Annotated in this window: 53 protein-coding genes (2 of these 53 cut by a window edge); 28 read left to right on the top strand and 25 right to left on the bottom strand. The window is 37.5% G+C overall.

From position 1 onward, the window contains the following. On the bottom strand, positions 1-4,631 hold the 5' portion of the coding sequence (locus VB691_RS14450; protein WP_323292196.1) for a clostripain-related cysteine peptidase. The gene continues 1,903 nt to the left of window position 1, outside the view; 4,631 of the gene's 6,534 nt are visible here — the first part of the coding sequence; it begins with the start codon at positions 4,629-4,631; the stop codon falls past the left edge of the window. A gap of 513 nt (positions 4,632-5,144) precedes the next feature. Here VB691_RS14450 and VB691_RS14445 point away from each other — a divergent pair. Further along, positions 5,145-8,231 (top strand): alpha-mannosidase, encoded by a 3,087-nt coding sequence (locus VB691_RS14445; protein ID WP_323292195.1) that lies wholly within the window; start codon positions 5,145-5,147, stop codon positions 8,229-8,231. A 21-nt stretch (positions 8,232-8,252) separates the two neighbouring features. Here the strand turns inward: VB691_RS14445 and VB691_RS14440 are convergent, their stop codons facing one another. The 4 genes from VB691_RS14440 to purL form a co-directional block, all read right to left on the bottom strand. Then, the gene (locus tag VB691_RS14440; RefSeq protein ID WP_323292194.1) at positions 8,253-8,885 is read right to left on the bottom strand and encodes a Uma2 family endonuclease; all 633 of its coding nucleotides are present in this window, start codon (positions 8,883-8,885) and stop codon (positions 8,253-8,255) included. 65 nt (positions 8,886-8,950) lie between these two features. Continuing rightward, positions 8,951-10,444, bottom strand: coding sequence for an amidophosphoribosyltransferase (gene purF, locus VB691_RS14435; RefSeq protein WP_323292193.1), 1,494 nt, complete (start codon positions 10,442-10,444; stop codon positions 8,951-8,953). Positions 10,445-11,013: 569 nt separating this feature from the next. Beyond that, positions 11,014-11,331 (bottom strand): hypothetical protein, encoded by a 318-nt coding sequence (locus tag VB691_RS14430; RefSeq protein ID WP_323292192.1) that lies wholly within the window; start codon positions 11,329-11,331, stop codon positions 11,014-11,016. A 120-nt stretch (positions 11,332-11,451) separates the two neighbouring features. Next, a complete protein-coding gene (gene purL / locus VB691_RS14425) occupies positions 11,452-13,758 on the bottom strand; it encodes a phosphoribosylformylglycinamidine synthase subunit PurL (RefSeq protein ID WP_323292191.1) in 2,307 nt (768 codons plus the stop codon). A 141-nt stretch (positions 13,759-13,899) separates the two neighbouring features. Between purL and VB691_RS14420 the strand changes: the two genes are divergently transcribed. From VB691_RS14420 to VB691_RS14410, 3 genes are read left to right on the top strand one after another with little or no spacing between them, the layout of a single operon-like run. Further along, positions 13,900-14,856, top strand: coding sequence for a site-specific DNA-methyltransferase (locus VB691_RS14420; protein WP_323292190.1), 957 nt, complete (start codon positions 13,900-13,902; stop codon positions 14,854-14,856). Next, complete coding sequence (locus tag VB691_RS14415) at positions 14,853-15,746, top strand: hypothetical protein (protein ID WP_323292189.1); 894 nt, start codon at positions 14,853-14,855, stop codon at positions 15,744-15,746. Before VB691_RS14420 ends, VB691_RS14415 begins: the two co-directional genes overlap by 4 nt. A gap of 42 nt (positions 15,747-15,788) precedes the next feature. Further along, positions 15,789-16,019: a type II toxin-antitoxin system HicB family antitoxin gene (locus VB691_RS14410; protein WP_323292188.1), complete on the top strand. Its 231-nt coding sequence runs from the start codon at positions 15,789-15,791 to the stop codon at positions 16,017-16,019. A 50-nt stretch (positions 16,020-16,069) separates the two neighbouring features. On the opposite strand, the gene VB691_RS14405 is transcribed toward VB691_RS14410, so the two are convergent. Continuing rightward, positions 16,070-16,300: a hypothetical protein gene (locus VB691_RS14405; protein WP_323292187.1), complete on the bottom strand. Its 231-nt coding sequence runs from the start codon at positions 16,298-16,300 to the stop codon at positions 16,070-16,072. Between the two features lie 519 nt (positions 16,301-16,819). Then, a complete protein-coding gene (locus tag VB691_RS14400) occupies positions 16,820-17,314 on the bottom strand; it encodes a hypothetical protein (RefSeq protein WP_323292186.1) in 495 nt (164 codons plus the stop codon). Between the two features lie 240 nt (positions 17,315-17,554). Between VB691_RS14400 and VB691_RS14395 the strand changes: the two genes are divergently transcribed. The 3 genes from VB691_RS14395 to VB691_RS14385 all read left to right on the top strand — a co-directional run bounded on the left by VB691_RS14395 (position 17,555) and on the right by VB691_RS14385 (position 19,156). Beyond that, positions 17,555-17,773 (top strand): DUF2949 domain-containing protein, encoded by a 219-nt coding sequence (locus VB691_RS14395; RefSeq protein ID WP_323292185.1) that lies wholly within the window; start codon positions 17,555-17,557, stop codon positions 17,771-17,773. Positions 17,774-17,837: 64 nt separating this feature from the next. After that, positions 17,838-18,746, top strand: a complete 909-nt coding sequence (locus tag VB691_RS14390; protein ID WP_323292213.1) for an LD-carboxypeptidase — start codon at positions 17,838-17,840, stop codon at positions 18,744-18,746. A gap of 56 nt (positions 18,747-18,802) precedes the next feature. Beyond that, positions 18,803-19,156: a Rieske (2Fe-2S) protein gene (locus tag VB691_RS14385; RefSeq protein WP_323292184.1), complete on the top strand. Its 354-nt coding sequence runs from the start codon at positions 18,803-18,805 to the stop codon at positions 19,154-19,156. Between the two features lie 219 nt (positions 19,157-19,375). Here the strand turns inward: VB691_RS14385 and psb30 are convergent, their stop codons facing one another. Continuing rightward, entirely contained in the window at positions 19,376-19,495 is a 120-nt protein-coding gene (gene psb30 / locus VB691_RS14380; protein ID WP_323292183.1) for a photosystem II reaction center protein Ycf12/Psb30, read from the bottom strand. A gap of 147 nt (positions 19,496-19,642) precedes the next feature. Here psb30 and VB691_RS14375 point away from each other — a divergent pair, with 147 nt between their 5' ends. The 3 genes from VB691_RS14375 to VB691_RS14365 are packed head-to-tail and all read left to right on the top strand — an operon-like array spanning position 19,643 to position 20,716. Beyond that, positions 19,643-20,002: a YkgJ family cysteine cluster protein gene (locus tag VB691_RS14375; RefSeq protein ID WP_323292182.1), complete on the top strand. Its 360-nt coding sequence runs from the start codon at positions 19,643-19,645 to the stop codon at positions 20,000-20,002. A gap of 36 nt (positions 20,003-20,038) precedes the next feature. Next, positions 20,039-20,401, top strand: coding sequence for a TMEM165/GDT1 family protein (locus VB691_RS14370; protein ID WP_323292181.1), 363 nt, complete (start codon positions 20,039-20,041; stop codon positions 20,399-20,401). A gap of 33 nt (positions 20,402-20,434) precedes the next feature. Then, entirely contained in the window at positions 20,435-20,716 is a 282-nt protein-coding gene (locus VB691_RS14365) for a TMEM165/GDT1 family protein (RefSeq protein ID WP_323292180.1), read from the top strand. On the opposite strand, the gene VB691_RS14360 is transcribed toward VB691_RS14365, so the two are convergent. From VB691_RS14360 to VB691_RS14350, 3 genes are all read right to left on the bottom strand, one after another. Next, complete coding sequence (locus VB691_RS14360; protein ID WP_323292179.1) at positions 20,713-20,946, bottom strand: hypothetical protein; 234 nt, start codon at positions 20,944-20,946, stop codon at positions 20,713-20,715. The two genes, VB691_RS14365 and VB691_RS14360, sit on opposite strands and share 4 nt — an antisense overlap. A gap of 98 nt (positions 20,947-21,044) precedes the next feature. Further along, positions 21,045-21,290: a hypothetical protein gene (locus VB691_RS14355; RefSeq protein WP_323292178.1), complete on the bottom strand. Its 246-nt coding sequence runs from the start codon at positions 21,288-21,290 to the stop codon at positions 21,045-21,047. Positions 21,291-21,318: 28 nt separating this feature from the next. Next, complete coding sequence (locus VB691_RS14350; protein WP_323292177.1) at positions 21,319-21,582, bottom strand: DUF3146 family protein; 264 nt, start codon at positions 21,580-21,582, stop codon at positions 21,319-21,321. Between the two features lie 106 nt (positions 21,583-21,688). On the opposite strand from VB691_RS14350, the gene VB691_RS14345 reads away from it, so the two are divergent. After that, the gene (locus VB691_RS14345) at positions 21,689-23,131 is read left to right on the top strand and encodes a GTP-binding protein (RefSeq protein ID WP_323292176.1); all 1,443 of its coding nucleotides are present in this window, start codon (positions 21,689-21,691) and stop codon (positions 23,129-23,131) included. A gap of 19 nt (positions 23,132-23,150) precedes the next feature. Here VB691_RS14345 and VB691_RS14340 read toward each other — a convergent pair whose 3' ends face one another. Beyond that, positions 23,151-23,942 carry a Crp/Fnr family transcriptional regulator gene (locus VB691_RS14340; protein WP_323292175.1) on the bottom strand — a complete coding sequence of 264 codons (792 nt, stop codon included), beginning with the start codon at positions 23,940-23,942 and terminating at the stop codon, positions 23,151-23,153. A 200-nt stretch (positions 23,943-24,142) separates the two neighbouring features. On the opposite strand from VB691_RS14340, the gene VB691_RS14335 reads away from it, so the two are divergent. The 5 genes from VB691_RS14335 (at position 24,143) to VB691_RS14315 (ending at position 28,291) form a co-directional block, all read left to right on the top strand. Then, positions 24,143-25,150, top strand: a complete 1,008-nt coding sequence (locus tag VB691_RS14335) for a sulfate ABC transporter substrate-binding protein (RefSeq protein ID WP_416245131.1) — start codon at positions 24,143-24,145, stop codon at positions 25,148-25,150. A 58-nt stretch (positions 25,151-25,208) separates the two neighbouring features. Further along, positions 25,209-25,493: an NIL domain-containing protein gene (locus VB691_RS14330; RefSeq protein WP_323292174.1), complete on the top strand. Its 285-nt coding sequence runs from the start codon at positions 25,209-25,211 to the stop codon at positions 25,491-25,493. 30 nt (positions 25,494-25,523) lie between these two features. Then, on the top strand, positions 25,524-26,375 hold the full coding sequence (gene cysT / locus VB691_RS14325) for a sulfate ABC transporter permease subunit CysT (protein WP_323292173.1): 852 nt from the start codon (positions 25,524-25,526) through the stop codon (positions 26,373-26,375). A gap of 12 nt (positions 26,376-26,387) precedes the next feature. Beyond that, positions 26,388-27,212: a sulfate ABC transporter permease subunit CysW gene (gene cysW / locus VB691_RS14320; RefSeq protein WP_323292172.1), complete on the top strand. Its 825-nt coding sequence runs from the start codon at positions 26,388-26,390 to the stop codon at positions 27,210-27,212. Positions 27,213-27,283: 71 nt separating this feature from the next. Next, positions 27,284-28,291 carry a sulfate/molybdate ABC transporter ATP-binding protein gene (locus VB691_RS14315; RefSeq protein WP_323292171.1) on the top strand — a complete coding sequence of 336 codons (1,008 nt, stop codon included), beginning with the start codon at positions 27,284-27,286 and terminating at the stop codon, positions 28,289-28,291. Between the two features lie 186 nt (positions 28,292-28,477). On the opposite strand, the gene pyk is transcribed toward VB691_RS14315, so the two are convergent. After that, a complete protein-coding gene (pyk, locus tag VB691_RS14310; RefSeq protein ID WP_323292170.1) occupies positions 28,478-29,902 on the bottom strand; it encodes a pyruvate kinase in 1,425 nt (474 codons plus the stop codon). A 159-nt stretch (positions 29,903-30,061) separates the two neighbouring features. On the opposite strand from pyk, the gene VB691_RS14305 reads away from it, so the two are divergent. Both VB691_RS14305 and VB691_RS14300 read left to right on the top strand, forming a co-directional pair. Next, entirely contained in the window at positions 30,062-30,715 is a 654-nt protein-coding gene (locus VB691_RS14305; RefSeq protein WP_323292169.1) for a phosphatase PAP2 family protein, read from the top strand. A 14-nt stretch (positions 30,716-30,729) separates the two neighbouring features. Next, complete coding sequence (locus VB691_RS14300; protein WP_323292211.1) at positions 30,730-32,556, top strand: glycosyltransferase family 39 protein; 1,827 nt, start codon at positions 30,730-30,732, stop codon at positions 32,554-32,556. Between the two features lie 66 nt (positions 32,557-32,622). Here VB691_RS14300 and VB691_RS14295 read toward each other — a convergent pair whose 3' ends face one another. Then, entirely contained in the window at positions 32,623-33,825 is a 1,203-nt protein-coding gene (locus tag VB691_RS14295; RefSeq protein WP_323292168.1) for a chromate transporter, read from the bottom strand. Between the two features lie 18 nt (positions 33,826-33,843). Next, on the bottom strand, positions 33,844-34,671 hold the full coding sequence (locus tag VB691_RS14290; protein WP_323292167.1) for a class I SAM-dependent methyltransferase: 828 nt from the start codon (positions 34,669-34,671) through the stop codon (positions 33,844-33,846). A gap of 126 nt (positions 34,672-34,797) precedes the next feature. Here VB691_RS14290 and VB691_RS14285 point away from each other — a divergent pair, with 126 nt between their 5' ends. Continuing rightward, a complete protein-coding gene (locus VB691_RS14285) occupies positions 34,798-37,869 on the top strand; it encodes an SUMF1/EgtB/PvdO family nonheme iron enzyme (RefSeq protein WP_323292166.1) in 3,072 nt (1,023 codons plus the stop codon). 293 nt (positions 37,870-38,162) lie between these two features. Continuing rightward, positions 38,163-38,510, top strand: coding sequence for a hypothetical protein (locus tag VB691_RS14280; protein ID WP_323292165.1), 348 nt, complete (start codon positions 38,163-38,165; stop codon positions 38,508-38,510). A gap of 79 nt (positions 38,511-38,589) precedes the next feature. Here VB691_RS14280 and VB691_RS14275 read toward each other — a convergent pair whose 3' ends face one another. Continuing rightward, the gene (locus VB691_RS14275; RefSeq protein ID WP_416245115.1) at positions 38,590-38,805 is read right to left on the bottom strand and encodes a DUF6887 family protein; all 216 of its coding nucleotides are present in this window, start codon (positions 38,803-38,805) and stop codon (positions 38,590-38,592) included. 129 nt (positions 38,806-38,934) lie between these two features. On the opposite strand from VB691_RS14275, the gene VB691_RS14270 reads away from it, so the two are divergent. Next, positions 38,935-39,165: an addiction module protein gene (locus VB691_RS14270; protein ID WP_323292163.1), complete on the top strand. Its 231-nt coding sequence runs from the start codon at positions 38,935-38,937 to the stop codon at positions 39,163-39,165. Between the two features lie 522 nt (positions 39,166-39,687). Here VB691_RS14270 and VB691_RS14265 read toward each other — a convergent pair. The 6 genes from VB691_RS14265 to VB691_RS14240 are packed head-to-tail and all read right to left on the bottom strand — an operon-like array spanning position 39,688 to position 45,822. Further along, positions 39,688-40,995: a DUF58 domain-containing protein gene (locus VB691_RS14265; protein ID WP_323292162.1), complete on the bottom strand. Its 1,308-nt coding sequence runs from the start codon at positions 40,993-40,995 to the stop codon at positions 39,688-39,690. Between the two features lie 14 nt (positions 40,996-41,009). After that, a complete protein-coding gene (locus tag VB691_RS14260) occupies positions 41,010-41,960 on the bottom strand; it encodes a MoxR family ATPase (RefSeq protein WP_323292161.1) in 951 nt (316 codons plus the stop codon). A gap of 47 nt (positions 41,961-42,007) precedes the next feature. Further along, positions 42,008-42,703, bottom strand: a complete 696-nt coding sequence (locus tag VB691_RS14255; RefSeq protein WP_323292160.1) for a phosphatase PAP2 family protein — start codon at positions 42,701-42,703, stop codon at positions 42,008-42,010. A 56-nt stretch (positions 42,704-42,759) separates the two neighbouring features. After that, on the bottom strand, positions 42,760-43,851 hold the full coding sequence (locus VB691_RS14250) for a DUF4350 domain-containing protein (RefSeq protein WP_323292159.1): 1,092 nt from the start codon (positions 43,849-43,851) through the stop codon (positions 42,760-42,762). Then, positions 43,848-44,498: a DUF4129 domain-containing protein gene (locus VB691_RS14245; protein WP_323292158.1), complete on the bottom strand. Its 651-nt coding sequence runs from the start codon at positions 44,496-44,498 to the stop codon at positions 43,848-43,850. Before VB691_RS14245 ends, VB691_RS14250 begins: the two co-directional genes overlap by 4 nt. Beyond that, a complete protein-coding gene (locus tag VB691_RS14240) occupies positions 44,485-45,822 on the bottom strand; it encodes a hemolysin family protein (RefSeq protein ID WP_323292157.1) in 1,338 nt (445 codons plus the stop codon). Before VB691_RS14240 ends, VB691_RS14245 begins: the two co-directional genes overlap by 14 nt. 86 nt (positions 45,823-45,908) lie before the next feature. Between VB691_RS14240 and rbsK the strand changes: the two genes are divergently transcribed. Together rbsK and VB691_RS14230 are read left to right on the top strand one after the other, a co-directional pair. Then, the gene (rbsK, locus tag VB691_RS14235) at positions 45,909-46,832 is read left to right on the top strand and encodes a ribokinase (RefSeq protein WP_323292156.1); all 924 of its coding nucleotides are present in this window, start codon (positions 45,909-45,911) and stop codon (positions 46,830-46,832) included. Between the two features lie 66 nt (positions 46,833-46,898). Next, positions 46,899-47,621, top strand: a complete 723-nt coding sequence (locus VB691_RS14230) for a Uma2 family endonuclease (RefSeq protein ID WP_323292155.1) — start codon at positions 46,899-46,901, stop codon at positions 47,619-47,621. A gap of 41 nt (positions 47,622-47,662) precedes the next feature. On the opposite strand, the gene VB691_RS14225 is transcribed toward VB691_RS14230, so the two are convergent. Then, complete coding sequence (locus tag VB691_RS14225) at positions 47,663-48,976, bottom strand: dihydroorotase (RefSeq protein WP_323292154.1); 1,314 nt, start codon at positions 48,974-48,976, stop codon at positions 47,663-47,665. A gap of 142 nt (positions 48,977-49,118) precedes the next feature. Here VB691_RS14225 and lepB point away from each other — a divergent pair, with 142 nt between their 5' ends. Next, complete coding sequence (gene lepB, locus VB691_RS14220) at positions 49,119-49,718, top strand: signal peptidase I (RefSeq protein ID WP_323292153.1); 600 nt, start codon at positions 49,119-49,121, stop codon at positions 49,716-49,718. A gap of 130 nt (positions 49,719-49,848) precedes the next feature. Here lepB and VB691_RS14215 read toward each other — a convergent pair whose 3' ends face one another. Continuing rightward, a complete protein-coding gene (locus tag VB691_RS14215; protein ID WP_323292152.1) occupies positions 49,849-50,733 on the bottom strand; it encodes an alpha/beta hydrolase in 885 nt (294 codons plus the stop codon). A 118-nt stretch (positions 50,734-50,851) separates the two neighbouring features. Then, positions 50,852-51,745 carry a sigma-70 family RNA polymerase sigma factor gene (locus VB691_RS14210; protein ID WP_323292151.1) on the bottom strand — a complete coding sequence of 298 codons (894 nt, stop codon included), beginning with the start codon at positions 51,743-51,745 and terminating at the stop codon, positions 50,852-50,854. A gap of 436 nt (positions 51,746-52,181) precedes the next feature. On the opposite strand from VB691_RS14210, the gene VB691_RS14205 reads away from it, so the two are divergent. From VB691_RS14205 to fabZ, 4 genes are all read left to right on the top strand, one after another. Beyond that, complete coding sequence (locus tag VB691_RS14205; protein WP_323292150.1) at positions 52,182-55,094, top strand: DEAD/DEAH box helicase; 2,913 nt, start codon at positions 52,182-52,184, stop codon at positions 55,092-55,094. 447 nt (positions 55,095-55,541) lie between these two features. Continuing rightward, the gene (locus VB691_RS14200) at positions 55,542-55,856 is read left to right on the top strand and encodes a hypothetical protein (RefSeq protein ID WP_323292149.1); all 315 of its coding nucleotides are present in this window, start codon (positions 55,542-55,544) and stop codon (positions 55,854-55,856) included. Positions 55,857-55,923: 67 nt separating this feature from the next. Continuing rightward, on the top strand, positions 55,924-57,453 hold the full coding sequence (locus VB691_RS14195; RefSeq protein ID WP_323292148.1) for an NAD(P)/FAD-dependent oxidoreductase: 1,530 nt from the start codon (positions 55,924-55,926) through the stop codon (positions 57,451-57,453). 44 nt (positions 57,454-57,497) lie between these two features. Then, a protein-coding gene (fabZ, locus tag VB691_RS14190; RefSeq protein WP_323292147.1) for a 3-hydroxyacyl-ACP dehydratase FabZ crosses the window boundary here: on the top strand, positions 57,498-57,671 show its 5' portion. The gene runs 327 nt beyond the window's last position; only the first 174 of its 501 coding nucleotides appear in the window; its start codon is at positions 57,498-57,500; the stop codon falls past the right edge of the window.

The raw sequence follows: 57,671 nt of genomic DNA, 5'->3' as shown, positions 1-57,671 counted from the left end.
TCATATCCATGCTCAATCAAACCTTGGGAGGAAGCATCGAAACCAATCAAACCAAATTTGTCCACCTGGCTACTGTCAACGGCTTGGGTAATTTCTGCAATGCCTAAATTGTCAACCACACCATCAATGACGGATTGCTCATCCCAGGCTACACCGTCCAAACCACCACCATTATCCCACACCACTAAGGCGTAGTTCTGGGCGGTGTAGTTTTCTTTACTCCAATCGATAAACTCCGTTAGGGTGGCACCATCACCCATATTGAGTTCCCCAAGGGATGTTCCTTCCCCTAAGCTGACAATTTGTCCATTATTGGTAAGGCTGTTGGGGTCATATTGGACTAAACCACGACGAGTATCTGTCCAATCTCCATTACTGCTGTCATAACCTTCACTACGATCTAACTGAACAACAATGTTCACATTGTCTGGGAGATTAATGGACTCCAATTCATTGAGGTCTCGGAGCGCATTCATCTCTAGCTCATTGTCAGCCGCCATATAGATCATAATGGTCAAGCTGTCTTCTGGTTCAGCAACGGGGGCTGGCTGAGAAGAATTAAGGCTGATGGAGTAGTTGGCATTGGTTGCTCCATTCACTCCGGTGACTTGCGCAAAATAAGTCCCCGCCGCGATATCTTTCAGGCTGATGGTTTGATAACCGCCCTCTCCTGTGGCTGAGCGATCTGCAACTAAATTACCTTCCTCGTCAAACAAGACCAAGTTCAAATCGCCAACATCAGATAGGACACTAACTTGACTATCTAATTTCCCTAGGGATCTGGTTCGGAATTCAAACCAGTCTTCATCGTTACCATTGTGAATGGTCAAATCCTCGATAACGACTGATTTTCCAGTCTCATCTTCTGTTACTACTCCAGTTCCTCGGGTTCTGAAGTCTCCGATTAACGTAGCGTTTTCCTGAGTATTATTGTTCCCATTTAAGTCATACTTATCAGGGGAAACCAGGGAGCCAACAGGTGCGGTGATTGACAGGGTATAGTTTGGGTTAATTGCTCCTTGATAACCGGAAACCTTAACCAAAAACTCACCTGCCTCAGCATTGGTGACTCTGACAAATTCATCGTCAGTAACGGTTGTTGAGCGAGCTAAAGACTGACCTAAACCTCCGTCCTCACTCACTTGGAAGATTTCTAGATCAATATCTCCAGCACTATGGAAAAAGTCGAGCGCAACGTCAACATCACCAGCACCAACCGTTGTAAACTTGAACCAATCTACATCTGAAGGTTCGTGAATGCTCAAATCTGCATACTCTTTAAAACCAGAGAGTTGACCGAAATCTTTGGGGGTGTCAAAGGTGTTATTGACCTCAAATCGATCAGCTTGACTAGGACTTGTCGCTTGACTTGCTGCCAAGGGAGCCTGAACCTCCAAGGTGTACTCTGGGTTAGTGGCCCCATTAAATCCGAACACCTCTAAGAAGTATGTTCCTGCCGCTAAACCAGCTAAGCTGATACTCTCGGCATTAGAGACTCCTTGAGACAATCGGATCGAGAAGTCCTCATTGTTCTGATCCCACAAGGCAATGTCTACATCTCCAAGAGCATTGTCAAAGGTAACTAAGATGCCATCACCAAAGCCGCCATCTTCGGCCAACACTAATTGATACCAGTCTTCATCCACCGGTTGGCCAGCAGGACGATCTTCAATACTTAGGACTGGAATACCTTTTGATACATCGTCTAGAGTAAGGTTATAAGCAGTCTCACGAGTGTCGTTATCTGCAGTCTGTATGTTTTCTAATGGCTGTTGTCCACCAACACCGCCACCAGGCAAGTTGAAGGTCAATGTATAGTCGTCATTCGTAGCATCACCATAACCATAAACCAGGGCAACATAATCCCCTGCGGCTTGGCCTGAGAGGCTTAGTGTCTCGTTATCTGTAATGCTGTCAGCTATCGCAACAAATTGAAAATCTTCACCATTAACACGGTATAGCTCTAAGTCGAGATCGCCCTTGTAGTGAGAAAATAGAATGCTGACTTCGTTACCCTTTTGACCTGTTTCAGACAAGGTGAAACGGTAATAGTCATCGTCAAAAGCCTTAAGCCCCCCAAATGTATCTGTATCTGCTTTGTTGAAAACAGTAGCCGTCTCAAAGCTATCATTCTCCTCATATTGATCATCGAGAGCATCTTCTCCTTCTCGTTTGCTCCCTGGCACAGATATCTCTAACTGATAATCTGGGTTAGTATCTCCGGCATAACCGAAGACACGGGCATAGTATGTGCCGGCCTCGACATCGAGAGAAATAATCTCAGTATCTTCCGTGGAATCGGAAAAATCTATTAGCTGTCCCTGCTCATTGAACAACTCTAGATCTAAATCCCCTTCATTGTGGGCAAAGGAGAGAACGATGTCCAATTGTCCTTGCTCTATTTGCAACTGGAAATAATCATCATCTTCGGAGCTATCGATAGATAACCCATTGTAGTTCTTTGTTCCTCCTGGGGCTAGGGATAACTCTGTGGCATTGTCAAAGTCATTATTACTTTCAAACTCATCCCCTCCTATGGTGTTGTCTTCTCCGAAATAGGTTATGGCTAGGTCGTAATTGTTGTTATTATTTTGCCCAAAGTCATAGCCATAAACTTCGACGAAGTACTCCCCTGCACCTAAACCTAAGCTCCATAAATCAATTTCTTCATTATCGGAGGCACTATCAGACAGATAAATTAAGTCTTCATTCCCATCGTAGAGTGCTACATCAAGATCCCCCTTATCGTCTTGGAAAAGAACATCAATGACACTACCAAACAGGGCATCACCGGCCAATTCAAACTTATAGAAGTCTACGTCTGTACCATTAATGCTCAGTCCTCCGATAGAAGTTGTGCCATTGGCTAATGGTTCCCCTTCCCGTGGACCGACAAAAGTAGCGTTGTCAAAGTCATCGTTATTATCACCAACACCTCCTTCTGGTAGTGTTAAAGACAGGCTGTATTGATCGTTGGTGGCACCATCAAAACCATAAACTTTAATTAAATAGTTTCCAACATCGAAGCCATCTAAACTGATTGTTTCAATATTACCCACACCGGCAGAAAAACCAACATCTTGGAGGCTGCCATCATCGAATAACTGATACAGTTCTAGATCCAAATCCCCTTTAGAATGGGAAAATTCTATCTTGACTTCACTATCGAATTCACCAATATTGGGTAAAGAGAATTGATACCAATCTTCATCTAAAAGCACTAAGTCAAGATTAGAGAGTCGATCTAAATCTGATCCTGTTAAGATGTGAGCCGTGTCAGCAGTATCATTTTCTTCAAACTCGTCGTCTCCGCCCTCTTGACCTTGTGCACTGATCGGGCCGGAGAGACTAAAATCATACAATTCAATGGTGGAGCCATCGAAGTTGAATATACCGTATGGAACCACTTTGGCGTAGTAGGTACCAACATCCACCCCTTCTAGAGAAATATATTCATAGCCATCACCAAACCAGGAATAATTAACTAATTCTCCCTCGCTATCATAGAGTTCGAGATCGAGATCGTTACCTAGATTTTGCCAAGAAATTTGTATGTATGAATTGAAATCACCCTCTTCAGACAATTGAAATTCAAACCAGTCATCATCCCCGATGAAAGTTTGAGAATCGACGGCACTCACCAGATTGGAGAGATATACAAAGTCTTGACCTTCACCTAAGACTACATCTGCACCTGCATCTGTTGAAATGATAGTCGCTTCGTCTATTGAATCATTGTCTTCATAGATATCGTCGAAGCCTAACATCGGTTCGTTCCCAGATCCTGGTGCATAGATGGATAGATCATAATAGGGAGTGGTGTCTCCCAAGAAGCCAAAAACTTCGATCAGATAATCTGTTTCTGCTCCTGGCTCTGCCTGGAAGTACACTGATTCTAGACTGTTACCTGTTTCACCTTGACCAAAACTAACATCCTCAAGTATGCCGTTATTGTCTTTATAAACTCTGAAATCAATGTCCCCGTCAAAAATATCGCTGTACATATCAATGGACACATCAGTGTAGAAGGCATTTGTCGTGTCCACAGTGAATCGATACCAGTCTGCATCATTCGCTTCCACCGACATACCAGAGAGATAATACTCATTACTGTAATCGTCAGCGTAATCAGGGATCAGAAATGTAGCTGCACCTGCATCATCATTCTCTTCATAAATATCAGGCTGAATTCCTCCGTTATTATTTCCGTCAGTATTGATGTCAATGGTGTATTGACCCCCAGGAGTAAAAAACGCAAAACTGCCCCCAAATGGGTCATAAAAGTCACTCTGTATGTCACTCACCCCAACGTAGTAAGAACCTTGTGTAAAGGCTTCAAATTCTGCATAGGGAGATAAAAAGTCGTTAAACTCCCCAGGGGCTGGATCGTCGTCACTATAGTAAACTTCTGAGCCAAACTCATCAAATATCCTCAGTATGGGATCAAAACCAGAAAATGTAAAATCGAAGGCATCAACATCTACAGTTAAGACATCCCCTGCACTAAGAAATACTTGATACAAGTCGACATCACCGGAGGCCTCGATCAAGTCCGTTTCTATGTATTCGGTTTGTCCCTCTCCTATGGAAGTTAAAGTTGCGTCAAGTATAGTGTTGTTTGGTTCTGGCATTCTATTTTCTCCGTCAAACTTGATTGGTTTTTACTTGAAATTGATAAGTGGTCGCACACATCACAAAACTGGGGTATAGTGTTTTCATGTGAAAATTCTATACACCCAAAAAGTCTGTCAACTATGCTTCCTCAGAAACTCTTGATCCAAGCTGTCCCATTGATATTCCTGAAAAATACCATGTCAGCTTTAGAACAAAGAATTATGATACTCAGATGATGATGCTCACTTAACACAGCCAGCTTTGGCATGATTAAAAGCATCTTCCGTCATGGTAATCCATGCCCGCAAATAACGGCTAGAGTCTTGACAATAACTTTATAAAAATTAAACAAAAATACTTAGGGCTTAGACGAACAAGTCTCTAGTTCAGATGAGGCGGGAGATCTAACATTTTTAACCATCAGGTTCCCATTGTATCATAAAATTAGAATATGGCAAGACTTTAAATTGCTTAATAGGTACTAAAAGTCTTTTCCTAACAATCCTGATAGTTTTGATTATAGGCAAAAAATGAACATCACTGAAACGATTGATAACTTACGTCAACTTACACAAATTAATGTACAACATAATTGGTTAGCTACCTCAGCAGAAATAGATCTAACTTCGATTAATTTTGCTGGTTTAGAATTAATGACAGCAAATGGACAAGAATATTTGATTTGGGAAGCAGGAAGTCGCGTTAAATGGTTAATACAAAAATTCCTGATTCCTGAACAATTAAATGGTTATCCTTTACGGGGACTAACCTTGAGGTTGTCTTTAGCTTGGTGGGCAGAAATTGCTCAGATTTTTGTCAATGGAAATTTAGTTCAAGAGGGAGATTTATTTGATTCTTCAGCGAGAATTTTATTAACTCCATCAGTCCAACCAGGACAAGAAATTATCGTCGCTTTGCGCTTAGTTAGTCCTAGTCATGATCTTGGGGCTTTAATGCGCTCTTTATTGGTTTATGAAAGTGATTATGATTCTATTGATCCTGGTTTCGTTGCTGATGAATTAACTGTATTATACAATTATTTGTCTCCATTTGAAACTGAAAAATTAGACTTCTTAGAACAGGAAGTTAATAAAATAAACTGGACTAATATCAATAATAGTAAGAAGTTTAATGATGAATTAATTAAATTACGTCAAAATTTACAACCTTTAAGTAATAGGATTCAACAGCGTAATTTTAACATAGTAGGTCATGCCCATTTAGATATGGCTTGGTTATGGACAGTTGACGAAACTTGGGAAGTTGCAGAACGGACATTTCGTTCCGTAATTAACTTACAAAAAGATTTTCCTAACCTCACATTTGGCCATACAACCCCTGTTCTTTATGAATGGATAGAAAAACATCGTCCTGAGCTTTTTAAGCAGATTCAAGCCTCATCTAAAGCAGGTAGATGGGAAATTTTAGGGGGAATGTGGGTCGAACCAGATGTTAATTTAGTGTCAGGTGAATCCATTGTTAGACAACTTTTGTACGGACAAAAATATATAAAAGAAAAGTTTGGAAATATCACTAAAGTTGCTTGGTTAATTGATAGTTTTGGCTTTTGCTTACAGTTGCCCCAAATTTTAAAACAAAGTGGAATTGACTATTTTGTAACAGGAAAACTTCACTGGAATAATAGTTTTAAATTTCCTCATGGTGTCTTTTGGTGGCAGTCTCTTGATGGCACAAAACTATTAACACTTATGTCTCCGCCTAATGTAGAAGGGGTGATGAATACTCATCCTATTACTATGACTAATTATAGTATTCAATGGGAGCAACAAACAGGGTTAAAAGAAATATTTTGGATTCCAGGAGTTGGCGATCATGGGGGTGGGCCAACCCGTGATATGTTAGAAGTTAATCAACGTTGGAAACAGTCTCCTTTCTTCCCTAAAGTTAGTTTTGTGACTGCTAAAAATTATTTAGATAAGGTTGCTAATATCATTGAAGAAGGGTTAGATATTCCTGTTTGGGATGACGAATTATATTTAGATTTACATCGCGGTTGTTATACGACTCATGCAGATCAAAAATATTTTAATCGTCGCAGTGAAGAATTATTATATAAAGCAGAATTATGGTTGTCTTTAGTGGCAATAATTCAAGAACAATTAGTTAATGATGAAGTAAAAAATAAGCTGGAATTTGCCTGGAAAAAAGTCTTGTTTAATCAGTTTCATGATATCTTACCAGGAACCTCTATTACTGATGTTTTTGTACAAGCAAATGAAGATTGGAAAACAGTACAAAAAATTGGTAATGATATTTTAGAAGATGCTTTACAGTGTATCATTAATTCTATTAAATACCCCTCTCCTCCTCAGATCAATGCTCAACCTATTGTTATTTTTAATCACTTAAATTGGCAAAGATCTGAAGTTGTAGAAATTGATGTTATTGATAACAACTGGAATGTTTATGATCTCGAAGGTAAAAAATTACTATCCCAAATATCCAGTGAGAATAAACTATTATTTTTAGCTGAAAATATACCCTCTGTTGGTTATCGGGTGTTTTGGTTAGTCCCTGGTGAAAGTCATGAAGAATATAATAAAATATTGCAGCAAAATATAACTATTTTAGAGAATGAGTATTTAAGGGTTAAGATTAATTCACATACAGGAAACATTGATAGTATTTATGACAAAATTAATGACATAGAAATTTTAAAAGGACAAGGAAACCAGTTACAAAGTTTTCAAGATAAAGGACAATATTGGGATGCTTGGAATATTGATCCAGATTACAATAATTATCCCTTACCTGACACAGAATTAAAATTGATTGAAACCCTAGAAACTGGCCCTATTCAATGGCGAATTAGAGTAATTAGACAATTAGAAAACTCAGAATTTTCTCAAGACTATATCCTACAAATAAATTCACCTATTTTAACGATAAAAACTCAAGTAAATTGGCAAGAAAATTATGTTTTAGTTAAGGCATCTTTTCCCTTAAACTTAACAGGTGATTATAGCAGTTATGAGATTCCTTTTGGAACTATTCAACGAACTAATTTTCCTGAAACGCCTCAAGAAAAAGCAAAATGGGAAGTTCCAGCCTTGAGATGGGCTGATTTAACAGATAATAGTAATAACTATGGTGTAAGCTTATTAAATGACTGTAAATATGGTTATGATAGTCAAGGCGATCGCTTACGACTGACTTTATTAAAAAGTCCCCGTTGGCCTGATCCAAATTGTGACAAAGGAAACCATCAATTCACTTATGGTATTTATCCCCATAAAGGAACATGGAAAGATGCAAAAACAGTTCATAAAGGATACGAATTTAATATTCCTTTACAGGTTGTAATTCCCAATGATAAATGTGCTAATATAGGGATATTACCCCCTATTTTTCAGGGCTTAGAAATAGAACCAGATAATCTGATTTTATCTGCATTTAAACCAGCAGAAGATGGATCAGATAGTTGGGTTTTGCGGTGTTATGAATCTGAAGGAAAATCAGCTAATATTAAGATTAATAGTGATTTAGGATTAAGTTTAGGTGAACAAGTAAACTTATTAGAAGAAGTTGTTAATCAAGAAGATACTATTAAACCTTGGAAAATTGTTAGTTATGAAGTTTCTAAAATAAATCAGTAATTAGGGTGGGTATTGCCCATCTTAGTTTAATTGTTTCTTTATCCATTCTCTAACTGCTTTTCGGAAAATTCGTCTCCCTGCTTGACGATATACTTTAATGATTGAGGGAATTTCTTGAATTTTTAAATCAGGAAAAATTAAACTATTTTCTCTCTCAAAATAACCTCCCTCCTCTAACTGATAAATTTTTAATTCTCCAGAATCATAACACCAAATTTCAGGAACTTCTAACCTTGCATAAATAGGAAAGCGATTAATAGATTTACTGGTTAAATCAATTTCTAAAGCTAAATCAGGAGGAGGATCATGATTCAAATCAAAAACTAACTTACCTCTAATTAAAGGTTCATTTTGGAAATAAAAACAATTATCTGGTTCAATTCCTGCCTTTTTTATTTGCCGTTTCCAAGTGGTTGATCCTAAACATTCATAGTCTAATTCTAATATTTCAGCCGCATCTTTAATCGTATCGCTGATTCGTTCTTTCAAATATTCATGTTCAGGTAAAGGAGTCATGAGTTCTAATATTCCATCATCATAAGCTATCCTAGCTGAACGAGTATTTCCTAAATCTTTCAACAAATTTTCAAATTGTTCCCACCCAATATTATACAGAACAACACTATCTACTTTTTTCGGATCAGTTAACAGCATAGAAATCCTCTAAAAATCAGATAATTAACTGTAGAGGCAATTCATAAATTGCCCCTACACAACCCTTAAACCTTAGCTTCTTCTAAGATCAATTTAGAACGCTTCACCGTATCAGGGATCTTAATCGGATAATCTCCCGTAAAACAAGCAGAACAGAAATTATTCGGATCTTCTCCTGTTACGTCTAACATTCCTTTCCAACTTAAATAAGCTAAAGAGTCAACCCCAATTTGTTGACAGATTTCTTCAACAGATTTTGTGGCCGCAATTAATTGACTTTGGTTATCCGTATCGATACCATAAAAACAAGGATGGGTAACAGGAGGAGAGGAAATTCTCATGTGTACTTCTTTGGCCCCCGCATCTCGCAACGCCTTAACAATTTTGCTGCTGGTTGTTCCCCGTACAATGGAATCATCCACCATGATGACCCGTTTACCATTTAAAACATCTTTGAGGGGATTTAACTTCATTTTGATACCAGATTCCCTCATCTTTTGCGTCGGTTGAATAAAAGTCCGTCCCACATAACGATTTTTAATCAATCCCTCTCCATAAGGAATACCTGATACCTCAGAAAAGCCGATCGCCGCAGGAATACCGGAGTCGGGAACCCCCATCACTAAATCCGCTTTTACACAAGATTCCTTAGCTAATTGGTGTCCTAAACGTACCCGATAACTATACAATGTCTCATCGTGCATCCAGCTATCAGGACGGGCAAAATAAATCATCTCAAAGATACATAATTTTCGTTGCGGTTGGGCAGCCCAATGGAAAGACGCTAACCCCTCCTCTGTGATCCACACCAGTTCCCCTGGTTCCACCTCCCGCAAATATTCTGCCCCAATAATGTCTAATCCGCAAGTTTCCGAGGCCAGAACATAACGCAGAGGATCGCCGTCTAAAATACCAATAACCAGAGGACGAATGCCATGGGGATCTCTGACACCCATGATCCCTTGAGGGGTTCCGATCACTAAACTATAAGCCCCAGAACAAAGTTGAAAGGAACTAATGGCCGCTTCTAACCAGTCTTTACCTTGATCTACTTCCTGGGCGATCGCCACTGCAATCATCTCGGAATCGGTGCTAGTATTGAAGTCACAACCCCGTTTTTCTAAGATTTGACGCAATTCTAAGGTATTGACAAGATTGCCATTATGTGCTAGGGCTAAATTGCCGAGGCGGGTTTTGAGGACAGCAGGTTGAGCATTGGCTCTATGACTTGAGCCTGTGGTAGAGTAGCGAGTGTGTCCGACTGCTAATTTGCCTGTTAATTGATCTAAGGTTTCTTCTTTAAAGACTTGAGACACTAGCCCCATGTCTTTGTGTAAATGTATGATCTCTCCATCTAGGGTAGCAATACCGGCCGATTCTTGGCCGCGATGTTGTAGGGCATATAATCCAAAATAGGTAAGCTTAGCCACTTGTCTTTCGGGGGCATATACCCCAAAAACGCCACAAGCTTCTTCCTGTTTATCTGAGGGATGATCAGAATAATCAAGAGGGTGATTTAATGATTGATCGGGTAAGTAAGGTTTTTTTGGGGCAGTCATGCTAGGGGTTAACTCCTGAAAGCAGCATTAGGGAGAATAGGTAGGGGAAGGTTGCGCGAGGATAATTAAAGAATTCTTAACAAATATTTAACTTAATCTTACCAGGGATTGACAGGTTTAGTTATTTGGGCGATCACCTGGATTTTTTTGAGATTAACCCAGTTGGGAGTACCTTAATCCTAACAAATATCCTAAATTTCAATATTGAGTACAAATATATATAGCGCTAGGGTTTGAGATAATGCGATCGCCTCTTATTTCCCTAGTCCTTATTTTCGCCAACTCAAGGACAAGATATTGCTGTTTTCAAAGACTTCTTTTCTGCCCGAAACAAGGGGTTATAAGCGCACGGATTTTCCATTATCCATATAATATCATGTAAAGTCAAGTTTGACAAGCATTTTTTACAACAATTTTCTGTGACAAAATCAAAATAAAAGGGTAATTATGGGATATTAGATTTAGATATTCCTTGAGGAGTTTAACCCATGAATGAACCAGTTACTGTTACCGACTCAATAGAGGAAGTTCTTAAGCGCATTTGAGAAAGAAAAAAACATTAGTTGCGCTTAAGGTTTTAGGGTTCCTCCTCGAATCACCCAACCAACTAAACCACTGATAGTTGCTGTTATCGTGATAATTACTATTTGTCTCCAGTTTTTCAGTTCCCCTACCTTTTCAGCTAAATCTGGGATTTTATCCATTGATGGTTTCCAGTCTGCTTGACGAGTTTCGATGACAGCTAATCTTTCTTTGATCTCTGTTTGACCTTTTTCTAAAGTTTTCTGTCCATCTTCTAAAGTTTTCTGTCCCTCCTCTAACCTATCAAAACGGTCATTTATCAAGTTTTCTAGTCGTTTGAGATCATTCTCTGTTACTTTTGACATTGTTTGATTTTCCAATTTAGATCGATTCTACTTCTAACTTCATGATACATTTATACACTACTTGGCAATAAGGATTTATATGGATAACATCATCCATTTTATCCGAATTTATTAAACAAATTAACTTTTTAATCTTCTTTCAATAGCATTTGACCAAACATCAATCATTTTCTTAACTTCTACATTAATAACTAATGAATTATCAGACAAGACAACAGTTAGTTTATTAGATGTTACCTGACCTATTTTTTGCCAATTATTGGCTGATTTTTGACGTAGATAAGTTTCCCAGCTTTCCTCATGTTCAGGACTAACAGAGACAATAATTTGACTGCAAACTTCCCCAAATAATAAAGTATCTAAGCGCATCTTATTATCAGAATTAAGCTTGATTTCTGCCCCTAAATTTCCACTAATACAACATTCAGCTAAAGCAACAGTTAACCCACCTTCTGCACAATCATGGGCCGATTTTATCCAACCTTGACGAATACCATCACGACATACTTTTTGCACAAAGATTTCATTATCAAAGTCAACCTTTGGGGGTTTGCCTGACACAATATTATGAAGACTAGCTAAATATTCTGACGCGCCTAAAGTTGGCTTTTGGTCAACCCCTAATAAATAAATTATATCTCCTTCTTTTTGCCAACCTTGCCCACAAATTTTAGTAATATCTGGTATTAAACCCACCATTCCTATGACTGGTGTGGGATAAATTGGTTGAGGTTTTCCTGCGCTATCAACTGTCTCATTATAAAGGGAAACATTGCCACCCGTAACAGGTGTATTTAATTCTCGACAAGCTTCAGAAATACCCTGACAAGCTAAAGCTAATTGCCAATATCCGATAGAATTTTCAGGACTACCAAAATTCAAATTATCAGTAATTGCTAAGGGTTCAGCACCGACACAACTTAAGTTTCTTGCAGCTTCTGCAACGGCAGCTTTTGCCCCTTCTAAGGGGTCTAAATAAACATAACGGGAATTACAGTCAGTTGTAGCAGCAACACCTATTTTACAACTATCAGGTTTAGCATCAATGGGACGAATACGAATAACTGCTGCATCTGCCCCACCAGGTAACATTACGGTATTATTTTGTACCTGATGATCATATTGACGATAGACCCATTTTTTAGAAGCAATAGAAGGGGTATCTAATAGGGTTAAAAGGATATCATTCCAGGTTTTGAATTCTCCCTTAATTTCAATGCCTTCTCCTGTAAAGTTAGGTAAACTATCCTCTGTCCATTGCCAAGCTTTTTGGGCGTATTCTGGGGGCGTTTCTAGCAACTCCCGATGATAAATTGGGGTATTATCGGCTAAGGCATTGGCGGGAATTTCTGCGGCAATTTCTCCCTTAAACAAAATTCTCACAATGGGATCACTTATCACTTCTCCTGCTACTACTGCTTGCAGTCCCCAACGGTGAAAAATATCAATTAATTCCTGTTCCCTGCCCTTTTTAGCTACAAATAACATTCGTTCTTGGGACTCAGATAATAAGTATTCGTAGGGAACCATTCCAGTTTCCCGCGCAGGTATTTTATCTAAGTCTAATTCAATGCCAACTCCTCCATTTGCAGCCATTTCAGACGTAGAACAAGTAATTCCTGCTGCTCCCATATCTTGGGCCGCTACTACTGCACCCGTTTTAAATGCCTCTAAACAAGCTTCAATTAAAGACTTTTCTAAGAAGGGATCACCAACTTGAACAGCAGGGCGATCATCCATTGATTTATCTGTTAATTCTGCACTAGCAAAACTGGCCCCACCCATGCCATCTCTACCCGTAGTTGACCCTACATACAATACAGGATTACCAATACCTGAAGCACCAGATTTAACGATGTCTTCAGTCTCCATTAAACCCAAAGCCATAGCATTAACTAACGGGTTGCCATTGTAAGCAGGATCAAAGTAAATTTCTCCCCCAACAGTGGGAACCCCGACACAATTACCATAATGTGAGATGCCTTCAACAACTCCCGCAAAAATTCGTCTGTTTCTGGCATTTTCCAAGTTACCAAAGCGCAGAGAATTTAAAGTAGCAATAGGACGCGCACCCATGGTAAATATATCCCGTAAAATTCCTCCTACTCCTGTTGCTGCACCCTGAAAAGGTTCGACAGCAGATGGATGATTATGGGACTCAATTTTAAAGGCTAATCTTAATCCGTCTCCTAAGTCAACAACCCCGGCATTTTCTCCCGGCCCCACTAAAATGCGATCGCCTTCCGTGGGAAATTGTTTGAGGAGAGGACGAGAATTTTTGTAACAACAGTGTTCTGACCACATGACCCCAAACATCCCTAATTCTGCTTTGTTGGGGTGTCTGCCCAGACGTTTGACTATTTCTTCATATTCTTGGGGTTTGAGTCCTTCTGCGGCAATTTCTTCGGGGGTAAAAGGTGCAGTCATGGGGTTAAATAGGGGTTATAGTGCCAGCAATGTTTTATTGTATCGGGAATTGGTAATTTAGGGGAGTAACTCGATTATTTTTTAATGATGTATTCTTAAATAAACGCGATTACATTGGTAAATTAGGTAAAAACTTGAACTATGCCCAGAAAAAATCAAGCACCAATCAATCATCAATTATCTATATTTGAGCCTAGAATAAAAGGCGAATTATTTGAATTAAAACAACAAAATACAGCTTTTGAATTATTGTATCAAAAAGAAACAGGAAAGTTATTTCAAGGTAATAGTATCCAGTGGTTGAAATCTCTAGAAAAAGAAAGTATTGATTTGATTGTCGCTGATCCGCCTTATAATATTAAAAAAGCAGATTGGGATAAGTTTGAAACTCAAGAACAATATATAGAGTGGTCAATGGAATGGATTAAAGAAGCTTCTCGTATTTTGACGAAGACAGGGACTTTATATGTTTGTGGCTTTACTGAAATCTTAGCTGATTTAAAACATCCTGCTATGAAATATTTTAAACGATGTAAATGGTTGATTTGGTATTATAAAAATAAGGCAAATTTAGGAAAAGACTGGGGACGTTCTCACGAAAGTATTCTGCATCTCAGAAAAGGAAATGATTTTACTTTTAATATCGATACTGTCAGAATACCTTATGGAAAACATACCCTAAAATATCCTTCACATCCCCAAGCAATAACTAGCCAGTATGGAAACAACTCAAAAAACCATAATGATTGGACTCCTCATCCCCAAGGGGCAAAACCTAAAGATGTTTTAGAAATTCCCACAACTTGTAATGGGATGAAAGAAAAAACACCTCATCCTACTCAGAAACCAGAGGAATTATTAAGACGATTAATTTTAGCTTCTAGTAATGAAAATGATCTGATACTTGATCCTTTTTCTGGTTCGGGAACAACCCTAGTTGTCGCAGAACAATTAAATAGAAAATGGCTAGGATGTGACATTTGTAATGAATACAATCAGTGGGCTATTAAACGTCTGGAAAATATAATATATAAGTCACAAGAAGAATGGATTGCTTTTGATCGTGAAAATCAAGAAAGAAGAACTTCAATCAGATGAATTTACAACAATTACTTGAGACTGCTACTGATAAACAGAATTTTATGAAAATTCGTGATTATTTTGATTTTTCTTTAAGGTATTTAGAGTTTATAAAAAATAATCTTCAAGCGGTGATTGTTTCACAAAATGAGACTCATTATAGATTTTTTCAATATAAGGAAGATGGAACTTATAACATAACTCGTCCCATTAATTCAAATCTTATGTTGTATTTTGAATATTTTGAGCAACAACAAGCACATTTTTTAAGATTACTTAAAAACATTACTAATCAACAGTTCAATACTATAGAGAATCGTCAATTATTAAATAATTTTATTTACACGACTCAACAATCAATCGGTGCTACTCTTGATGCTTTACCTGCTAAACGCTCAAATATAGCAAGAAAAATTAATGGAGATTTATTTGAACGTCTTATTAAATTAGTTATTTTAGAGGTTGGAATTGATGTTATGGAAGGAACGACATCTATACCTGTTAAAATAGAGGGTGAAGAAGTTTTTAAGATGAAATATCAACATGATCTAATGATTAAAAAAGATGAAAAAATTAGAGCAATAGGTTCTGTTAAGACTTCAAGTAAAGATCGCCTTGATAAAATCTTTGTTGATAAATTTCTCTACAATCGTCTAACGGATACAGATACTCCTCATTTTGCTATTTTTCTGAATGATGTTCAAAGAAAAGGAAAAGAGGGACGCTATGGTATTAACTCAACATTTTTATCAGGACATTTCAAAGGATACACAATCAAATTAAACTCTCTTGATGGTGTTTATTATTTTGATATTAGACCCAATATGCAAACAGATAATTTGCTTAAAGATTACATCAAAACTTTTGATGATTTTTTATTTACAGAAATTTGGCAATTTACTAATTAATTTTTAATTTTGCCTCCTATAATTAATTAGATCAATAAAACCATGAAGACTATTCCTAACCTCAAAACCTTAGAAGATTATCTAACTCTTAGCTATCCTATTACTTTTTCTCCTGAAGAAGAAGGAGGTTATACGGTTATGATTCAAGATTTACCCGGTTGTATTTCTACAGGAGAAACCTTCCAAGAAGCAATGGATAATATTCTAGACGCAAAGCAACAATGGCTAAAAACTGCTATTCAATATCAAGATTCTATTCCTCTCCCTGGTTAATCTTCATTAATACTTCATTTCGATTGTTAATATATAATTCCTCATCAGGTTTAAATTCTAATGCTTTGTTGTATGAAGTAATAGCTTCTTCCTCCTCGATGTCCAGCATAAAGTTGATAGGTACATTGATCATGAGGAGAACGTAGAATTTTTTTACCCAAATCCCGATAAATATCAGCATCTGCTCTCACTGCCTTTAAATCCACATATAAAGGACTATCCGCAGGTAAAGGAACAGGTTTAAAAGCATTAGCAAGGTTAGCGATTAAGGTTTGAGACATGAGCAAAGAACACTTAATTATGTTATTATTTTAATCATATATCTAGCAATTATAAATGATTGTACGAGACATGAGTTACTATTAGAGTGCATTAGCTAATAGCGTGACATCTCGATTGTTTTATCTGCCATTTCTGCACTTCAAAACATTATTGATCAATCTCATTATCAGTAAATATGTATTAACAAAAATCCCTGCTGAGTTGGTGATCATGTTAAGAGAGGGAAAAAGAAAAAATCTCAAAAAACAACGCTATATAGAGGGTTTCAGCGATTAGAGGCTTATTTTTAGACAGATTTCTACGATCTACTATAAGCATAACACATTCTAAAAAAAGCAAAAAGTTCATTTTCAGGCAAATTTTAGCAAAATTGACAAAAACTAGATCTGAGTAACGCTTTGTTAAGCAAATAGAGTCATCAAAATAAATGATTAATAGTCTGTTCATTAATAAGTAAAAATGATTAATAAAGCAAGCGATCGCCTAAAGATGATCAACCCAGATAATAACTGAATAATTTAGCTATTTATAGAAGTTTCTAAAGTGTTTAAAAGAGTAAGCAACATGGCTTTAACAGATTCATGAGTATATTCATCATCAGGATGAGGAGTTTGTCCTGGAGATTGAAAATAAGGACGCTCATCATACAATTGCCCCCATTTAAAATCAACTTGTCTGACTAATTCATAAAGTAATTCTGGATGATCAAGAATTGTTTTGAGCAGTTGACGCAACGCATCTAAAGGTGTGTTTAAATATTGACTGACTCCTGCTTCATCATTCGTCACCCAAGTTTGTAAAATTATTTGTAATGCCCCTGATGAATCTTGAAGATTTTGAGCAATAAATGTCTTAATTTCTGTGGTAGCTTGTAATAACTTAGGAACGGGAGATTCCCCCTTCAAAAAATCCCCTCCTTCCCTACCAATTGCCTCCGCTAACGAAAATTTCCGTCCTGATAAAATTTCTTGTTGAATTGCTCGGTTTCTGTCTTGTTCGTTATTTGTGGTCATGGCCCTAAAAATTTCCTTAAAAATAGCCGACTTTCTCAAAAGGTAATCTAGAATCCGGTCAGTTGCCGTTTTTTATTCTTTCTTTGTGATTTAACTGGGTTTCTCAGAAAATGAGATCGATCTTTGTAAATTTCACCCATTTGGGTGAACCTTTATGGGGAGGTTAATTGATCCAGACTACCTTACACTGGTGTCTAAATCAAACGGGCTAGTCTAGCATTAGGTAGAGGAGGATAGTCCATGAATAGCTTCGATAAACATCAACGATTTCTCCACTTCCTACGGCAAGAACTAGACATTCCTGCGGAATCAATTGCCTTAGTACAACGTCATCCTGAACTTCCCTACAGTTCCTTTCCCATGCTGTTGTGGCGTTATGGATTAATTACTTTATCCCAATTAGAACGTATTTTTGATTGGTTAGACTATGGTTGGGTAAATTCTACTAAACAACTTTAAAGTTAAGGTTTATTTTGTGGTTTAATAAACAGAAAAATACCATAAATTTTCGAGAAAACGATTGATTAACCCTTGGAAAATTCCCCCCTTTCTCCAACCTGGAGATATTGTACAAGTAATAGCACCCAGTGGCGCACTCAAAGAATTTGTTGCCTTAGAACAAGGCTTAGAAATTTGGCGATCGCAAGGTTATCAAGTAGAATTAGGAAGCCACTGGAACGCCCATTATGGTTACTTAGGGGGAACAGATCAACAACGTCGAGAAGCCCTACTGCAAGCCTGGAAAAACCCTGAAGTGAAAGCCATTATTTGTACCAGAGGGGGTTATGGTAGTGCCAGATTATTAGAAAATGGAGATTGGGGGGCAATTTTTGCGGAATTTCCCAAATGGGTTATTGGCTTTTCTGATATTACAGGATTACTCTGGAATTTAGCCAAAGTGGGCATTTCTAGCATTCATGGCCCCGTCTTAACTACTTTAGCAACAGAACCCGATTGGTCACTGCAAAGATTATTTAACTACCTGCAAGGACATCCCCTAGAGTCCCTCCAAGGTCAAGGGTGGGGAGGCGGTAAAGTTAAGGGACGGTTACTACCTGCTAATTTAACTGTAGCAACTCACCTGTTAGGAACCCCCCTACAACCTTCCTTAGAAGGGGTCATATTAGCCCTAGAAGACGTAGCAGAAGCCCCTTATCGCATTGATCGTCAATTAACGCAGTGGCGGTTAATGGGGGCATTCCAGGGGGTTAAAGGCATTGCTTTGGGGCGGTTTAGTCGTTGCGATCGCCCCTCAGAAAGTTCCCGTTGGACAGTGGAAGATGTATTACGCGATCGCCTGGGAGATCTGGGCATTCCTGTGGTGTCTGAATTACCCTTTGGTCATGATGGGGTTAATGCCTGTTTACCTGTGGGGATTGAGGTAGAATTAGATGGGAATCAGGGCTGTTTGGAATTTATCACAGAATGCTAAAATTGTGAGCAAAAAATGTTAAAGTAACTTACATTATCAATGGGAAATTATTAACGATGAGTTGGACAAAAGTGATCGCGGCTGATGCCCTTGGGACTGATTCTCGTCAAGTCGTAAAAGTTGGCAACCAGAATCTATTATTACTCAATCATCAAGGACAATTATATGCAGTAAGTAATACTTGTCCTCACCTGAAATTGCCCATGAAAAAAGCTAAAATTACTGATGAATGTGCTATTGTTTGCCCATTCCACCGTAGTGCTTTTGATCTCAAAACTGGGGCAGTTAAAGAATGGACACCTTGGCCTCCATTAGTGGGACAAGCTCTAGGCATGATATCTCAAGAAAAAACCCTGCCCGTCTTTCCCATTAAGGTAGAAGATGGTAGTATTTGGGTAGATTTAGAATAGTTTTAAAGTTAAATTGTAGAGAATATTAGGAAATTTTTAGTTAATTTTCTCTACAATAAACATTAAAAACACCGAAAAAAAAACTAATGATCTCCAAGACATTTATGATTGAAGGTGCAAAAATCCATTACCATAGAATACCTTTTAGGATTTATGGATAGCCTCCTTAAATCAGGAAGCTATCCATAATGCACAATGAGTATGAATTACCCCATGTCTTTAGAGATCACCACCCCGAAACGCCAGCAAAAAGATGACAATGGGGCCAGCAATGACGATCAAAGCGACAAAGGTTAATTGAAAAATCGGTTCTAGATTGAGGGCGGCTAATAATTCCATTATGTTCTCCTGAATTTACCGAATGAATGATATTTAGGGGCTGCAATGCTCAAAAACCATAATCTATAATACCTGGGAAGGCTTCTTTGTTTTTCGGTAAAGACATAAAAATATATAAAGTTTTGTTACAAGAGGACAATTAACAGGATGAACAAACGAGAAGAATGGCAATGTGTAGCGGGGTGTGGGGCTTGCTGTAACCTAGATCCCAGTGATCGTCCTGATTTAGAGGATTATCTCAGTCCCGAAGAATTACAGCATTATTTAAGTTTAGTCGGGGAGGACGGTTGGTGTATCAATTTTGAGCATCAGACTCGAAAATGTCGTATTTATGAACAACGACCTCGTTTTTGTCGGGTACAACCAGAAATTTTTCATCAGATGTATGATATTGACGTGGCAGAATTTAACGAGTTTGCCATTGATTGTTGTCGTGAACAAATTGAAGGGGTTTATGGGGAAGAAAGCGAGGAAATGCAGCAGTATAATCAAGAAATTTGCCCATAACCTTAAAATGAAAAGAGTCCCGAAAAATTTCCCTATATGACTATAATTAAACCCGTCGAAACCGAAAATCAACCTTCCTCATCATCTGCAACAGAAGAATCATCTGTCAAGGACAAATCATGGAGTTTTTGGACAGTTTTTAGTTCCACTTTTCTGACGATATTTTTAGCCGAAATGGGGGACAAAACCCAATTAGCTACCTTGTTAATTAGTGCAGAGTCCCAGTCTCCTTGGGTTGTTTTTTGTGGGGCAGCAACTGCGTTAATTGCCACCAGTTTATTAGGGGTATTAATTGGTTATTGGATCGCTCGTCGTTTATCACCAAAAACCCTAGATTTAGCTGTAGCTTTATTGTTATTGTTGATTACTGGATTATTGATGGGTGATGTTATTAGTTAACCAAGATTTATTAATTATTGGGATGTAAAAAAAATGGATTGGCAACTATTTGGATTGAGTTTTATTACTGTATTTTTAGCAGAGATTGGCGATAAGAGTCAGTTAGCAGCGATTGCTTTAGGGGGAAGTTCTAAGTCTCCCCGCGCTGTCTTTTTCGGTTCAATTACTGCTTTAATTTTAGCCAGTTTTTTAGGGGTAATTGCTGGGGGGACTGTGGCTCATTTTTTGCCTACAAAAGTCCTAAAAGCGATAGCTGCTATTGGTTTTGCTGTGATGGCTTTACGGCTTTTATGGCCAGACTTAGGAGAAGATTAAAGTTGTTCTATTATTTCCGATTTGCTGAGCAGTTTTCCCTCTAAATTTTCTTGAGTATTAGGGCGTAAAGATTGATAAACTAAAGCACCTCCGAATCCAATCATTAGCCCTCCCAAAACAACCGAAAAGTAGCCGGATAACACTAAAATAGAAATGCTACAAGAGGGAATAACTTGAGTAATACTTTTGGTAAAAAGACCAGAAATTATGGGATGGGATATATTCTTCATAGGTGAATAAAGCTACATCAGATATTACCTAGAATAATGAAGATTCATGTAATTTGGTGTAAGCGAAATCACAAGATAACAGCGATCATCGACAGACTTTAGGTGATTGCTTGGGTAATCAATTCTCTGGTTTGATGAATTTGGCTTTTGGGTTGTGTCCAAACAATCATCCAGCGATCGCCAGATCCGAGCATTTCGAGATCATTATCGATTCCTGGTTTACCGAGGGCTTTAATTATTAGCCTGGCCAGGATACATTGACTAGAGACTTGATCAATAACAACAGTGGTGATCACCCTATCAGTATCATTGATCGCTTCATGGACAATAGATTCAATTTTCATAATTTGCCAATTTAGTCAAGAAATCCCCCTAAAGTTGCGATCGCAAGGTAAATTCATAATCTCCCCCAGGCTCTAATTGATAGTCAGAGCGTTCTAAAAATCGTCCTAAAGGCTCATAAATTAACGCTCGTCCCAAGGAAGGTTGTACCAATAACCGTCCATGGCGAAAATGCCACTGAAACCGCCATTGATAGTTAGCGGCCGTCACTTCCCCTTCAATTTGGCCCCGTTGCCAAGACTGTTGGATAATGCGGACATAAGCGGTGGTTTCTGGTCGATGGTGAGAACTCACAATGGCTTTAATCCTTGATACCTTCAAGCTTTTAACATAGCAAATTCCTTTTATTTTGTCAGTTGATTAATAATAGAATCATAAACTTGTCAAAATCACGTTGAAAATGTCTGAGCCAATTTTTGATGATCAAGGTAATTTTCAAGACTTGGATGAAACCCTTCTAAGCTTTGAAGCTATTCAGGAAGAATTAAACTATAAACAGGCACAAGATACCCTGAGAAACTTGGTTAACAACCTAGATTTAACCACTCAAGAACAAGTAGGCCTAGAAATGGAATTAGATTACCTCACAGAAATGTTAGGGAAATTAGAGCAGTCGGTGGTACAAATTGCCGCTTTTGGTATGGTAGGAAGGGGAAAATCTTCGGTTTTAAATGGGTTATTAGGACAAGCTATTTTTGAAACTGGCCCCCTTCATGGGGTGACTCAAACTATTGATACTGCTCACTGGAAATTACAACCGGATCATAGTATAAAAGGGGTGCAAAGGTTAGCTTTATCAGGATGGGGAAATTCTCAAATTCAGTTAATTGATACCCCTGGCATTGATGAAGTGGATGGGGAAACAAGGGAAATTTTAGCCCGTCAAATGGCTAAACAAGTGGATTTAATTCTGTTTATTATTGCCGGGGATATGACTAAGGTAGAATTTGAGGCCTTATCTCAATTAAGAGAGGCAGGAAAACCCATTATTCTAGCTTTTAATAAAATTGATCAATATCCAGAAGCTGATCGCTTAGCGATTTATCAGAAAATTCGAGATGATCGTCTCAAAGAATTACTTTCCCCTGAAGAAATTGTTATGGTTGCAGCCTCCCCATTGGTGACAGAAATTACTCAGGATAAATCAGGTAAATTGCAATCAAAACGTCGTAGAGGAACCCCAGATATTGAACCGTTAAAACTTAAAATTCTGGAAATTTTACAGCGAGAAGGTAAATCTTTGGTTGCCTTAAATACGATGTTATATGCGGATGATGTGAATGAACAAATTGTGGCGCGAAAGTTAGAAATTAGGGAGGAAGCAGCTAATAAATTGATTCAAAAAGCAGTGATGACAAAAGCGATGGCGATCGCCTTAAATCCTGTGACGGTGATGGATTTATTAACAGGAGCGATCATAGATGTGGCAATGATTTTAGCTTTATCCCGTCTTTATGGGATTTCCATGACACAACAAGGAGCGATCGCTCTTTTACAAAAAATTGGGGTGAGTATGGGAGGCATTAGTGCGAGTGAATTTCTCACCTCTTTGGGCTTAAGTTCCCTCAAAGGAATGTTAGGGTTAGCTGCACCAGTTACGGGGGGATTTAGCCTGTTTCCTTATATGTCTGTTGCCATTACTCAAGGGGGTGTGGCCGGTGTGTCTTGTTATGCCATTGGACAGGTAACAAAACGTTATTTAGCGAATGGGGCAGCTTGGGGGCCAGATGGGCCGAAAGCAGCCGTTAAAAGCATTTTATTATCCTTAGATGAAACATCAATTTTAAACCGTATTAAATGGGAATTAGGAGCAAAATTGAGACGGGATAAATTGTTTCTTTGAAGCAAAATAAAAATGATTATCAACGCAATGGCCACCATGGCACTTTATCTCTTGTAGCACTATAAACTTCTTTAAGTGCTTCAGGGTCAATTACCCAGACAAAATCCGCTGATATTTCTGTATTTTTAGCAGGGGTAAGTAATCCCGCTTTTTGCATTCCTTTTAAGACTTGTTCAACGGTTCTTTGATTGAGTTGACAAGCACGGGCAATGATATCAATGGGCAAATCAAATTGATAGATTCCCTTCTCATTGGGTTGGTTTCCTAATTCCCTTTCTTGATAGATTAAAGCTCTTAATAAAGATGCAACTGCTTGGGGGGGATAGGTACTACAATTAAGCAAATGATATTGAAATTTTTGTCTTAATTCAAATAGTAAATGATACCGTTGGCGAAATTCCTCACTCTCTTGATAAAGGGTTTGAAGCGTCTCTAGGGGAATTTTCACGATATGGGTGGTTTTGTAGGCTTCGACCAAACTGGGAAACCCCTGTGCTGCTAACCCAAAGCTGAAAGGAAGACTGCGGATACCAAAACAACTCCCAGGATAGGTAATGGAAATAATGCGGTCTAGGGGCGCACTTCTGGCAATGACTAACCCCTCTCCTAAGATGACATATAGCCCATCGATATATTGATTAGGACGAAAGGCAGTATAGATAGGCCGATTAGAAAAGAGCTTTTCTTCTTTAATCAGACTAGGAGATAGATATTGCCCTAGCCATGTTTCTTCCATCCCCCTAAACAGAAAATTTTGCTCAATTAAGCATTTTAAGAGATTTAAGTCAGGCTTTGGGGTGGATTTTGCCATGATTACTTGCGATCGCTTATTATTTCACTTCTATCATGCCACAATTTACTTTAGACTCAGTTTGAGTTAAAAATGTATTTGAAATGTATTGAAATTTTTTTTGATTTCATGTAATATATTTTTAAGAAACAAGTGAAACACATCTACGACCAAAATAGGAGTTGTAAGCAATGGTAAGACCTTCGCGCTGTATCGGTTTTATGGGATTGGGAATCATGGTTAGTGGTGCGATCGCTGGTTGTTCAGTCCCTAGTCAAACAACTCAGGGAGATCAACCCATTAAAATCACCCTTGTTTCTTATGCAGTTACCCAGAGTGCCTATGAACAGATAATTCCGAAATTTACGAAGCAATGGCAGCAAAAAACGGGTAAAACCGTCATATTTGAGCAAAGTTATGGGGGTTCAGGTTCCCAGACTCGCGCCGTGATAGATGGCTTAGAAGCGGACGTTGTTGCCTTGGCCTTAGCCTTAGATACGAAAAAAATCGAAAAAGCAGGGTTAATCGATCCAGGATGGGAAACGGAACTACCCAATGATGCGATCGTTCATAAATCTGTGGTTGCCCTTGTGCCTCGTAATGATCAGATTAAAATTAGCGGTTGGTCTGATTTAGCTAAAGATAAGATTCAGGTAATAACAGCCAATCCCAAAACATCTGGGGGTGCGAGATGGAATTTCTTGGCATTATGGGGATCTGTGACACAAGGGGGTGGAAACCAGGAAAAAGCTCAGAAATTTGTGGAAAACGTCTTTAAAAATGTTCCGGTACTGCCGAAAGATGCTCGTGAGGCCAGCGATGTTTTTTATAAACAAGGTCAGGGAAATGTGCTGATAAATTATGAGAATGAGGTGATTTTAGCCAAACAAAAAGGTAACAATAGTAAATTTATTGTACCAACAGACTACAACATTTCTATTGATAATCCTGTGGCTGTGGTTGATGAAAATGTTGATAAACATGGTAATCGAGAAGTGGCTGAGGCCTTTGTACAATTTCTCTTTACTCCTGAAGCTCAAAGGGAATTTGCAAAAGTTGGTTTTCGTCCCGTCGATCCAACAGTTACCAAAGAATTTTCCCAACAATATCCGGCTATTAAAAATCTTTTTACAGTTAAAGATTTAGGGGGATGGACAAAAATTCAGGATGAATTTTTTGAAGATGGTGCAACCTTCGACAAAATGTTGTCAAAGATCAATAAAAAGTAAGATTGTTCTGTCTTACAATCTCATTATTTAGACTCTTTAATTGTGGAGAAAGTAAATTATGTCCTCTGAAATTGTGGAACAAAAAAGACAAATTGAACGGCGCATAAAAATTCAAATTCCCCCAGAATATCACCAAGACCCAATTATCTCTCAGTTAGCAACATTTTATCATCTCAAAATTAGTATTGTGGGAGCAATGTTAGGTCAAAATGGCAACGGAAGCGGCTGGTTTGATTTGGAACTTCAAGGGGAATATCAACAAATTGAAAATGCCCTACTTTCTCTTAGAGAAAACAACATCATCATCTGGGATGATTCTAACGAAGAATATGATGGCTGGTAATTTTTTATGATTTATCATCAGCAATCAAAAATGACAATTCAACCTGAAACAGTTCCTTTGAAACGAAGATTATTTTTTCCCTCTAAAATTTCCCTGCCTTGGATTATTACCCTTAGCTATCTGTTGATTCTTTTGGTAATTCCCACCATTGCTCTGATTAGTAAATCCTTAACCTTAGGACTTTCAGAATTTTGGAGAATTGCCACTGATCCTGTTGCTTTATCTGCTTATAACGTCACTTTTTTAACTGCTTTATTCGCTGGTTTGATTAACGGAGTGATGGGAACTTTAGTGGCTTGGGTATTAGTTCGCTATCAATTTACTGGCAAAAAATTGATTGATGCTTGTATTGATTTACCCTTCGCTTTACCCACTTCTGTCGCAGGTTTAGTGTTAGCAACAGTGTATAGTCAGGAGGGATGGATTGGTCAATTTTTTGCCCCATTTGGTATTAAAATTGCTTTTACTAGGTTAGGGGTTTTTGTTGCCATGTTGTTTATTTCTTTCCCCTTTATCGTAAGAACTTTACAGCCTGTTTTACAAGAAATAGAACCAGAATTAGAGGAAGCTGCTTGGAGTTTAGGGGCTAATCCCTGGCAGACTTTTTGGCGAGTTCTTTTGCCCCCTTTAATTCCCCCGATTTTAACAGGTGTTTCCCTAGGATTTGCCCGCGCTATTGGAGAATATGGCTCGGTGGTAATTGTTGCTTCTAATATTCCTTTTAATGATTTAATTGCCCCTGTTTTAATCTTTCAACGATTGGAACAATATGACTATGAAGGAGCAACGGTTATCGGCACAGTTCTGATGTTAGTTTCTTTGTTAATGTTGTTGGTCATTAATTGGCTGCAACAGTGGGGACAACGTTATCAAGTAAGATGAGGCTTAAAGAGCATGGAAGAAACTAAAACATCAGTGAGTAAATATGTTCCTTTTGTCTTGATTTTTGTGGCAATTACTTATCTTTTATTAGTCTTATTTATTCCGGCAGTAGCTGTATTTTATGAAGCATTACATAAAGGATTGGGCCCTTTTTTGGGGGCAATTCAAAAGACAGATTTTCTAGCATCGGTGCAATTAACTGTCATTATCGCCCTGATTGTCGTTCCCCTGAATACTGTTTTTGGACTCTGTGCGGCTTGGGTGTTGGCCCGTAAACGTTTTCCAGGACGTACCTTTTTAATTAGTATTATTGACCTACCTTTTTCCATTTCTCCTGTGGTTGCGGGTTTAATGTTGGTGTTAGTCTATGGTCGTAATGGTTGGTTTGGCCCATTTTTAGAGCAAATAGGGGTAAAAGTTATTTTTGCTTTACCTGGTATGGTTCTAGCTACTATTTTTGTAACCTTACCCTTTGTCGCTCGTGAAGTCATTCCCGTTTTAGAAGAAATGGGATCTGAGCAAGAAGAAGCTGCCAGAACCCTTGGGGCTACAGATTGGCAAATTTTCTGGCGTGTCACTCTCCCTAGTATTCGTTGGGGTTTACTCTATGGGGTATTACTGACCAATGGACGAGCAATGGGGGAATTTGGGGCGGTTGCAGTGGTATCAGGGAGTATTTTAGGGAAAACAGCTACATTGCCTATTTTTGTGGAATTGGCTTACAAAAATTATCAAACAGAAGCTGCCTTTGGTGCGGCGGTGATTCTTGCCCTTCTCGCCCTTGTCACCCTCATTTTCAAAGAAATTCTCTCACATCGCACAGGGGTGAGGGAGTGAGGAGAAAATGTGTTGATCACCCCATTACTAACACGAAGACATTTATCAATCTTAGTTCAAGGAATTAAATCATGAGTATTATTGTTAGTCAAGTCTCCAAAAAATTCGGTCAATTTCAAGCCCTGGATAACATTAATTTGGAGATTAAACCAGGTAAATTAGTGGCTTTATTAGGCCCTTCCGGTTCAGGCAAATCTACCCTTTTAAGAGCGATTGCCGGACTGGAACCCCCAGATACAGGATCAATTATTATTAATGGGAAAAATACCACTCATTTAGATATTCGTAAGCGCAATATTGGCTTTGTTTTTCAACATTATGCTCTGTTTAAACATTTAACAGTGCGTCAAAATATTTCCTTTGGTTTAGAATTACGAGGTCGTGTAAAAAAAGGGATTAAAGCTAAGGTCAATGAACTGTTAGAATTAATTCAATTAGAGGGACTCGGTGATCGCTATCCTGCCCAATTATCAGGGGGACAAAGACAAAGGGTAGCCTTAGCCAGAGCATTAGCTGTAGAACCCGAAGTTTTATTATTAGATGAACCTTTCGGGGCATTAGATGCTAAAGTCAGAAAAGAATTGCGGGCCTGGTTGCGCCGTCTTCATGATAATGTTCATGTTACCAGTGTTTTCGTCACCCATGACCAAGAAGAAGCCATGGCAGTTGCTGATGAAATTGTCGTCATGAACCAAGGAAGTATTGAACAGGTAGCAACTCCTGAAGAACTTTATGAACATCCTGCAACTCCATTTGTGATCAACTTTATTGGGGAAGTTAATGTCTTACCTGTAACCAGTAATTTACTCTCAAACTCTAGTCCTCGTAATAATATTTCAGAGATATTTGTACGTCCCCATGAACTCAGTCTTTCCCATCAAGAAGACGGTGAGGGGACTTGGGGAATTATTAAGAGAATTATTCATTTAGGATGGGAAATTCAAGCAGAAATTGAATTAGAAGATAGTCATGAAGTTGTCGCCCATCTTAGTCGAGAAAAATTTGATCAGTTGAATCTTAAAACCCAGGAAAAAGTTTTCGTTAAGCCTAGTAAAATGCGTTTTTTTCAGATGCACTAATGTTATAGTAAATCCGGTTATCAAAGTAGAGACGTTGCCTGCAACGTCTCTACGGAGTTTTGTCGGTTTTAATAACTCTACTTTGTAAGGCAGATTTGGTATTAGGGAATGGGAAAAGAAAAATGTCCTAACTTTACAGCAGTGGGGGCAATTCATGAATTGCCCCTACATAAATTAATTGGTATACTATTCCCCAATGGTATGAATTTTCAAAAAGTTGGTTCCCTTAGCTTTTTTAGTAGGAATACCGGCCATGATTAAAATTTTATCTCCTGGTAAAACTAAATCTTTCTGAATTAAACAATTTTCTGCTTGGTTAACTAATTGTTCAAAGGAATCAACTTCATCATTAATTAGCATCGGAATTACTCCCCAAATTAAATTTAAACGATGATAAACTTTGACATGAGGAGTAATAGCAATAACGGGAACGGATGGTCGTTCTTTTGAGGCAATTAATGCCGTATATCCTGATGTGGTAAAGGCGACTATATAGCGTAAATCTAACGTTTTGTCAATAACATTTAAGGCTTCACTTAAAGCGCGAGTTTCATCTTTATCCGATGGGGGAAGATTAGGAAATTGGAGATCTTTTTCCACTTCTTTAGCAATTTTTGCTAACATTTCTACGGCTTTAATTGGATAATCTCCTACTGCAGATTCACCTGATAACATGACAGCATCTGTCCCATCAATAATCGCATTTGCAACATCACTTGCTTCTGCACGAGTCGGACGAGGATTATTAATCATACTATCAAGCATTTGTGTTGCAGTAATCACAGGTTTACCCCGAAAATTACACAATTTAATCATTCTTTTTTGCAAAATAGGCACTTTTTCTGGACTCATTTCTACACCTAAATCCCCTCGTGCTACCATTAATCCATCACATTCATCCACAATTTCTGCTAGGTTTTCAATGGCTTGAGGTTTTTCAATTTTAGCAATTACAGGCACATCAGAATGACCTTTTTCTATCAATAAATTTTTGAGGGTGCGAATGTCTTCAGCTTTGCGAACAAAACTCAAAGATACCCAATCAATACCTTGAGATAAGCCAAAATCTAAATCTTTTTTATCCTTTTCTGTCATGGAAGGAAGACGCAAATCTAAACTAGGAAGATTAACCCCTTTGCGACTTTTTAAGATACCTCCCTCAACAATTTTACAGATAACAGAATATCCTTTAATTTCTTGGATTTGTAACTCTAATAAGCCATCATCTAAGAGAATTTGCGCCCCTAATTGTGCTTCTTCTGCTAAATAAGGATAATCAAGGGAAACCGTGTTAGGTTGGTTATGATATTCCGCAATGGGAACTAAAGTTAAAGAGTCTCCGTCTTTAAGGAATATTTGACCATTGGATAACTGCCCAATCCGAATTTTTGGCCCTTGTAAATCTTGTAATAATGTAATAGGAGTTTCTAATTCTTGGGAAACAGACCGAATTAACTTGATGATGCGTTCATGATCATCATAACTGCCATGGGAAAAGTTTAAACGGGCCACATTCATGCCCGCGTTGATCATTTTCTTGAGAATTTCGGAGGAACTACTTGCAGGGCCAATGGTTGCAACAATTTTGGTACGGTGCATTAACTGTTTCATTACTTTATCTTATGAGAATTATTTAATTAGTTGATGTTTCAGAGGTTTATCTTAGCTTTCTTACAATATAGTCAGTTTAGGTTAAATTTAGATAAAGCCGTTTTCAAAGTCCAGTGCTATTATATGATGATACCTATTATTTTTTAATCTCCTAAAACTATGAAGCTGAAACTGAGACAATATCCGTTAGATAAAATCAATAAAAATTTATTCTTTTTTATTGTTATTTTACTATTGTTTATTTGGCTGACAGCAGAAGTTGTTTCAGGGAATTTAGATGGTTGGGATAGAAATTTTTTAGATTGGGTTCGCCACTTTCATCATCCTAGTTTAATGATACTTGCTAGGGTATCTTATTTTTTGGGAGAAGCGGAAGTTGTCGTCTTTATTGTAATTGGTATTTTAGCTTTTTTATGCTGGAAACGCTATTGGAAAGAAGCCCAAGTTTTGGCAATATCAGCCCTAGGGGTGTTATTATTAATTGACAAGATTTTGAAGCCTTGGTTTGGGCGGATTCGTCCCGCTCCAGGGGTGATTGATGTTCATGGAAAAAGCTTTCCCAGTGGCCATCTTTCTGGGAATTTTATGCTTTATTTGTATCTTTCCTATTTAGTTTCTTTTTATTTTCCTAAATGGGGTATTTATTTCTATATTGCTTCGACAATTTTAGTTTCCATGATGGGTTGGGCCAGTATTTACTTAAATATTCATTGGTTTACCGATTTAATTGGAGGGTTATGTATCGGATATCTAGGATTTATCTTTTGCGTAACTTTGTTAAAACTTATTAGTAAAAAATATCGTAACTCTTAAATGATTTTCTCATGATGAATAAAGTAAATTTAGAACAAGATAAAAATATGGGTCTTAATTTCTGGGAAAAAAATCTCAAAACCCTCTGGATTTTTTCGGCTTTGTGGTTATTATTAATTAGTTTTGTGGCTTTTCTTGCCAATTTAGGCAGCATTGGGTTAATGGATAAAACCGAACCAATGTTTGTGGAAGCGGCCCGTCAAATGGTCATTACAGGAGACTGGGTAACACCCTATTGGAATGGAGAAACGCGCTTTGATAAACCCCCATTAACTTATTGGTTAGTAGGGCTATCTTTTAAGGTATTTGGTATTAATGAATGGGGGGCAAGAATTCCCTCAGCCTTAGCCGCGATCGCTGTGGTAATTTTGGGTTTTTATACGTTAAGATATTTTGGCTTTTCCCGTGCCAATGAAACCCAAAATTCTGATAAAAAGTTGTGGTTTTCTGCCTTGATTGGAGCCGCAATTATCGCCTTAAATCCTTTTTGGATTGCCTGGGGAAGAACTGGAGTTTCTGATATGTTTCTATCCAGTGGAATTGCACTATCTTTGTTATCTTTTTTCTTAGGATATGGCTATTCAGAAACAAATTCTAAGCAGTATTTAGGGCTATCAATTGGCAGATGGTGGTATATAGGATTTTGGGTATTTATGGCTTTAGGTGTATTAGCTAAAGGCCCTGTTGCTCTGGTTTTACCTGGTATTACTGTTATTATTTTTCTTCTTTATGTAGGGCGGTTTATTGAAGTTGTAAAAGAAACACCTTGGCTATTAGGAATTAGCAGTTTTTTATTAATATCAGTTCCTTGGTTTATTTTAGTTACATTAGCCCATGGACAAGAGTATATTGATACATTTTTTGGCTTACATAATGTACAACGATTTACCAGTGTTGTTAGTCGTCATCCTGGGGCTTGGTATTATTATCTTCCTGTGATATTAGTGGGGTTAGTACCTTGGTCAATTTATTTACCTTTAGCAATTGCTAATTTAAGGGTTTGGCAGCGACAAAAATGGGTTAATTCTCCCCGTTCAACTCATTTGGGAATCTTTTGTCTCTGTTGGTTTTTAGTAATTCTTATATTCTTCTCTAGTTCGGTTACAAAATTAGCAGGTTATGTGCTTCCTTTAATTCCCGCAGGAGCAATTATTATCACTTTATTTTGGAGCGAAAAAGTCGAGAATAAGCAAGAAGAGTCAGGTATTTGGCCCTTATTATTCTGGTTAAGTGGACTTGCTAATATTGGGATTTTAATGGGACTTGGTGCTGCTAGTTTTATGAGTTCTCAACTCATTGGGGAAGATATAATGATGCCCCAATTTAAGGAGTTATTGCAAGCTTCAAACCTAGCAATGAAAGGGGGAATTATTTGGTCATTTGCTGGATTTAGTGCCTTATTTTTACTCTTTTTCCGTAACTATCGCCGTTGGTTATGGGTAGCAAATTTAGTTGGGTTTATGGCATTTTTTACTTGGGTTGGTTTACCTGTTGCCAAAATTATTGATAATCAAAGACAACTCCCTTTAAGAGAACTTTCAGAGATGGTAAAAGTAGAAAGACAACCAGGGGAAAAACTTGTATTTTTAGGTTTTATGCGTCCTACTTTAGTATTTTATACCCAAGAAGTTGTAGATTCAGTTACAGAGGCAGACATTGATAACGGGCCAGCTTTTGAGTATTTTAAAAAGACAGATGGCCCTGCTACGGTGTTGATTATTAGTGAAGACAAATATCTCAATAAATTACGTTTAACCAATTCTGATTATGAGGTTATTCGTCAAGAAGGGGCTTTTAAATTAATTCGGATTAATAAGCAAACAATTATCAATAAGAATTGATAGTAAACATCAACAAAACCCTGTAGGGGCAATTCATGAATTGTCTCTACTAAATTTATTGATTGTTTATCCCAACCATTGCCCAATTAAACCGACTGCTCCCCCACCTAAAATAAGCAACACAGAATTAACCCGAAAATGTAATAAAGCTACAGCACTTAATAGGGCTAAGATAATCGTTAAACTGTCAATAATAGCTGCATTGGCTAATGTGTAAGTAACCACTGCCATTAACCCCAAAGAAGCAGCATTAACCCCATCTAAAAAACCGCTTGTCCAAGCAGACTGACGCAATTTATCGACCCAAGGATTAATGATTGCTACGAAAATAAAAGAAGGAATAAAAATGCCAATTGTTGCTGCGATCGCCCCGGCATTTCCTGCTAATATATAACCAACAAAAGTGGCTGTGGTAAATACGGGGCCAGGAGTTATTTGACCAATGGCCACAGCATCAAGCAACTGCTGTTCTTGTAACCATCCTGTTCTTTCTACTAAGTCTCTTTGTAAAAAAGCTAATAAAACATAACCACTTCCATATAAAACCGACCCAATTTTTAGAAAAAATAGAAAAATTCGCCACCAATTTGCTGAGTATTCTGGGGTAGAATTAACTTGTGCTATCAGCGAAGAAAATGGAAATAAAAAGAATCCTATAGTCTGATTTTTTTGCCAATTTTTTACCATCATTACCCATAAACCAGATAATAATAATAATAATAATTCGTTGATTCCTAAACCAAATGCAGAGATTACAAACATTCCTGCGATCGCAGTAGGAATATTTTTAATAGCTTTACGTCCTAGTTTCCATAAAGCTTGTAGAACAATGATAATAATAACAGGTTTAATGCCATATAGTAACCATTCTACCTGGGGAATACTTTGATAACGAACATAAATAATTGCCAGAAACCAAACTAATAGAAAAGCTGGCAAAATAAAGCATAATCCTGCAATTATCAAACCCCATAAACCGCCCCATTCATAACCAATATGAATGGCTAATTCTGTGGAATTAGGGCCAGGAATTAAGTTAGTAATTCCTAATAAGTCTAACATTTTTTCACGGGTTAGCCACTGACGACGTTTAACGATTTCGTCTTCCATCATTGCAATATGAGCGACTGGCCCTCCAAAAGCAATTAATCCTAGTTGAAGAAATACAACAGCTAGTTCTTTTAATCGTTGTTGTTTCTGTTGAAAATTTAACTGATTATAGGGAGTAGTTTGAGAAGTTAATGAATTGGGTTCTATTTCTTGTGACATAATATTAAATTCCTGTTACTAAAACTTTTTTTTGTTTAAATGAAAAGAAGATAGATAAGAAAGTTTGATTTTTTCTCCGCAGGTTTTTTCAAGTATTTTTTTCAAGTCTAAAAATAAATCATTCTTCAGTTGTTTTTCTAATTGTAAATAGGGAGAATAAGTGTTTAAGAGCAGCAAATAATCATCAATGCTATAGTTAACTTCGGTGTTAAATATTTCTGTGATTACGTTTTCAAATTTTCCTGAGTCAATACTCATTTCTCCTAACTGTTTTAAAATGTTTTCTTGGGTTTCTCTATCTTCATAACGCTTTAAAGAAGGATCATCTTTTTGATAAATATTAGCTAAATTTTGGTAAACTTCATAATCAGGTTGAAGTTCTTTATTCCATAGTAAAAGTAAGTAACCATCGTCTTTTAAACTTGCAAAAGCTTTTGTATATACTATCTCTGGTGGTATCCAATGAAAAGAACTTGCACCTAAGACAATATCAAATGTTTTCGGTTCTAATTTCCATTCTTCAAATGATGTATTTTTAATGATTACATTAGGATAAGATTTACAGTTTTTTTGCGCTAATTTACAAAAATCTAGATTAGGTTCAAGACATAAAATTGAGCAACCTAATTTCGCAAAGGGGACGGTTGCAATTCCTGGGCCGCAACCAATTTCAAGTATTCTAGTATTAGAAGTAATCTGAGTTAATTCAACAACTCTATCAATTAATTTTTGAGGATAACGGGGCCTCACTTTATTATAAGCTTCTGCTGCGGGAGAATACCAGGTGCTTCGTTCCCCTAAGTCTTTACTATACCAGTCTTTTAATTGTTCTTTTAAGTCTTTCATCAGAGTCAAGTTTTTGCTTCTCATTATAAATTATAATAAACTTTATTGAAGTAGGGGTCAACGGCCGTTCAACCCTACAATAAATAATGATTGTTCATGATGATGATTTAATTACTTATATAGTCAATGTCAGAAAATAACCCGAACCCTCAACCTACACAACCGTCTTCACGACAAGAAGCTAGAAAAAAAAGAGTTCAAGAGGTCTTAAAATTCTTAAAACTATTAGGTTTTCCGACTTCTGTTGGTGGAGTAGCAGGAACAATTATTTTAATCAAAAATGGTCAATATGAATTAGCAATTATTACTATTTTAGTGAGCATTTTAGCCCTAGTTATCGCTATATTTGGCAAGTTTATTTCACGGGTAATAAATCTCACCTTAGACTCAATTGAAACAGAATTAGAGAATTTAGAAGAACCTCTAGCTAACTGGATATTTAAGCTATTAAAAACCTTCTCTATCAAACTATGGTGGCAGTTAAACCCCAGTTTTCAACGTAAATATTATGATAGTTTAATTGATAGCTTTCGGGAATTAAAAATAGAAGGTTTTCGCATTGGTTTACCTGCACTTGATTTAGAAAATGTTTTTGTTTCTTTGCGAGTTAAAACCGGAACCCCTGATAATATTCATGGGATAATTATTCCCTCTCAAATAGATAACGGTGATCGCCAAATTTGGGATTTTTTAAGCAATATTAAGCAATTTTCAGCCTATCGTCGTCTCGCTGTAATTGGGGCCCCTGGTTCGGGAAAAACTACTTTATTAAAGCATTTAACCCTAACTTATGCGAAACAACAACATCAAGAATACAATGCACCAAAATTTATCCCCATTCTCTTATATTTGCGGAATATTCGTCATCAAATCGCAACAGAAAACCCTCCCAAATTGCCCCAATTGATTCGAGAACATATCCAAAAATTGCCGGCCGATCCCCCCCTCATTTTGCCCCCAAACTGGCTGGAAGACCAGTTAAAATTGGGTAAATGTTTGGTGATGTTGGACGGACTTGATGAGGTTGCTGATAGCATTGAACGGGAAAAAGTCAGTCAATGGGTTAATCAGCAAATGACTGTTTATCGGACAACTGTTTTTATCCTCACTTCCCGACCTCATGGTTATTTGAGTAACCCTGTGGAACGAGTGGGAACGGTTTTAGAAGTGCTTCCTTTTAACTCTCAACAGGTTAGGGACTTTATTATCAGTTTGTATCGGCAAAATGAGATTATGAGGACGGGAAGAACGTCACCGGCCGTACTTTCTGAAGCTGAAAAATTAGCTAATGATTTAATCACACGCATTGAGGATAATCCGGCGATCGCAGCTATGGCCAAGAATCCTTTATTAGTAACTATGATAGCAACGGTTCACTATTGCGGTAGTGCATTACCTGGCCGTCGGGTAGAACTTTATCAAAAAATTTGTGATTTACTGTTAGGAACGCGACAACAAGCAAAGAATATAAAAGTCCTTTTAACAGGAGAACAAAATAAGTCGGTTTTACAAGTTTTAGCCCTCTCTTTAATGCAAAATAAAACCCGTGAATTTACTCCCATTCAAGGACAAGAAATAATTCAAACGGAACTGGAACGAGTCGCTGGAAATGTTTTAAGTTCTCAACAATTTTTCAAACAAATTAAAGAGGTTAGCGGTTTATTAGTAGAGAAAGAAATCGGACTATTTGAATTTGCTCACTTGAGTTTTCAAGAATATTTAGCCGCAGCCCAAATTAAGGAATTACAACAAGAAAATATTCTATTTGAGAATTTTCAAGATCCTTGGTGGGCTGAAACTATTCGTCTTTATGTTGCCCAAAGTGATGCTACTTATCTGATTCAAAAAGCGATAGAAAATCCCACGATTTATACTTTAAGTCTGGCTTTAGATTGTGAAGAACAAAGTTTAAAGGTTGACCCCGCAACCAGACAACAACTAGACAGAATGTTAGAACAGGGTTTAGAATCTTCTGACCCAAAAATTGCCACCTTAGCAGCAGAAGTTAAGTTATGGCGGCGCATCAATAATTTATTAGCAATAGACGAAGACCTAGAAATTGATACTACCTATATTACCCGTGCTGAATATCAACTATTTGTAGACCAACGGTTAAATTCTGAGGAACATTTTCCGTCGGGAACTGCTAAACAACCAATTACACAAGTTAGTTGGTACAATGCGATGCTTTTTTGTGCTTGGTTGAGTGCCAAAGCGTTATCCCTGACTCAAGCTCATTCTACAGACACTACTGTATTTTATTACCGATTGCCGACCCTGACAGAAACCGAAAACTATTGCGCTAGAGAAGATGCAAACTTAGGTTGTTGGACATTGGGGGATAGTGATAGTCAAGACAAGGGTATTCGGGTGGTAAAAACCAAAATACAGCCCTCTGTGTTTGAATTTGATGTCATCACGGTTAACAGTCAAGGGCAGGAAATTAAACGGCAACGCAGCGCGGCTCCCTATGAGACTGAAAATTTGGGCAACGATGTCACCTTAGCTATGGTTTATATTCCTGGGGGGACATTTATGATGGGTTCTCCTGAAAATGAGCAAGATTCGCGCAAATATGAACTTCCTCAACATCAAGTCACTGTCCCGCCTTTCTTCATGGGTAAATATCCTGTAACTCAAGGGCAATGGAAGGCAATCGCTTTGAGAACAGATTTGAAAGTCAAGATAGATTTGAAGCCCAACCCCTCACGCTTTACAGGGGATGATACACCTGTAGAAACGGTTAATTGGGATGAAGCCGTAGAATTTTGTCAGCGACTCTCTAAACTAACGGGAAAGGATTATCAACTCGCTTCTGAAGCCCAATGGGAATACGCTTGTCGTGGGGGGACAAACACCTCCTTCCATTTTGGGGCAACCATTACAAAAGCATTAGCAAATTACAATGCTCAAGAAACTACCCCTGTTGGTCAATTTCCTCCTAATGCTTTCGGTTTATACGATATGCACGGCAATGTTTGGGAATGGTGTGCTGATGACTGGCATGAAGATTATCAGGGTGCGCCCACTGATGGAAGTGTCTGGCTTAAAAATGACAAAACTACTACAAAAGTAATACGCGGCGGTTCGTACAACGATGATCCGCGCTACTGCCGTTCGGCTTACCGCGACAACTTCAACGCGCGTCACCACAGCTACGGTTTGCGTGTTGTGTGCGGTCTTCCCAGGTCTTCTTAGCCCTTTGTTCTGGTTGGTGAGCTTGCCGAACCATTGCCCTCTTGCCCTTTATTTTTTTTTCCGCCTTTGGCGGATCGAATTTTTTGGGTTAATTTTTGAATTAATGGAGGGTGGGCGCAAGAATTTTGGGCGCAAGCATTGCGCCCCTACGGTGGGATAAATTCTGTTTTTGTAGGGGCGTATTGCATACGCCCTCTGGTAAATCCAAGATTGACCGATAATAAAGATGAGTCCTCAAGGGGGCCACCTTGGGGACATTAAAAAAAAATAAATTACTACTAGGAGTGTAACTCATGAACGAACCCACTACCGTCACCTATTCCCTAGAGGAAATGTTCTCTAGGCTAGAAAACAAGATAGACAGCAACCAAAAAGAGACAAATGAGAAGTTTAAGGAGATGCACAATAAACTAGAGACTATCCAAAAAGATATTACCCAGAAAATAGATAAACAATCAGAAGAAATAACAACGATTAAAGCTACATTACAAGCACAACAGCCATTAATTCAGAAAATCCCTGACTTAGCCGAAAAAGTAGGGGAATTAAAAAACTGGAGACAAATTGTTTTTATTGCCTTAACCACGGTCGCGGGCGGTGTTATGGGTTGGTTTATTCGAGGGGGAACCCTTAAACCTTAACCGTTGGACAGGGTGGCCACCACCCTTTAACTAAAGGTGAACGACATTGGGTTAATTGTTGAATTAATGGAGAGTGGAATTACAGATTAAATTTTTCTTGAAGGCGTTGAGTAATTAATTCAATTTGTTGCTCAGGGGTTAAGGTATCTAATTCATTGACACCGATAATCGGTTGTTTAGGGTGTTGCTGTTTACGATCTAAATAGGCATAAAAAGCTTCTTTATTGTCTTTATGTTCAAGAAAGTATTGTTTGAGTTCTTGATCATTCATGTTAGTGTAATTAACTTGTTTCATTAGAATATTATATAACATTAAGAGTGGGCTTAATGGTATTAAGCCCCTACATTGGTTAATTAATTGATGTTTAAATCTGCTTCAATTAACAAGTATAATAAAAATATAGTTTCCTAAAAATATAGATTTATGCGATCGCTTGAACAAATCACCCAAGAAGCCTTATGTTTACCTGATGCTCAAAGACTGCTACTGCTAGAAAAAATCAGAGAAAGTTTAGGGTTAGAAGTTGATGAAATAAACCAAAATCTTTGGATAATAGAAGCACAAAGGCGACGGGATGAAATTAATAATGGAACAGTTATAGCCATTGATGGGGAAAAAGCACTCGCCCAAGTGAGAAAATTAATAGATTTATGAAATATATTTTTCATCCTGAAGCCATCAATGAATATTCTGAAGCTGTTCAATTTTATCGGCAACAATCAAAAAAAAATGCTCAATCCTTTATTGATTCAGTTTAAGAAGCTATTTATAAAATCAGGGAATTTCCGACACGCTACCCTGAAATTGATGAAAATATCCATCGGTGTTTAACCCTTAAATTTCCCTACGCAGTATTATATACAATTGAGTCTGACTATATTTTAATCTTAGCTGTAATGCACTGTCATCGTGACCCTAATTATTGGAAATCTCGACGTTATTAAATATGAGTTAGACTGATTTAATAACATGATCCTGTAGGGGTTTAACACTGTTAAACCCTAGATATGCAATTAAACCCTGGATATGCAATTAAACCCTGGATATGCACTTAAACCCTGAATGTGCAATTAAACCCTGAATGTGCAGCATAATTGAGGGTGGGCTTAATAGTATTAAGCCCCTACATTGGTTAATTAATTGATGTTTAAATCTGCTTAAATTCCCTTAAATTTATCAGAGTAAACTTTTCGCTTTTAACTGTAAATAACGATTAACTAATTGCTCACTAATTTGATTTGCAGGAGCATCTAACACTAACACACCTCGTTGTTTTAATCTAGCAAAAGCAACCTGACGCTGAGATAATAAATCTAAAGCAACTGCACGTTGATAAGCTTCATCAACTTTTAGGGTAGAAGTATGAGCAATAGTATCAACTTGGGGATCTCTTAATGCAATACAAAAAGGCAAATAACGGGGGGTTAATTTTGTCATTGCTGATAATAATTCTGCTGAGGCAGTTGTATCAATAATATCCGTAATTAATACTACCAAAGCGCGGCGAGTTTGTTGTTGAACTAATTGGGAAACTGCCCCTACATAATCAGGTTCTAATAATACAGGTTGAATGGGTGTTAAACGGTCTAAAAAAACCGATAATTGATGTTGTCCCCGTTGCGGTGGTATCCATGTCATAACTTGTTTATCAAATACCCCAATTCCTACTTTATCCCCTCGATGTAAACCCGCTAAAGCTAAGGATAAAGTCGCATTTAAACCCCAATCAAATCGTTTTAAACCTTGCACTTGAGAAGTCATTAAACGACCTCTATCTAGTAAGATAATTAAAGTTTGTTCTTTATCGGGTTCTAATATTCTAATAAAAGGACGATTTCGCCTCGCGGTTGCTTTCCAATCAATTAACCGCATATCATCACCTTTATTGTATTCTTGTAACTCAGAAAATTCAGTTCCTATCCCAAATCTTCGCGCTTGACGCATACTTCCTGTTGCTTCTAAGGTAAGACGAATAGACAGCGATCGCAACCCAATTAAATCAGGATAAATTGCCACAGTTTCTTGAGCAGGAATTTTCCAATCATACCAGGCCAATTTGAATTTTCCCAACTGTCTAACTTGAATATTTCCCCAGTTATATTCCCCCCGATGATTAGGATAAATCGTATAACTTAGGGTTTGATTACTGTTGGGTGATAAAACACTTTTCAAGGTATTAGTAGAAACCAAAAAATCTAAAGGATAGCTATCTTTGATGATGATTTGTGCATTTCTATCACTATTTTTAACTAACAATTCAACTAAATTATCCCTACCAATAGAGAGACGATATAAGGGGTTACGGGTAATTTGTACCTGATACTTTTTAACCTGTTGACTATCCCAAATCCCTAAACCTAGAATAATACTGTCAAAAATAAGGATAAAGAAAACACTACTTTGAGGCTTAAAAATCATGGCAGATAGACCACCAATAATTAAGCCAAATAGTAATAATAAATACAGTCTAATAGCAGGAATCATGGCAGTTTAAATGGTTATCTAGGGACAGGAACTTGATTGAGTAAAGAAGCAATTACAGCATCAATTTTTATGCCATCTAATTGTGATTCTGGTTTCAAAATTAAACGGTGACGTAAGAGAGGAGAAGCAATGTTTTTGATATCATCAGGGGTCACATAATCTCGTTGAGAAAACCAAGCTTGTGCTTTACTTGTTTGTAACCAAGCAACTGCTGCTCTTGGAGATGCACCTAATTCTAAATCAGGATGTTGACGAGTTTTATCAATTAAATTGAGCAAATAATCAATGATTTTATCATCAACTTTGATACTTTGAATTTGTTGACGAGCTTGCAAAATATCTTCGACAGTAGCAATAGTTTCAAGTTGATCTAAATCTATTTTTTTACCCTTAAACCCTTGTTGAAAATTAAGTAACATTTGTTTAGCTGCTTCTGCGGGGGGATAATCAATAATTAGCTTAAATAAAAAGCGATCTAATTGTGCTTCTGGTAGGGGATAAGTTCCTTCAAATTCTAGCGGGTTTTGAGTCGCAGCAACCCAAAATAAAGGAGATAAAACTAAAGTTTCGCCATCTAAAGTGACTTGTTGTTCTTCCATTGCTTCTAACAGTGCAGATTGAGTTTTAGGGGGAGTCCGGTTAATTTCATCTGCGAGAAGAATTTCCGTAAAAACGGGCCCTTTTTGCAGGGTAAAACTGCGACTATTGAAATCAAAAATATTGGTTCCTAAGATATCCGAAGGAAGAATATCAGGAGTTAGTTGAACCCGTCTAAAGTCTGCTTGAATTAATTTAGATAGAACTTTGACTAAAAGGGTTTTTCCCGTTCCTGGGACACCTTCAAGAATGACATGGCCCCCACTGAGGAGTGCGACTAATAACTGTTTAATGACAAGGGGTTGACCAACAATAATTTTGTTAAGATTGTGGTTAAGATTGATTAAGATTTCTTGAGTAATGGTCATAGGGTTATTATGAGTTCATAATTATTGTAATTTTATCGCAATTTTAGTCATTTTGATAGTTTAAAATTTTGATTCCATTTTAATTGACGAAGATCAAATAATAAACTCATCCCTATTGTCCAAGGAATAGCAAGTATCCATCCCCCTAAAATATCACTTGGAAAATGAACCCCTAAATATAAACGAGTCCAAGCAATAACTAACACAAATAAACCTCCCAATATACCTACTAAAGAACGCCAGGGAGTTCCCCATGTTAAAATTAATAAAGCAATTACTAATGTCATACTTCCCATTGCATGACCACTAGGAAAAGAAAAATCTTGGGGTCTATAATACGATGATTCCCAAAGATAAGGACGCATACGATGAAAGAAAATTTTAGTCATTATATTTAGGATAGTATTACCTAAAATAGTGATAATTAAATAAGCTATATATCGCCTTTTTTTTTGATAAATAAGTAATAAAATAATTGATATTAATAATCCGATAATACCCTCAAAATTACCAAGCTTTGTAATATTTTTAGCTATTTCATCTAAAAAAGGTTGATTAGTGGCATGAATCTTTAATAAGATGAAAATATCCCAAGAAAATCCCTTTTCAGCTTCCCTGACTTGCCAAGCAAGAATAGTAAAAATTGGCAAAGGTAAAATAATACCAAATGTTAAGATTTTCCAATGAATAACTATCCAATTGTAAGCTTTTTTTTTGAGTTTAGTTGCATTAAGATAATTCATAATATTTGTTTGGGGTTTACAATAAATAACAGAAAAATGTCAGACTATAGTTTTATTTAGTTGTTTATTTTACTCCTGATTTCTTGCCACTTTGCTAACCACTTTCTTAGACTAACATCATTCATTTTACCTTTCTTATTTGTAAGATTTAAAATTCCTCTTAACCCTTGAACTGATTTTCCGGTTTGTTGTTCCCATGCTTTAATTAAACCCTCAGAATTAAGACTTTTATCATTTAATCCTAATGCTTTTTGTAACTGTTTTTGTTCTTCTTGATTAATCGTTGATATAACAAAATCACTACTTTCCGCTTTTTGTAAAACACCGGACAAAGCTTTAACATAAGCTAAACTATTATTAAGATTAGGTTTGTCTAAGGTAATAGCTTTACCTAACCGATGATTATTAGACCAAATTAATAATAAAATAATCACTAAACTTTGGACAAAAATCGGCAGTAATGGTGTATTACTTAAATAACTAAATATATTTTCTCCGACTTCTTCTTTGATATCTTCTTTATCTTTGTATCCATGTAAGTATTCATCAACATAAATAGGATAACCTGATTGGGTGACTAATTGGGCTAAAAATTCATAATTTCCTGGACTATCTTGATAAGCATTGGCCCCTAAATGGGGGGTAACAACTGCAATTATTTTTCCTTTTCCTATATTTTCTTGCCAAATAATTGCCCCAAATTCATCCCCTAATGTTTTATTAACATCTTCTTCATTTCTTCTGCTTGTTTCAATTTTAATCTGCCCAAATTGACTATCTTTAAAGGTGGTAAATTTAGCTTTAGTCACAGATTCTTTGACCCCTAAGATAATTAAATTATTTCCTTTTTTTATCCAATCTTCCATGAAGTATAAAGAATTTATTGATATATTATTAGGATTAATTTGTAATAAGGTAATATCATCTTTATCTGATAAAGATTCAAAGGGTTTTTGCCATCTTTCTAGGGATGTTCCCCGTTCTTTCATATAAGTATACCAAGCACCGTAACCATCAGGAGAACGACTATAAGTTGACCCACTATTAAGTTTATTATTGCTGGGAGCAACTACAATGGTAATTATCATAATAGCTACAATTATGATAGTAATAAATAGAGCAAATTTGCGGTTTGAAATATTTTTCATAACTCAATTCTTTGGTAAGCTTGTTGACAGGTTTCAAATAAAGAACGAGAAGCAGTTTTATCTCTAAAACACAGTTGTTGATGAATTCCTAATAAGGTTTCATAGGGATCTGGATCGGGTAATTTTAAGATAAGTAGTCGATATTCTTCATCTGTACGACTTTCCTGATGAGTTGCGATCTGGGTTTCATCTAATCGTTGTAACATCGCTAAATAGAGATAACGACATCCTTGATAATAATCCCCTTTTTGTTGACATTGTTGTGCTTTTTGCCATAATTTTTCTGAAGATAGTTTTTGTATTTCTGATTTTTTCTGGCTCAAAGTAGCATGAGAATCACTTAAAAAGCTTTGAATATAAGGCGTTATTCTTTGGATGATTTTCCAGCCAAACCAACCTAAAATCAAGAGAAAAAATATAATAGTAATATTTTTAATTAATTCTCCCCAAAAACTAGCAATTTCTAGATTAGGTAAGGGATTATCAGGAAAGTTAAAATTTAAGTTTTTAAATTGGAGTTCAAACCATTCTCCCATTTGTTGTTGTCGCTGTTGAAATTGCCAACCTATACTATCTTTTTCAAAACCTTGGGAGCTATCTGCTAAAATCAAAGAATTAACCGTAATCATCGCTTTAATAAATATCATTAGGGGTTTGATTTAAGAGTTGCTTACTAACAGAAGTCACTAAGATTTTATCCACTCGATTACCATCCATATCCATGACCTCAAATTTTAAATTTTTCCAGTCAAAACTATCAGCAGTTTTGGGTATTTTTCCAGAATAAGTAATAATAAATCCTCCTAGCGTATGAAAATTTCCTTGAGTTTCTCCAGGCATGATCTTGAAACCAAAAACTTTCTTAAAATCCTCAATCGAAACAATACCATCCATTAACCAAGAGCCATCATCTCGACGAATAATTGCCGGAACATCTGTCTGATCAATGCGGGGAATATCTCCCACAATTGCCTCTAATATATCATTAATAGTGACTAACCCTTGAATCACCCCATATTCATCCACCACCAAAGCAATATGATTCCCAGTTTGTTGAAATAATTCCAAAACTTTTAAGCCCAATGTACTATCAGGAACTAATAAAGGTTGTCGTAAAGAAGCAGTTAAATCAAACTGTTTACAAGACAAACAATCAGATAATAAATTCGTCACTTGAACCACTCCTAACAACTCATCTAACCCTCCTTGACAAACCGGAAAACGGGTATGGGTACTATTAATGATTTTATGACGATTAATGTCTGCTGAATCTTCTAAATTTAGCCAAATAATTTCGGGACGAGTCGTCATTAAAGTGCTGACTTTGCGATCGCCGAGTTGTAAAACTCTTTCTACCATATCATGTTCCGCTTTTTTAAACATTCCGGCCTCTCTCCCCTGTTTGAGAAGAACCTTAATTTCTTCTTGAGTCACAGGGGGTTCTGTGATCGTGGTCGCAATTCCTAAAAAGGATAAAATTAGATTGGTAGAAGCTCCCAATAAGTTGACCACAGGGTACAATAAACGGGAAACATAGAGTAGGGGAATTGCCATTAAACTCGCAATTCTTTCAGGATTGCTTAATGCGAGTCTTTTGGGAACTAATTCTCCAATGACTAGAGATAGATAAGTAAGACTCAGAACAACAATTGTAAAAGCGATCGCCTCACTATGGACAGCCAAACCTGGAATGCGCTGTAAAATGACCGTTAGACGAGCAGATAAATTAGTCCCTCCATAAACCCCTGCTAAGATACCAATGAGGGTAATCCCAATTTGAACCGTTGACAGCACTTGGTTAGGATCATTGGCTAATTCTAGGGCAACCTTAGCTCGTTTGTCTCCTTTGAGACTCAGTTGTTCTAACCGAATTTTACGGGACGATAACAATGCTATCTCTGATAGGGCAAAAATAGCATTGATCAGAATTAACAAGAAGATGACGAGAAGTTCGCTTACAACCGAAACCATAGATACTATTGATATCAGCGATTGTTTAAAGGTGCTGATATGTTCTAATGTTTATTATAATTTATAATAATTTATCATGACGAATTATGAGCATTATTATTTTTGGTAGTATCAATATGGATCTGGTGGTTCAAACCCATCGTTTACCTAAACCGGGAGAAACGGTAATAGGGGATCATTTTGTCACCCTGGGGGGTGGAAAAGGAGCTAATCAGGCCGTTGCAGCAGCGCGACTGGGGACATCAACCTATTTGGTGGGACGGGTTGGTGCTGATAGTTTTGGACAAGAATTATTGGCTGGTTTAAATGATTTTGGTGTAAATACTCAAGGGGTTTTTATTGATAAAACTATCTCGTCAGGGGTAGGGATGATTAATGTGGAAACAGGGGGAGAAAATACGATCATTGTTGTTCCTGGGGCTAATGGTAAGGTTGATCAATCTGATGTGAACCGCCTCAATAATATTTTACCTAAAACCAGTCTTTTATTGCTACAGTTAGAAATTCCTTTAGAAGCAGTAGAAGCTGCTGCGATCGCCGCTAAAAAGTTCGGGGTAACAGTAATGCTTGATCCTTCCCCGGTTCCTGATAACTTCCCTGATCGTTTTTATTCTTTAATTGATATTATTACACCCAATCAAACAGAAGCTGCTCGATTAGTTGGTTTTGAAATAAATGATCAAGAAAAGATTAATAAAGCTGCTAATATTTTTCTCGAAAAAGGTGTAAAAATTGTGGTAATCAAACTAGGAAAAAATGGGGCATTTTATGCAACGGAAAAAGAGCGAGATTTTCTTAAACCTTTTGCCGTTAAATCCGTCGATACCGTTGGGGCAGGTGATGGCTTTAATGGGGGAATAGCAGCCTCTTTAGATCGAGGTTTACCCCTCAAAGAAGCCTTAAAATGGGGGGCAATTGTTGGGGCATTAACTACCACAAAAGAAGGCGCACAAACCGCATTACCAGACTTAAAAATGCTGGAAAATTGTTTAATAAATTGGGTAAATTAACCTAAATTTTAAAACGAGATGATAGAATAAATAAGCATTAATTCAACAATCTAATGGGTTACACCAATGACAACCCTAGACACTGCTTCTAAAATAACTTGTCCTCCCACTGATTTATGGAGTGATGAACCCCCCTTGGAAAGTGACTTACATCTACAACAAATAATCCTTTTATTAACTTGTTTAGACTGGTTATGGCAAGAAAAAAATGATTATTATGCTTCTGGTAATCTGACGATTTATTACAATGAACAACAACTGAAAAAAAGGGATTTCTGCGGCCCAGATTTTTTCTTAGTCTTAGATACGGAAAAACGTCCCCGTAAAAGTTGGGTTGTGTGGGGAGAAGGGGGAAAATATCCTAACGTAATTATTGAGATCCTCTCAGATTCTACGGCGAATATTGATCGTACCAAGAAAAAAGATTTATATCAAAACACCTTTCGGACTCCCGAATATTTCTGGTTTGATCCTAATACCTTAGAATTTAAAGGATTTATCTTAATTGGGGGACAATATCAACCAATTGATTGCAATGAAAAAGGATATCTTTGGAGTCAGCAATTAGGATTATATTTAGGTATTTTTGAGAATCAATTACGCTATTTTAATCCCGAAGGTGAGTTAATTTATACCCCCCAAGAATCTGCTTTACAGGAAAGATTAGAAAAAGAACAAGAAAAACTTGCTAAACAACAAGCAGAAACACAGCTTAATTTAGAAAGGGAACGCGCTCAAAAATTAGCTCAAAAGTTGCGTGAATTAGGGATTAATCCTGATGAAATTTAATAAGAGGCAATTCATGAATTGCCCCTAAAACTTAATATTTTTTACTGTTCAAATTGTAATGCTTCCCCCCTAACTTCTGTATTTAATTTACCTCGTTCATAAACCACATTTCCCCCCACAATCGTAATAACTGGCCATCCGGTTAAACTCCAACCCTCAAAAGGACTCCAACCGCATTTTGTTTGTAATTCTTCCCGTAAAACAGGATGATAATTGTCCAAATCAACTAATATTAAATCTGCATCATAACCAGATTTAATTAAGCCTTTGTTGGGAATTTTATACGCCTTTGCTGGTGCAGTAGACATCCAATGAGATACTTGAGCAACCGTACATTTTCCCGTCATTGCTTGGGTTAACATTAAAGGTAAAGATGTCTCCACCCCAGGCATTCCCGAAGGCGTATTAGGATAACCTTTAGCCTTTTCTTCTAAGGTATGAGGTGCATGATCTGTGGCAATAAAATCAATGACCCCATCTAATAAAGCTTGCCACAAAACTTGATTGTTTTCAGGAGATCTTAAAGGTGGGTTCATCTGGGCCAAAGTGCCAATTTTTCCATAAGCATCTGTATTTAATAACAGATGTTGGGGAGTCACTTCTGTTGTCACCCAACTAGGTTTATCTTGCCGCAAAAATTCCGCTTCTATCCCGGTGGAAAGGTGTAAAATATGTAAGCGTCGTTGATACTTTTTCGACAATTTTAAAGCTAATTTTGTGGCATTAAGAGCAGCAGTTTCATCCTGAATTTGAGAATGAATAGCGGGGTCAGTAATACCAGCAAATTCCTGACGACGTTGTATAATTCTTGCTTGATCTTCCGCATGAACCGCAATTAAACGGCTTCCTTTGGCAAAAATTGGCTCTAATTCCTGTTCTCGACTCACTAATAAGGCCCCATGGGCAGACCCCATAAAAATTTTAATGCCACAGGTAGGATTAGCAGTTAATAAGTCAGGCAAATTATCAGGGGTTGCACCGATAAAAAAACCATAATTTACCAAGCATTTTTGTGCCGCTAAGTGTAACTTATCATCCAATATGGCTTGAGTCGTGGTTAAAGGGAGCGTATTAGGCATTTCCAGGAAAGAAGTTACTCCTCCCCTAGCACAAGCACAACTCGCCGTAAACAGGTCTTCTTTGTGTTCTAATCCAGGTTCCCGAAAATGTACTTGTGGATCAATCACCCCAGGTAACAAAGTCAGCCCTCTAGCGTCTATGATGGTATTAAGGTTTGTTTCGGAAATCTCTGAGGCAACCTCGATGATCTTACCCTCTCTCACGAGAACATCTCCTAGGAGAAATTCACCATCTGGTAAGAGAATACGAGCGTGACGAATAAGAAGTGGTGTCATTTGAGGATGAGTCCCCCTAAAATAAATTTATGAATACTTTAATCTTCCCATTGACCAGGGTTTCGTTAAACTAAGAATCAAATATTCGTTACCTTAACTTTTCGATTTATTGATTCGCCTACCTCCCACTATACCCAATACTATGACTCGAAGCTTGAAACAAGATAACAATAAAAACCCTAATCCCCCCCAAGAAAACCCCTGGGTTGAACTGACGAAAACCGTTGTTACTGCGGTTATTCTCGCCTTGGGAATTCGGACTTTTGTCGCGGAAGCACGTTACATTCCTTCATCTTCCATGGAACCGACCTTAGAAATTAATGATCGCTTGATTATTGAAAAATTGAGCTATCATTTCAAAGAACCCGTGCGGGGAGATGTGGTGGTTTTTAACCCCACAAAAGCACTGGAAGCCCAGGATTTTCATGATGCGTTTATTAAACGGATTATTGGGTTGCCAGGAGAAAGCATTGAGGTGAAAAGTGGTCATGTTTATGTCAATGACCAAAGAATAGCAGAAAAATACATTGCTGAAGATCCTGAGTATAATTATGGCCCGGTTACGGTTCCCCCTGGACAGTATTTAGTCTTAGGAGATAATCGTAATAATAGTTATGATTCTCACTATTGGGGTTTCGTTCCCAAGGATAAAATTATCGGTAAAGCCTTTGTTCGGTTTTGGCCATTTAACCGTTTAGGTTCCCTCGATCAACAACCTTTATATCCTAAGAATTCTAATTAAAATCAGCAACTGTATACATACAACCTAAAGCCTGATGCTATAGGAGCAAAGGCTGTCTACACAGCTTAATTAAAGCCTGGATCGCCAGGCTTTGTTTGTATAGCTTAACCCTTCAGGGTATAATTTTAAATTATTGAATTTCTGAGATCTCAAGAATGGCTTGTGCCGTTAATTCTGGTTTTTCTAAATGGGGAACATGACCACATTTTGGGAGCCAGGTTAATCGACTATTGGGAATTAACTTTTTAAACTCATTGGCATCTTTTGTCCCTAAAATCTTATCATTTTCTCCCCATAAAATTAAGGTAGATTGTTCTATCTTTGCTAAATCATGCTTAAATGAACCATAACCGCCACTTTTTGTAAAGGCAATTAAGCCCTGACTCCATCTCTCACAATTAAGATGTAAAGATGCACAAAGTTGAGCATCTTTACTAGCAAAACTTTTATCATAATAAGCGGTTTGACTAATCTTTTGTCTTACCTTAGAATTGCTTAAAAAAGCAGTAGATAAATAATCTAACGGAGGAAACATAAATTTTCCAATTTTCGGGGGTGAAGCTAACCCTGCACTATCAATTAATACTAATTTTTTCACAAGCTCAGGATAGTTTAAAGTAAAATCAATGGCGGTAGCACCTCCCATAGAAGCCCCCACTAAAATAATGGGTTGTTTAATTAAAGTTTTCCAAGTATAGTAAAGATGGGTTTTTATTTCTTGAGGACTCAATAATAAATCAGGCATTCTTTGGGTAAACCCAAATCCTAATAAGTCAATGGCCCAAGTTTCATGATGTTGGGATAATAAAGGAAAAAGACGACGAAATTCTAATAAAGAACTGTCGAAACCATGTAATAGTAATAGGGGAGGATTTCCCATTCCCTGACAAGCGTATGTAGTAAGAATGGGTTGAGGTAATAAGGGTGTTAAGATCGCCTCAACTTTAATCTGGTTGGCTAAATCAAGAGAGGTTTTTTCGGTTAAGTTTTGAGCGGCGAAAGGAAGCGAAATCATAACAAATAATTAGGGAAAAAATAAAGAACCATGTTAAAAAAATTTCCTTATAATTGCTATATTCAATTATAACTATTCATTTTCCTTAAGCAACCATAAGTTATTTTTGTTCCTAATATCATCCAATAATATCACCTAGCATAGCATTATTTTGTCGAAGAATTCTGATAGCACGAGCGTATATTTGACGGGCCCTTTCATGACTAATTCCACATTGTTCTCCAATGGCTTTATAGCTCAGAGGTTTACCATCAAGCAACCCAAAACGTAAGGCGATAACTTCCCTTTGTTTGGGGGAAAGCATTTCTAATAATTGCTCGATTTGAGATGATTTTTCTTGCTCTCCGACAAACTCAATCGGAGATAAAGATTCTTCATCAGGGAGTAATTGTTCTAATTCTGTTTGATTTTCATCAATTACTAAATTTAAGCTACGGGAGTTTGTTCTAAAGGCAGCTTGTTGAATAAACTGAAGTTTTTCTACGGAAATATCCATGGTGGCAGCGATTTCTTCTTGAGTCGGTTTTCTGCCTAATTTTAGGCTCAATTCCCGGAGATTTTTTTTGTATTTATTAAGGCTTTCATTGATATGAATAGGCAAGCGAATGGTGCGACTTTGTTCAGCGATCGCCCTGGTAATTCCTTGTCGTACCCACCAATAAGCATAGGTCGAAAATTTGTAGCCACGAGTGGGGTCAAATCTTTCTACCCCTTTAATTAACCCTAAACTTCCTTCTTGGATCAAATCTAGTAAAGATAAGCCTCTATGCAGATATTTTTTGGCAATAGATACCACTAAACGAAGGTTAGCTTCAACCATTTTTTCTCTAGCATTTTGTCCTTGTTCAACTATCTTTTTCTCCGTTGGAGTCAAGATATCTTTTTCTAATAAAGGCAACATTGCTTGAATTTGTTCAGACAGTTGGATTTCTTCTTCAGCACTGAGTAAAGGAGTTTTTCCGATTGCTTGAAGGTAATGGCGAACCGTATCAACTTTCTGGGAAGTAATCATATTTAATTGCTATTTGTTTTGTTATTTTGTGCAGTGGGTAAAGTTCTCACCCTTTGAGCAAATTTCACTTATGTCAATAGGGAATGGAGGTAAAGCTTTTTTAAAAGCTCACAGAAAATCAAAATTTTGTCAGTTTATTCATATCAAAATTATAACCCAAAATTAAGCCGTTTGCAATTGTTTTGCCGGAAAAATCAGGGTAGTTATGGCATAGTTTAGGAGAATTGGTCAGCAATTGGGCGTAATCATTGGCTGTTCCGGATCTAGATCCTGGGTAAAATGTATTGGTGCCTATTGCCTTTTCTCTGGTGGCCTTTGACTAGGAGCTTCCTGTCACAACAAAAATAAGCCTGCTAGATCTTCTCGGAAAACATCAACCATCGAATACAATAGAGATAGGGTTTTAACCTTATCGTAGACAATATTGTGATTTCGAGTGAATCAACCATTAACATCGCCGCAACTAAATATTAAAGATCTCTTTCCCTTTGAACTCGATAAATTCCAAGAACAGGCGATCGCCGCCCTAGGGAAAGGAAACTCTGTCGTGGTTTGCGCCCCCACTGGCTCAGGAAAAACAGTCATTGGGGAATATGCCATCTATCGGGCATTACAATTAGGTAAACGGGTTTTTTACACCACACCCCTCAAAGCCCTCTCTAATCAGAAATTTCGGGACTTTCAAGAACAATTTGCCACCACAGAAAACGGCATCGATAATGATATTGTGGGCTTAATTACAGGAGATATGGTGATCAATGCCAATGCCTCCATTGTCATCATGACCACGGAAATTTTCCGTAATATGCTCTATGAAACCCCCATTGGCGAAGTGGGAACCTCCCTAGAAAACGTGGCTACGGTTATTTTAGATGAATGTCATTATATCAGCGATCGCGGACGGGGTACGGTTTGGGAAGAATCAATCATTTATTGTCCCCCCACCATCCAATTAGTGGCCCTTTCTGCCACCATTGGCAACCCAGAAGAATTGACTGACTGGATTAACCAAGTGCGAAAAACTGCGCCAAACATTGATCCGGCCACCACATCCGTTAGTTTATGTGAACTAATTAACTCAGATTTTCGGCCCATTCCCCTGCGCTTCTATTTTAGTAATAAAACCGGACTCCATCCTTTACTCAATGGGCAACAAACAGCCATTAACCCCCGCATCAAACCCAAAAGCTCTCGCAACAAACGCAACCGAGTCAAACGGGAAGATTGCCCCAATACCTTCAAAGTTCTCGAACAATTATATGAACGGGACATCTTACCGGCCATTTATGTAATTTTCAGTCGTCGAGGCTGTGATACGGCTGTCGAGAAACTCAGTGGCATTGTTTTAGTTTCCCCAGAAGAAGCCCATGCCATTCAATACAACCTATTAACCTTCTTCTTAGGCAACAATACAGAATTACAAGAAATTCTCCTGAAAGCCGTTCAAACAGAAAATCCCTCCTTATACCAACCCCTATTGGAATTTTTCGCCAACCCGGCCCCTGATGCTGTCATTTTTCCCTATTTAGCCGCAAATGAAGAAAGTAAAACCCATTTATTCCATCTTTTGGCCAGTAGTTGTAAGTTAGTGAGAGGGGAACAACTCGAACCTTTAAGCCGAGGAATTGCCGCCCATCATGCGGGCATTTTACCCGTGTGGAAAGAATTAGTGGAACAATTATTTGAAGCAGGGTTAGTTAAGGTTGTTTTTGCCACCGCTACCCTCTCAGCAGGTATTAATATGCCCGCCAGAACTACCGTGATCTCTGCCCTGTCTAAACGGATAGACACCGGCCACAGTATGTTATCCCCCTCAGAATTTTTGCAAATTGCAGGCCGGGCCGGACGACGGGGCATGGATGAAGTTGGCTATGTCGTCACTATCCAAACCCCCTTTGAAGGGGCTACAGAAGCGGCTTATTTAGCCACAGCCCATTCAGAACCCCTGAAAAGCTGTTTTACTCCTTCCTATGGCATGGTCTTAAATCTTCTGCAAAAACATACCCTAACGGAAGCCAAAAACCTATTAGAAAAGAGTTTTGCTGAATATTTGGCCCAGTTAAAACTGGAACCCGAACAAGAGGGGATCGCCTCTTTAACCGAAGAATTAGCCAAACTAGATCTTCAATTAGGGGGCATCACCGAAAGTGAATTGTTAGGGTATGAAAAATTAAAAGGCCGTTTCAAAGAAGAACAAAGACTCCTCAAGATTTTAGAAGAACAAGCCGAGGAAAGACGTAAACAAGAAATTTCTAGTCAATTACCTCAATTAAACCTCGGAGATTTAGTTTATTTAAAAGGCAAACGCTTAAAAATTGCTAACCCCCAATTAGCCGCCGTTGTGGCTATGGTTCCCGGTTCGGGCAAAATTCATGATTTACTCTGTTTAGGTGCGGATAATTATTGGTATGTGGTAAAACGGGGGGAAATTGTGGATGTAAATGGGGACTCTTTACCCCTCTCTTTTCTTGATAATTTAACCTTACCAGAGCTTAAAAATGTGTCCTTGGGGAAAGGGGCGAAAGGGGATAAGAGTTGGGGAGAAATTTGTCAACAAATGAGCGATCGCGCGTTTGCAAGAGTTACACCCCAAGAAGTGATTGAACAACAAAACCGTTTAGATCAGATACAACAATTATTAGACCAACATCCCTTGGGACAGGGAAAAAATGGCAATCGTTTACTGAAATTACATCATCGACGGTTGGGTTTACAGGAACAACTTAACCTGAGTCAAATTAAGCTTCAAAAATTACAATCTCGTCAATCTTATTATTGGGAAGAATTTCTCAATTTGATCGAAATATTACGGGAGTTTGGGGCCTTAGATGATTATACTCCAACCCCTCTAGGGGAAGCGGCTGCTACCATGCGGGGGGAAAATGAATTATGGTTAGGATTGGTGTTTATGTCAGGTATTTTAAATCATCTGGAACCCCATCAATTAGCTGCTGCTGTCAGTGCCATTATTACAGAAAATTTGCGCCCCGATACCTGGACAAATTATTTGCCCTCTCCAGATGTTTTAAGCTTGTTTCGGGAGTCTCCTGAAGATGGGGTTAGTATTGGAGAAATGCGTCGTTTATTGAATCAAACTCAACGACGTTATCACATTACTATTCCTGTGTGGTTAGAGTTAGAATTAATGGGATTAATAGAACAGTGGGCTTTAGGCACTGACTGGCAAGTATTATGTGAAAATACCAGTTTAGATGAAGGGGACTTAGTGCGTTTATTACGACGAACTATTGATTTATTGTGGCAAATTCCCCAAATGCCAGGGGTTGCCGGAAATTTAAGAACAACAGCAAAAGAAGCAATTATGCAGTTAAAACGCTTTCCCATTTAATTGTTAGTCAGTTGAGGGCTTAATGTTTATTACTTTTTGATTTTTGTTTACAATTATTATTATTACTAAATATTAGGCTACTTTTTTGAAGATTTATTAAGAATAATTATTGGCGATCGCAACTGTAATTTTAACTCGCAAAGTAAAACAAATGATCTAAAAAGTATTTTTGGTTAAAGCAAGCCTGTGACTTTGCATTCTAATGTTACCATAAGTACCTCAAAAGGCGCAAACTCGTAGACATATTTTTCACCATTTTGCCTCTCGGAAGGTAAATTGAGCATTTTTAGCAATCATTATAAATTCAAAACAAATTTATTTATATAATCAGTAAAAATTATGTAATCTCCCCCAATAAATGATTGACGGATCACTGATAACTGTTCACTGATGCCATCATTCGTTACCATAGGTTAAGGATAAGCACTGACTGAGGATGAAAATTAGATGAGCGATCGCAACAGTCCCGACTGGGAAAAAAGACTTAAAGATCTCGAAGCAGAAATCAACGCAGAAACCAGCCCTGTCCGTCCTTTTAACCCCAACGAAGAGGCCGAGGGCATATTTACCCGTGCCGCTACTTGGTATCAAGGATTAGCAACCCCCACAAAAGTTGGTGTTACGATTGTCGGGGTAATTGTTGGTTTATCTATCCTAAATAGTATTTTAAAATTAGTGACTTCTGTGATTGTACTTGGTATTGCAGGGATTATTATTTATGGGTTATATCGAGCATTAATTAAAGATAAATATAAGCCATGAAAAATAGAGACGTAAGCTTTTACGTCTCTACAAAATTTTTATTTTAGCCCTAGATACCCTAATCTTTATGAGTTTTGATATTATTATTATTGGTAGTGGCATTGGTGGATTAACTGCCGGAGCTTTATTAGCGAGATATGGCAAAAAAGTCGCTATTTTTGAGAGTCATTCCATAGCGGGTGGTGCTGCTCATAGCTTTGTACGTCAAGGGTTTAAGTTTGATTCTGGCCCTTCTTTTTATTGTGGGTTAGGGAAAGATAGTTCTAGTCTTAATCCCCTCAAACAAGTCTTAGATATAATTGGGGAGTCTTTAGAGGTTGTTTCCTATGATCCTTTAGGACATTATCATTTTCCAGAAGGGGAGTTTCCTGTTTTCAGTGATTTAGATAAATATCGTCAAGCTGTCGCTAAAATTACGCCGCAAGGGGCCAAAGAATTAGAACATTTTGAGTCGATAATGTTAGGACTTTATGACTGTTTAAAGGATATTCCTACTATTACATTACGCTCAGATTTAAAATTAATTCCTGTTTTAATTTCTCACTATTTTCCTGCCTTAGTAAAAACATTATTTCAAGTAGGAATTATTCAGGGTTCCGTTGGTGATGTGATGGATAAGACGGTTAAAGATCCTTGGGTACGTCGCTTAATTGATCTCGAATGTTTTTTGTTATCAGGCTTAAAAGCACAGGGAACTGTTGCCCCTGAAGTCGCGTTTATGTTGGGAGAAAGAACCCGCGCTGGGGTAGAATATCCCCTGGGAGGAAGCGAAGCCATTGTTAATGCTTTGATCAAAGGATTTAAGCAATGGGGAGGCGAATTATATTTAAGTCATCATGTGGATAAAATAATTGTTAAATCGGGTAAAGTAACAGGAATAAAATTACGAAAAGGTGATGTAATAGAGGCCCCAACCGTCATTTCTAATGCCACAGTTTGGGATACTTATAATCATCTTTTAGCCCCAGAAGATTTACCTAAAAATTATAGAGAAAAAGAATTAAAAACTCCTACTGTAGAAAGTTTTATGCACCTTCATCTAGGAATAAAAGCATCTGGGTTAGAAAATTTAACAGGACATCATGTGATAGTTCATGATAGTAACCAAGATATTAGTGTTCCTGGTAATACCTGCATGATTTCTATTCCCTCCGTTTGGGATAAAAATTTAGCCCCTGATGGTCATTATGTTATTCATGCTTATACTTTAGAACCCTACCAAGGATGGGAAAAAAATGATGATTATGAAGTCAAGAAAAAACAGCGATCGCAATCACTTTATAAAGCAATTGAAAAAGTCATTCCCGATATTCGTCAACGAGTGGTTTTAGAATTAATTGGAACCCCTCTAACCCATGCTCGTTTTTTACGTCGTCATCAGGGAACTTATGGCCCGGCGATCGCCGCAGGAAAAGGGCTGTTTCCCAGTTGTCACACCCCCATTGAAGGATTATATCGGGTGGGGGATAGTACCTTACCTGGGATTGGAGTCCCCGCAGTAGCCGCGTCAGGAATTTTATGTGCTAATACCTTAGTCTCTCCTAAAACCGTTGACAAATTTATTAATCAAATGATCAAGAAACCCCCTCTAATGTGAAACAATGATAAAGGATTATTTTTATTGATGAATTACGAATCACCATGTCTAGTGTTACCGATAGGGATATTGTTAATGATGCCGAAAACACCACAGAAACCCCTAAAATTCAAACAACCTTTACAGTTCAAGAAATTCAAGAATTATTACCCCATCGTTACCCCTTTGCTTTAGTTGATCGTATTATTGATTATGAACCCGGTAAAAAAGCTGTAGGC

Origin of the sequence: Crocosphaera sp. XPORK-15E (assembly GCF_034931425.1) — a bacterium.
Lineage (GTDB): Bacteria > Cyanobacteriota > Cyanobacteriia > Cyanobacteriales > Microcystaceae > UHCC-0190.
This window is presented reverse-complemented; position numbering and strand designations above follow the sequence as displayed.

What these genes read in the sequence shown, in the direction of transcription:
- VB691_RS14445 (WP_323292195.1), top strand. Translation starts at nt 5,145, where the DNA reads ATGAACATCACTGAAACGATTGATAACTTACGTCAACTTACACAAATT.
- VB691_RS14440 (WP_323292194.1), bottom strand. Translation starts at nt 8,885, where the DNA reads ATGCTGTTAACTGATCCGAAAAAAGTAGATAGTGTTGTTCTGTATAAT.
- purF (WP_323292193.1), bottom strand. Translation starts at nt 10,444, where the DNA reads ATGACTGCCCCAAAAAAACCTTACTTACCCGATCAATCATTAAATCAC.
- VB691_RS14430 (WP_323292192.1), bottom strand. Translation starts at nt 11,331, where the DNA reads ATGTCAAAAGTAACAGAGAATGATCTCAAACGACTAGAAAACTTGATA.
- purL (WP_323292191.1), bottom strand. Translation starts at nt 13,758, where the DNA reads ATGACTGCACCTTTTACCCCCGAAGAAATTGCCGCAGAAGGACTCAAA.
- VB691_RS14420 (WP_323292190.1), top strand. Translation starts at nt 13,900, where the DNA reads ATGCCCAGAAAAAATCAAGCACCAATCAATCATCAATTATCTATATTT.
- VB691_RS14415 (WP_323292189.1), top strand. Translation starts at nt 14,853, where the DNA reads ATGAATTTACAACAATTACTTGAGACTGCTACTGATAAACAGAATTTT.
- VB691_RS14410 (WP_323292188.1), top strand. Translation starts at nt 15,789, where the DNA reads ATGAAGACTATTCCTAACCTCAAAACCTTAGAAGATTATCTAACTCTT.
- VB691_RS14405 (WP_323292187.1), bottom strand. Translation starts at nt 16,300, where the DNA reads ATGTCTCAAACCTTAATCGCTAACCTTGCTAATGCTTTTAAACCTGTT.
- VB691_RS14400 (WP_323292186.1), bottom strand. Translation starts at nt 17,314, where the DNA reads ATGACCACAAATAACGAACAAGACAGAAACCGAGCAATTCAACAAGAA.
- VB691_RS14395 (WP_323292185.1), top strand. Translation starts at nt 17,555, where the DNA reads ATGAATAGCTTCGATAAACATCAACGATTTCTCCACTTCCTACGGCAA.
- VB691_RS14385 (WP_323292184.1), top strand. Translation starts at nt 18,803, where the DNA reads ATGAGTTGGACAAAAGTGATCGCGGCTGATGCCCTTGGGACTGATTCT.
- psb30 (WP_323292183.1), bottom strand. Translation starts at nt 19,495, where the DNA reads ATGGAATTATTAGCCGCCCTCAATCTAGAACCGATTTTTCAATTAACC.
- VB691_RS14375 (WP_323292182.1), top strand. Translation starts at nt 19,643, where the DNA reads ATGAACAAACGAGAAGAATGGCAATGTGTAGCGGGGTGTGGGGCTTGC.
- VB691_RS14370 (WP_323292181.1), top strand. Translation starts at nt 20,039, where the DNA reads ATGACTATAATTAAACCCGTCGAAACCGAAAATCAACCTTCCTCATCA.
- VB691_RS14365 (WP_323292180.1), top strand. Translation starts at nt 20,435, where the DNA reads ATGGATTGGCAACTATTTGGATTGAGTTTTATTACTGTATTTTTAGCA.
- VB691_RS14360 (WP_323292179.1), bottom strand. Translation starts at nt 20,946, where the DNA reads ATGAAGAATATATCCCATCCCATAATTTCTGGTCTTTTTACCAAAAGT.
- VB691_RS14355 (WP_323292178.1), bottom strand. Translation starts at nt 21,290, where the DNA reads ATGAAAATTGAATCTATTGTCCATGAAGCGATCAATGATACTGATAGG.
- VB691_RS14345 (WP_323292176.1), top strand. Translation starts at nt 21,689, where the DNA reads ATGTCTGAGCCAATTTTTGATGATCAAGGTAATTTTCAAGACTTGGAT.
- VB691_RS14340 (WP_323292175.1), bottom strand. Translation starts at nt 23,942, where the DNA reads ATGGCAAAATCCACCCCAAAGCCTGACTTAAATCTCTTAAAATGCTTA.
- VB691_RS14335 (WP_416245131.1), top strand. Translation starts at nt 24,143, where the DNA reads ATGGGATTGGGAATCATGGTTAGTGGTGCGATCGCTGGTTGTTCAGTC.
- VB691_RS14330 (WP_323292174.1), top strand. Translation starts at nt 25,209, where the DNA reads ATGTCCTCTGAAATTGTGGAACAAAAAAGACAAATTGAACGGCGCATA.
- cysT (WP_323292173.1), top strand. Translation starts at nt 25,524, where the DNA reads ATGACAATTCAACCTGAAACAGTTCCTTTGAAACGAAGATTATTTTTT.
- cysW (WP_323292172.1), top strand. Translation starts at nt 26,388, where the DNA reads ATGGAAGAAACTAAAACATCAGTGAGTAAATATGTTCCTTTTGTCTTG.
- VB691_RS14315 (WP_323292171.1), top strand. Translation starts at nt 27,284, where the DNA reads ATGAGTATTATTGTTAGTCAAGTCTCCAAAAAATTCGGTCAATTTCAA.
- pyk (WP_323292170.1), bottom strand. Translation starts at nt 29,902, where the DNA reads ATGAAACAGTTAATGCACCGTACCAAAATTGTTGCAACCATTGGCCCT.
- VB691_RS14305 (WP_323292169.1), top strand. Translation starts at nt 30,062, where the DNA reads ATGAAGCTGAAACTGAGACAATATCCGTTAGATAAAATCAATAAAAAT.
- VB691_RS14300 (WP_323292211.1), top strand. Translation starts at nt 30,730, where the DNA reads ATGAATAAAGTAAATTTAGAACAAGATAAAAATATGGGTCTTAATTTC.
- VB691_RS14295 (WP_323292168.1), bottom strand. Translation starts at nt 33,825, where the DNA reads ATGTCACAAGAAATAGAACCCAATTCATTAACTTCTCAAACTACTCCC.
- VB691_RS14290 (WP_323292167.1), bottom strand. Translation starts at nt 34,671, where the DNA reads ATGAAAGACTTAAAAGAACAATTAAAAGACTGGTATAGTAAAGACTTA.
- VB691_RS14285 (WP_323292166.1), top strand. Translation starts at nt 34,798, where the DNA reads ATGTCAGAAAATAACCCGAACCCTCAACCTACACAACCGTCTTCACGA.
- VB691_RS14280 (WP_323292165.1), top strand. Translation starts at nt 38,163, where the DNA reads ATGAACGAACCCACTACCGTCACCTATTCCCTAGAGGAAATGTTCTCT.
- VB691_RS14275 (WP_416245115.1), bottom strand. Translation starts at nt 38,805, where the DNA reads ATGAAACAAGTTAATTACACTAACATGAATGATCAAGAACTCAAACAA.
- VB691_RS14270 (WP_323292163.1), top strand. Translation starts at nt 38,935, where the DNA reads ATGCGATCGCTTGAACAAATCACCCAAGAAGCCTTATGTTTACCTGAT.
- VB691_RS14265 (WP_323292162.1), bottom strand. Translation starts at nt 40,995, where the DNA reads ATGATTCCTGCTATTAGACTGTATTTATTATTACTATTTGGCTTAATT.
- VB691_RS14260 (WP_323292161.1), bottom strand. Translation starts at nt 41,960, where the DNA reads ATGACCATTACTCAAGAAATCTTAATCAATCTTAACCACAATCTTAAC.
- VB691_RS14255 (WP_323292160.1), bottom strand. Translation starts at nt 42,703, where the DNA reads ATGAATTATCTTAATGCAACTAAACTCAAAAAAAAAGCTTACAATTGG.
- VB691_RS14250 (WP_323292159.1), bottom strand. Translation starts at nt 43,851, where the DNA reads ATGAAAAATATTTCAAACCGCAAATTTGCTCTATTTATTACTATCATA.
- VB691_RS14245 (WP_323292158.1), bottom strand. Translation starts at nt 44,498, where the DNA reads ATGATATTTATTAAAGCGATGATTACGGTTAATTCTTTGATTTTAGCA.
- VB691_RS14240 (WP_323292157.1), bottom strand. Translation starts at nt 45,822, where the DNA reads ATGGTTTCGGTTGTAAGCGAACTTCTCGTCATCTTCTTGTTAATTCTG.
- rbsK (WP_323292156.1), top strand. Translation starts at nt 45,909, where the DNA reads ATGAGCATTATTATTTTTGGTAGTATCAATATGGATCTGGTGGTTCAA.
- VB691_RS14230 (WP_323292155.1), top strand. Translation starts at nt 46,899, where the DNA reads ATGACAACCCTAGACACTGCTTCTAAAATAACTTGTCCTCCCACTGAT.
- VB691_RS14225 (WP_323292154.1), bottom strand. Translation starts at nt 48,976, where the DNA reads ATGACACCACTTCTTATTCGTCACGCTCGTATTCTCTTACCAGATGGT.
- lepB (WP_323292153.1), top strand. Translation starts at nt 49,119, where the DNA reads ATGACTCGAAGCTTGAAACAAGATAACAATAAAAACCCTAATCCCCCC.
- VB691_RS14215 (WP_323292152.1), bottom strand. Translation starts at nt 50,733, where the DNA reads ATGATTTCGCTTCCTTTCGCCGCTCAAAACTTAACCGAAAAAACCTCT.
- VB691_RS14210 (WP_323292151.1), bottom strand. Translation starts at nt 51,745, where the DNA reads ATGATTACTTCCCAGAAAGTTGATACGGTTCGCCATTACCTTCAAGCA.
- VB691_RS14200 (WP_323292149.1), top strand. Translation starts at nt 55,542, where the DNA reads ATGAGCGATCGCAACAGTCCCGACTGGGAAAAAAGACTTAAAGATCTC.
- VB691_RS14195 (WP_323292148.1), top strand. Translation starts at nt 55,924, where the DNA reads ATGAGTTTTGATATTATTATTATTGGTAGTGGCATTGGTGGATTAACT.